Origin of the sequence: Roseomonas sp. KE2513 (assembly GCF_016107305.1) — a bacterium.
Taxonomy (GTDB): domain Bacteria; phylum Pseudomonadota; class Alphaproteobacteria; order Acetobacterales; family Acetobacteraceae; genus Roseomonas.
This window is the reverse complement of sequence record NZ_RCVR01000021.1, coordinates 1-56666: the sequence shown is the minus strand read 5'-3', so window position 1 is coordinate 56666 and position 56666 is coordinate 1. Positions and strand designations below refer to the sequence as shown.

General features: G+C 66.6%; 54 protein-coding genes (1 of these 54 running past the window's edge). 26 read left to right on the top strand and 28 right to left on the bottom strand.

Going from position 1 to position 56666, the window contains the following annotated elements; all coding sequences use genetic code 11:
• The 5 genes from D9599_RS19585 to D9599_RS19565 all read right to left on the bottom strand — a co-directional run.
• Window positions 1–1180 carry the 5' portion of an AIPR family protein gene (locus D9599_RS19585; protein WP_198382979.1) on the bottom strand. Its footprint begins 578 nt before the window's first position, so only the first 1180 of its 1758 coding nucleotides appear in the window; the start codon lies at window positions 1178–1180; its stop codon lies beyond the left edge, outside the window.
• Window positions 1181–1380: 200 nt separating this feature from the next.
• A complete protein-coding gene (locus D9599_RS19580) occupies window positions 1381–2052 on the bottom strand; it encodes a hypothetical protein (RefSeq protein ID WP_198382978.1) in 672 nt (223 codons plus the stop codon).
• A gap of 474 nt (window positions 2053–2526) precedes the next feature.
• Complete coding sequence (locus D9599_RS19575) at window positions 2527–3576, bottom strand: YafY family protein (protein ID WP_198382977.1); 1050 nt, start codon at window positions 3574–3576, stop codon at window positions 2527–2529.
• A 43-nt stretch (window positions 3577–3619) separates the two neighbouring features.
• Window positions 3620–4141 (bottom strand): hypothetical protein, encoded by a 522-nt coding sequence (locus D9599_RS19570; protein ID WP_198382976.1) that lies wholly within the window; start codon window positions 4139–4141, stop codon window positions 3620–3622.
• A gap of 44 nt (window positions 4142–4185) precedes the next feature.
• A complete protein-coding gene (locus tag D9599_RS19565) occupies window positions 4186–5139 on the bottom strand; it encodes a hypothetical protein (RefSeq protein WP_198382975.1) in 954 nt (317 codons plus the stop codon).
• A 95-nt stretch (window positions 5140–5234) separates the two neighbouring features.
• On the opposite strand from D9599_RS19565, the gene D9599_RS19560 reads away from it, so the two are divergent.
• A protein-coding gene (locus D9599_RS19560) for an IS630 family transposase (RefSeq protein WP_198382974.1) occupies window positions 5235–6295 on the top strand; the annotation gives its coding sequence in 2 pieces (ribosomal slippage) (window positions 5235–5721 and window positions 5721–6295; 1062 coding nt in all).
• A 244-nt stretch (window positions 6296–6539) separates the two neighbouring features.
• Here D9599_RS19560 and D9599_RS19555 read toward each other — a convergent pair.
• Window positions 6540–6860 (bottom strand): hypothetical protein, encoded by a 321-nt coding sequence (locus D9599_RS19555; protein WP_198382973.1) that lies wholly within the window; start codon window positions 6858–6860, stop codon window positions 6540–6542.
• A 273-nt stretch (window positions 6861–7133) separates the two neighbouring features.
• Here D9599_RS19555 and D9599_RS19550 point away from each other — a divergent pair, with 273 nt between their 5' ends.
• A complete protein-coding gene (locus D9599_RS19550) occupies window positions 7134–10484 on the top strand; it encodes a TM0106 family RecB-like putative nuclease (protein ID WP_198382972.1) in 3351 nt (1116 codons plus the stop codon).
• Window positions 10485–10606: 122 nt separating this feature from the next.
• Here D9599_RS19550 and D9599_RS19545 read toward each other — a convergent pair whose 3' ends face one another.
• The 4 genes from D9599_RS19545 to D9599_RS19530 form a co-directional block, all read right to left on the bottom strand.
• On the bottom strand, window positions 10607–10981 hold the full coding sequence (locus tag D9599_RS19545; RefSeq protein ID WP_198382971.1) for a hypothetical protein: 375 nt from the start codon (window positions 10979–10981) through the stop codon (window positions 10607–10609).
• Between the two features lie 100 nt (window positions 10982–11081).
• Entirely contained in the window at window positions 11082–11294 is a 213-nt protein-coding gene (locus D9599_RS19540; RefSeq protein WP_198382970.1) for a hypothetical protein, read from the bottom strand.
• Window positions 11295–11300: 6 nt separating this feature from the next.
• The gene (locus D9599_RS19535; protein ID WP_198382969.1) at window positions 11301–11849 is read right to left on the bottom strand and encodes a hypothetical protein; all 549 of its coding nucleotides are present in this window, start codon (window positions 11847–11849) and stop codon (window positions 11301–11303) included.
• A gap of 240 nt (window positions 11850–12089) precedes the next feature.
• Window positions 12090–12884: a hypothetical protein gene (locus tag D9599_RS19530; protein ID WP_198382968.1), complete on the bottom strand. Its 795-nt coding sequence runs from the start codon at window positions 12882–12884 to the stop codon at window positions 12090–12092.
• A 122-nt stretch (window positions 12885–13006) separates the two neighbouring features.
• Between D9599_RS19530 and D9599_RS19525 the strand changes: the two genes are divergently transcribed.
• From D9599_RS19525 to D9599_RS19455, 15 genes are all read left to right on the top strand, one after another.
• Window positions 13007–13156 (top strand): hypothetical protein, encoded by a 150-nt coding sequence (locus D9599_RS19525; RefSeq protein WP_198382967.1) that lies wholly within the window; start codon window positions 13007–13009, stop codon window positions 13154–13156.
• A 335-nt stretch (window positions 13157–13491) separates the two neighbouring features.
• On the top strand, window positions 13492–13893 hold the full coding sequence (locus tag D9599_RS19520; protein WP_198382966.1) for a hypothetical protein: 402 nt from the start codon (window positions 13492–13494) through the stop codon (window positions 13891–13893).
• A gap of 30 nt (window positions 13894–13923) precedes the next feature.
• Complete coding sequence (locus tag D9599_RS19515; RefSeq protein ID WP_198382965.1) at window positions 13924–14556, top strand: transglycosylase SLT domain-containing protein; 633 nt, start codon at window positions 13924–13926, stop codon at window positions 14554–14556.
• Window positions 14557–14570: 14 nt separating this feature from the next.
• A complete protein-coding gene (locus D9599_RS19510) occupies window positions 14571–14774 on the top strand; it encodes a hypothetical protein (protein ID WP_198382964.1) in 204 nt (67 codons plus the stop codon).
• Between the two features lie 3 nt (window positions 14775–14777).
• Window positions 14778–15095, top strand: a complete 318-nt coding sequence (locus tag D9599_RS19505; protein WP_198382963.1) for a VirB3 family type IV secretion system protein — start codon at window positions 14778–14780, stop codon at window positions 15093–15095.
• Entirely contained in the window at window positions 15088–17670 is a 2583-nt protein-coding gene (locus D9599_RS19500; RefSeq protein WP_198382962.1) for a hypothetical protein, read from the top strand. The genes D9599_RS19505 and D9599_RS19500 overlap by 8 nt, the downstream gene beginning before the upstream one ends.
• Window positions 17671–17708: 38 nt before the next feature.
• A complete protein-coding gene (locus D9599_RS19495) occupies window positions 17709–18467 on the top strand; it encodes a type IV secretion system protein (protein WP_198382961.1) in 759 nt (252 codons plus the stop codon).
• 2 nt (window positions 18468–18469) lie between these two features.
• Entirely contained in the window at window positions 18470–18913 is a 444-nt protein-coding gene (locus D9599_RS19490) for a hypothetical protein (protein WP_198382960.1), read from the top strand.
• Window positions 18913–19929, top strand: coding sequence for a type IV secretion system protein (locus tag D9599_RS19485; protein ID WP_198382959.1), 1017 nt, complete (start codon window positions 18913–18915; stop codon window positions 19927–19929). The genes D9599_RS19490 and D9599_RS19485 overlap by 1 nt, the downstream gene beginning before the upstream one ends.
• A 21-nt stretch (window positions 19930–19950) precedes the next feature.
• Entirely contained in the window at window positions 19951–20097 is a 147-nt protein-coding gene (locus D9599_RS19480) for a hypothetical protein (protein WP_198382958.1), read from the top strand.
• Between the two features lie 44 nt (window positions 20098–20141).
• Window positions 20142–20840 (top strand): type IV secretion system protein, encoded by a 699-nt coding sequence (locus tag D9599_RS19475; RefSeq protein WP_198382957.1) that lies wholly within the window; start codon window positions 20142–20144, stop codon window positions 20838–20840.
• A 1-nt stretch (window position 20841) separates the two neighbouring features.
• On the top strand, window positions 20842–21897 hold the full coding sequence (locus D9599_RS19470) for a TrbG/VirB9 family P-type conjugative transfer protein (protein WP_198382956.1): 1056 nt from the start codon (window positions 20842–20844) through the stop codon (window positions 21895–21897).
• Window positions 21894–22964: a TrbI/VirB10 family protein gene (locus D9599_RS19465; protein ID WP_198382955.1), complete on the top strand. Its 1071-nt coding sequence runs from the start codon at window positions 21894–21896 to the stop codon at window positions 22962–22964. Before D9599_RS19470 ends, D9599_RS19465 begins: the two co-directional genes overlap by 4 nt.
• Complete coding sequence (locus D9599_RS19460) at window positions 22964–23917, top strand: ATPase, T2SS/T4P/T4SS family (RefSeq protein ID WP_198382954.1); 954 nt, start codon at window positions 22964–22966, stop codon at window positions 23915–23917. The genes D9599_RS19465 and D9599_RS19460 overlap by 1 nt, the downstream gene beginning before the upstream one ends.
• The gene (locus D9599_RS19455; protein WP_198382953.1) at window positions 23914–26484 is read left to right on the top strand and encodes a type IV secretory system conjugative DNA transfer family protein; all 2571 of its coding nucleotides are present in this window, start codon (window positions 23914–23916) and stop codon (window positions 26482–26484) included. The genes D9599_RS19460 and D9599_RS19455 overlap by 4 nt, the downstream gene beginning before the upstream one ends.
• Before the next feature lie 272 nt (window positions 26485–26756).
• Here D9599_RS19455 and D9599_RS19450 read toward each other — a convergent pair whose 3' ends face one another.
• The 4 genes from D9599_RS19450 to D9599_RS19435 all read right to left on the bottom strand — a co-directional run bounded on the left by D9599_RS19450 (window position 26757) and on the right by D9599_RS19435 (window position 34876).
• Window positions 26757–28262 (bottom strand): hypothetical protein, encoded by a 1506-nt coding sequence (locus tag D9599_RS19450; RefSeq protein WP_198382952.1) that lies wholly within the window; start codon window positions 28260–28262, stop codon window positions 26757–26759.
• Entirely contained in the window at window positions 28262–30793 is a 2532-nt protein-coding gene (locus D9599_RS19445; protein WP_198382951.1) for an SIR2 family protein, read from the bottom strand. The genes D9599_RS19450 and D9599_RS19445 overlap by 1 nt, the downstream gene beginning before the upstream one ends.
• Before the next feature lie 297 nt (window positions 30794–31090).
• Window positions 31091–34495: a MobF family relaxase gene (mobF, locus tag D9599_RS19440; protein WP_198382950.1), complete on the bottom strand. Its 3405-nt coding sequence runs from the start codon at window positions 34493–34495 to the stop codon at window positions 31091–31093.
• Window positions 34496–34501: 6 nt separating this feature from the next.
• Complete coding sequence (locus tag D9599_RS19435) at window positions 34502–34876, bottom strand: hypothetical protein (protein ID WP_198382949.1); 375 nt, start codon at window positions 34874–34876, stop codon at window positions 34502–34504.
• Between the two features lie 210 nt (window positions 34877–35086).
• Here D9599_RS19435 and D9599_RS19430 point away from each other — a divergent pair, with 210 nt between their 5' ends.
• The 4 genes from D9599_RS19430 to D9599_RS19415 all read left to right on the top strand — a co-directional run bounded on the left by D9599_RS19430 (window position 35087) and on the right by D9599_RS19415 (window position 38743).
• Window positions 35087–35638: a hypothetical protein gene (locus D9599_RS19430; RefSeq protein ID WP_198382948.1), complete on the top strand. Its 552-nt coding sequence runs from the start codon at window positions 35087–35089 to the stop codon at window positions 35636–35638.
• Between the two features lie 2 nt (window positions 35639–35640).
• The gene (locus D9599_RS19425) at window positions 35641–36432 is read left to right on the top strand and encodes a hypothetical protein (RefSeq protein WP_198382947.1); all 792 of its coding nucleotides are present in this window, start codon (window positions 35641–35643) and stop codon (window positions 36430–36432) included.
• Window positions 36433–36436: 4 nt separating this feature from the next.
• Window positions 36437–37243: a hypothetical protein gene (locus D9599_RS19420; protein ID WP_198382946.1), complete on the top strand. Its 807-nt coding sequence runs from the start codon at window positions 36437–36439 to the stop codon at window positions 37241–37243.
• Window positions 37244–38452: 1209 nt separating this feature from the next.
• Window positions 38453–38743, top strand: a complete 291-nt coding sequence (locus tag D9599_RS19415; RefSeq protein ID WP_198382945.1) for a hypothetical protein — start codon at window positions 38453–38455, stop codon at window positions 38741–38743.
• 411 nt (window positions 38744–39154) lie between these two features.
• Here the strand turns inward: D9599_RS19415 and D9599_RS19410 are convergent, their stop codons facing one another.
• Both D9599_RS19410 and D9599_RS19405 read right to left on the bottom strand, forming a co-directional pair.
• On the bottom strand, window positions 39155–39430 hold the full coding sequence (locus D9599_RS19410) for a hypothetical protein (protein ID WP_198382944.1): 276 nt from the start codon (window positions 39428–39430) through the stop codon (window positions 39155–39157).
• A 197-nt stretch (window positions 39431–39627) separates the two neighbouring features.
• Window positions 39628–40017, bottom strand: a complete 390-nt coding sequence (locus D9599_RS19405) for a hypothetical protein (RefSeq protein ID WP_198382943.1) — start codon at window positions 40015–40017, stop codon at window positions 39628–39630.
• Window positions 40018–40248: 231 nt separating this feature from the next.
• On the opposite strand from D9599_RS19405, the gene D9599_RS19400 reads away from it, so the two are divergent.
• From D9599_RS19400 to D9599_RS19390, 3 genes are all read left to right on the top strand, one after another.
• Window positions 40249–40926: a hypothetical protein gene (locus tag D9599_RS19400; protein WP_198382942.1), complete on the top strand. Its 678-nt coding sequence runs from the start codon at window positions 40249–40251 to the stop codon at window positions 40924–40926.
• A 286-nt stretch (window positions 40927–41212) separates the two neighbouring features.
• Complete coding sequence (locus D9599_RS19395) at window positions 41213–41455, top strand: hypothetical protein (RefSeq protein WP_198382941.1); 243 nt, start codon at window positions 41213–41215, stop codon at window positions 41453–41455.
• Window positions 41456–41532: 77 nt separating this feature from the next.
• Entirely contained in the window at window positions 41533–43965 is a 2433-nt protein-coding gene (locus tag D9599_RS19390; RefSeq protein ID WP_198382940.1) for a PAS domain-containing sensor histidine kinase, read from the top strand.
• Between the two features lie 132 nt (window positions 43966–44097).
• On the opposite strand, the gene D9599_RS19385 is transcribed toward D9599_RS19390, so the two are convergent.
• The 3 genes from D9599_RS19385 to D9599_RS19375 form a co-directional block, all read right to left on the bottom strand.
• Window positions 44098–44661, bottom strand: coding sequence for a hypothetical protein (locus tag D9599_RS19385; protein ID WP_198382939.1), 564 nt, complete (start codon window positions 44659–44661; stop codon window positions 44098–44100).
• A gap of 489 nt (window positions 44662–45150) precedes the next feature.
• Window positions 45151–45552, bottom strand: coding sequence for a host attachment family protein (locus D9599_RS19380; RefSeq protein ID WP_198382938.1), 402 nt, complete (start codon window positions 45550–45552; stop codon window positions 45151–45153).
• Between the two features lie 885 nt (window positions 45553–46437).
• Window positions 46438–46848: a hypothetical protein gene (locus D9599_RS19375; protein WP_198382937.1), complete on the bottom strand. Its 411-nt coding sequence runs from the start codon at window positions 46846–46848 to the stop codon at window positions 46438–46440.
• A gap of 301 nt (window positions 46849–47149) precedes the next feature.
• Between D9599_RS19375 and D9599_RS19370 the strand changes: the two genes are divergently transcribed.
• On the top strand, window positions 47150–47524 hold the full coding sequence (locus D9599_RS19370; protein WP_198382936.1) for a cupin domain-containing protein: 375 nt from the start codon (window positions 47150–47152) through the stop codon (window positions 47522–47524).
• 1076 nt (window positions 47525–48600) lie between these two features.
• Here the strand turns inward: D9599_RS19370 and hemE are convergent.
• The 6 genes from hemE to D9599_RS19340 form a co-directional block, all read right to left on the bottom strand.
• Complete coding sequence (hemE, locus tag D9599_RS19365; protein ID WP_198382935.1) at window positions 48601–49674, bottom strand: uroporphyrinogen decarboxylase; 1074 nt, start codon at window positions 49672–49674, stop codon at window positions 48601–48603.
• Between the two features lie 139 nt (window positions 49675–49813).
• On the bottom strand, window positions 49814–51388 hold the full coding sequence (locus D9599_RS19360; protein ID WP_198382934.1) for a Na+/H+ antiporter: 1575 nt from the start codon (window positions 51386–51388) through the stop codon (window positions 49814–49816).
• Window positions 51389–51618: 230 nt separating this feature from the next.
• Complete coding sequence (locus D9599_RS19355; RefSeq protein ID WP_198382933.1) at window positions 51619–52302, bottom strand: HAD family hydrolase; 684 nt, start codon at window positions 52300–52302, stop codon at window positions 51619–51621.
• 210 nt (window positions 52303–52512) lie between these two features.
• The gene (locus D9599_RS19350) at window positions 52513–52902 is read right to left on the bottom strand and encodes an acyl-CoA thioesterase (protein WP_198382932.1); all 390 of its coding nucleotides are present in this window, start codon (window positions 52900–52902) and stop codon (window positions 52513–52515) included.
• Entirely contained in the window at window positions 52902–53207 is a 306-nt protein-coding gene (locus D9599_RS19345) for a hypothetical protein (protein WP_198382931.1), read from the bottom strand. The genes D9599_RS19350 and D9599_RS19345 overlap by 1 nt, the downstream gene beginning before the upstream one ends.
• Window positions 53208–53615: 408 nt before the next feature.
• A complete protein-coding gene (locus D9599_RS19340; RefSeq protein ID WP_198382930.1) occupies window positions 53616–54191 on the bottom strand; it encodes a ferritin-like domain-containing protein in 576 nt (191 codons plus the stop codon).
• A 193-nt stretch (window positions 54192–54384) separates the two neighbouring features.
• On the opposite strand from D9599_RS19340, the gene D9599_RS19335 reads away from it, so the two are divergent.
• The gene (locus tag D9599_RS19335) at window positions 54385–54648 is read left to right on the top strand and encodes a hypothetical protein (protein WP_198382929.1); all 264 of its coding nucleotides are present in this window, start codon (window positions 54385–54387) and stop codon (window positions 54646–54648) included.
• Window positions 54649–54754: 106 nt separating this feature from the next.
• Here D9599_RS19335 and D9599_RS19330 read toward each other — a convergent pair whose 3' ends face one another.
• The 3 genes from D9599_RS19330 to D9599_RS19320 all read right to left on the bottom strand — a co-directional run bounded on the left by D9599_RS19330 (window position 54755) and on the right by D9599_RS19320 (window position 56607).
• Window positions 54755–55012, bottom strand: coding sequence for a GlsB/YeaQ/YmgE family stress response membrane protein (locus D9599_RS19330; RefSeq protein WP_198382928.1), 258 nt, complete (start codon window positions 55010–55012; stop codon window positions 54755–54757).
• A 99-nt stretch (window positions 55013–55111) separates the two neighbouring features.
• Window positions 55112–56128: a YsnF/AvaK domain-containing protein gene (locus D9599_RS19325; protein ID WP_232480695.1), complete on the bottom strand. Its 1017-nt coding sequence runs from the start codon at window positions 56126–56128 to the stop codon at window positions 55112–55114.
• On the bottom strand, window positions 56128–56607 hold the full coding sequence (locus D9599_RS19320; RefSeq protein WP_198382927.1) for a DUF2382 domain-containing protein: 480 nt from the start codon (window positions 56605–56607) through the stop codon (window positions 56128–56130). Before D9599_RS19320 ends, D9599_RS19325 begins: the two co-directional genes overlap by 1 nt.
• Window positions 56608–56666 lie beyond the last annotated feature (59 nt).

Sequence of the window (56666 nt, the reverse complement as noted above, 5' to 3'; positions counted from 1 at the left end):
CTGTAAGAGTAGCCAGGGCGCTTGCTTGGCGTTGGTAGAAAATACGGAGTTGCCTAAAACGAAGCTCGAAGTCGACTTGGATTGGATCGTTAGCGTGCAGCAGCCAGGCATCCACCGGGTTCTGGCGGTTGGTGTCGATGGTAATCCTGGTGACCTGCTCCTGCGGGGCGGCCAGGACGATCCGGCACAGAACTTTAATTCCGGCAAGCCGGTCAGCGGGAACCGTCATTAGCCGAGCCCGCAACTCCTCACAAACCGCGGAGAAGGTAGAAATAGTTTGCGCACCGTTAAGCAGGCGGGGCGAAAAGATCTCAGCGTGCTCCGAGCCCTCCTGCAGATCATGGGCAGAAAGGGTGACCCCATTATGATGGATGGCGAAGGCCGCCGGATCAGTGTCCTGCTTAAGAATTAGGTCTCGTAGGGTGCGAGACAGAGCCCTGTTGACGTGGCCACCCGCCCCAAGACCAAAGCGAACATTTCTTTCGAGGAAGCGAGCACCCATTGCGTTGAAGATCGCCGCAAGGTCCACGAGCGGCACAAAGCATACCAACATACGCACACCGCTGCCGGTGGTGATCTCAGCCCTACCATCAATTCGAATGCGGTGCCGCTCGGATGGCCGCTCGGGCAGCAGTCCATCAAATGACGTGACCTGGACTTCGACTGGAACTTCCCGCCCGGCCAAGCCTTCGAAAAGGTAAGAATACCTCTCAATGTGCTCGGCAAGGTCCGAAAAGATGCCCCCCGATGTCGCATCAGCGGCGTTGCCACGGAACACGAATTGCACCTGAACCTTTCTAAGCCCTGCCCCGGCCTCGGCCAGGAGCCTGCGGCCCGTGTCCAGGATCTGTTGGTGGTCCGGCACGGTCGAGCGATCAGTAAGCGACTTCAGGCCGTGTTCCGCTATGACCCTCATAGAGCCGTGAAGCTGGCGGGCATCGCGGGAATTTTTGAATTGGAGCACGCGGAAGATCCCGGTGTCCGGGTCGAAGAAGACGCCATCGATGCCGCGGTCGGCATTGCCGAAGGCGACCTGTTCCAGAGCGTCCTTGCGGGCGACGTGAAGCATCCGCTCCATGTAGACAAGGCCATAGTAGTCGTTGCGGACGGCACCGTATCGTCCCTTCAGCTCCTCGAAGGCCGTATTGATCTGCGCTTCAAGCCGCTCGTGATCCGTCATCGCGTCTGCCTTGCTGATTGTGATTCACTTCGTCCGGCCATACGCGTGCATCACGCGCTGCCCACCGGTATCTGCCGCGAGGTGCCGGCACGCCGCGAGCCGTCAGCACCTCTGCATTATTGGCGAGCGCACCAGCGCCAGCGCGCTGGGCCTGTTCGACGTAGGACAGCACGGCTCTACCAATCCGAACCAAAGCCGTTTCAAGCCGTCACGCCTTCTAGCGCCTGATCAAGGTCGGAGAAGGAAATGTGTCCCCGGCCGTTGATGACAAAGGTGACGAGATGGATATTGAGGCGCTTGAGCGCTCCACGGAAGGAAGGATCGCGGCGGTCTGCTGGGCAGACGAAGACCATGCGGGGCGACGGCTCCTGGCCGTTTGGATAGACAAGAAGTTGGCCTATGGCCGTGAACCAGCTCTGCGTGTCCGAAGACGCCTTCACCTCAAACAGGACCGATATCCGATCTCGCCTGAGCAGGTAGAGGTCAGGCCGCATGCCATCTCGGAGGCTGTTCACCGAACCGGGTACGAGCTTCTGAAGTGCGTTCACCACGCGCCCATGAATTCGGACAACGTTTCGTTCGCCCGACCCTGCACCCAGGCCGTCTGTACCAGCCTCTGGGTTGAAGGATGTGTTTGGTTTGACTTTCGACTTCGCCTTCCCTTTTAGGCCTTTAGGTGTCTTGGCCACTTCAGCACGCTTCTCTATTCGGAGCCGTGCGCATTCGGAGACGTAGCTGTACAGTCTGCTAATCAGATCTGCGTCGTCGGCGGCCGCAATCAGGAACGCCAGTTCGGGTTTCTCGCGGTTGGGTGCGTGGAATTCCTCGCGAACGAAGCCGCGGATGCGTTGGGCGAACTCCTCAACTGGCATGTTGCCGCTTCGCCCGCCCCCAAGGCCGCCTCGGTGACCAAGGTACATTCGCCCCCTCTCATCTAGGAGCACGCGTCCCGCAATGCCGATATCGGGCGCCTTCGGCAAGTTAATTTCGACTGCGGGAACAAGAGCCTCGCTCTCAGTGTGTCCGAGATCCACACCAAACCAGCATCCCCATCGGTTCGCATCCGCTCTCGGCGCCCAGAAGTGCGCCCAGATGCCACCTCCTCGCCCGAGGTCCACCCAATGGATCGTAGCGTTGTCTACCGGACCGCCGGGAGTGGTCAAACGTCGACGGGTCGTCACAGTGGCACTGTTTTGGAACAGCGCTTCCAGGCTGTTCCGAAGCCTTTTCGCATCGGCTCCGCTGCCAAACGTTAGCATGCCCATTCCTTATTCTGGCGTCCGGTCAAGTTTAGCGTGTGAGTTCTGAACAACCGGCACCACAAAGCCGGCCGGTGTTTTGCCAGACTATAGCCCTGGAGGTGCTTCTCCCGCGCCGGGGGAGCGGCGGTGTTGCCGCGCGATGTGCCTCGCCCATTCGGCCAGTTCCTTGCGAAGGTTCTTCGGCGCCAACACTTCTACGGTCGTGCCCCAGATTGCCAGGTGATGGATCATCTCGAGGCGTCCTGCTGCAGTAAAACGGACCAACAGTCGTCCGTCCGGGAGAGCTTCCAGCTGCTGCGTGCGGTGGAAGCGGAAGCCCTTCGCATCCTCGGCGGCGTCCGCAGAAAAGCGAAGAACCACGTTGTCTGGCTCACTGCGCCACACGCCAAAGGACTGCCCGGCCCACTCCGAGAGGTCAAAGGATGGGTCGCGCTCGAACGCTTCCTCGCGCAGCACGAGGTCGCGCATGCGGTCGAGCCGAAAGATCGTCGGGTCGCCAGGAGTACCCGGCAACGAGGCGACGAGGTAAGGGCGCGCGCCGTAAAGAAGCCCAAGCGGTCGCGCCCGCCGCAAGGCGGGCTCCACGTTCGGCCGGAGGTAGAGAAAGTTTATCTCACGACAGGCAAGGATTGCCTCGCGGATTGTCCCCAGCAGACCCGCGGGCAAGGTGGGTTGGGGCCCTGGGCGTGCCGCCGTGCCCTCGGCCTCCATGAGTGCTGCCACATCAGTGGCCGTGCGCCGCAGCGCCCCCTCACGCATCGCGGCACGAACACGGCCCGCGAGGCTTTCCAGGGCCGCTGCCCGCTCAGGCGAGGCGCCGTCCTCGCGCAGGCGTCTGGCGGCTGCCTCCAGCTCGGCAAGTTCGACCGCGGTCGGCGCGAGAAGACCGGAGAGAGCCCCGTGCGGCAGGCGCCAGCGGCGCACGCGTCCGTCGTCATCGATGCGCTCGATGTTCGGGAAGGCTGCCTCGAGCGCGTCCCGCAGCCGCTCCGCGGTCCGACGCGCGACGCCGAGCCTGGCCTGCATGTCGGCCAGAGACAGCCCCTCACGCGTGCTCGCCATGGCCAGGGCAAGGGCGAGCAGGTCGCGAATCCGGGAGTAGCGCATCTCAGCACCGAATTTGCTGGACACCATGGACCGCGTCGAGAGTGAAACGTCAGACGGTGGCGTGAGGCGTTCACCTGGCATTGGGGGCGCCTGGCCAGCAAAGCGCGGCGAGCCACGCGTGGGCGAGGCGAAGCGCGTCGGGTTCCGCCCGGTGTGGCGGCGGTCCGGCGCCCATGAATGCCGCAAAGCGCTGTCGGCCATCCCCGTCGATCTGACGCAAGAGCGACGCGATATCGACGAGCCGGTACTCGGGCGCTGGGCCACCCATGGCTTCGAAGAGCCTGACGAGCAGCGCGCCGTCCACGTCCGCCGCATCACTGACGACCAGCTTGCCGCGCAGGCGCTCTGCCACCGCCCGGGCCACCCCGAAAGCGGAACAGCCGTCACGCCGCAGTTCCGCAAGGGATAGCCCGTGCACCTCCTCGGCAAGCGGATCCCACTCTGCCTCGTCCCAGTCAGGCTCTGGCTGGATCAGCCAGGCCTCGCTAGCCAGTGACCCAGTCGATGAGCTCCTTCCTCCCGGAATCCAGGCGAGTGCAACCTCGATGGGCCAGCCCGAGAAGGACGAGGCCTCGAAGTCCAGGAAGACCATATCTTCAGGGTACGAAGCTGAGGCTATGCTGCCTGGCGGTTCCTTCATGCGTGTTCTTGCCCAACATCTGCCAGGTCTCCGCTGTGGCCGAACCAGTCGCTCCGGAAGTAAACTGGCGCGTCGGCAAACGCCTCCTGGCAGGCCTGCGCGAGCGCGTTGTCGCTGCGGCAAGCCATGCGCAGGTTATGCCGCATCAACGGCTCGCGGACGGATGTCGTTCCGCTGCCCATCTCGTCGGAGCAGAAGAGGTCCGAGGAGTTTGTGTAAAGGCTCTCCCTCGCCCAGTCCGGCTGGCGCAGCAGCCAGCACTCGTTGGCGAAGAACGTGCGGCCCGCAATGGCTCCTTGGGCAATCTCCAGTGAGTAAGCGCGCCCCCCGATGAAGGCATCCATATACCGCAGCGAGCTGTCGGCCGTTGCCGCGACGATCTCGTCGCAGATGCCATTCTCCTCCAGGTCGCTGGCGTCGACGTTTACCGTCAGGGTCCTCTGCCCCATGAACTCGATCAGGGCCGCACGACCGGCTGAACAGAGCGGCTGGTTTTCGCGACCCTTGGCCTCTTCGACCCCGTCGCTGCTGAGATCCACGAGGACGACAGCAAGGAGGTTGGCATCGGGACAGCCCAACCTCCAGAACTCGATGTCTTCTGTCCGAAGTCGCCGCCGATAGGAACTGCCGCTCTCAAGGCCGGCCAGGCAGTTCCACGCCTCTAGCCCAAGGCGCTCCAGATCTTGCTCCGTGCTGATGCGGGTTGCTGTCGTGCCTGTCCTGGGCAGGCGCAGATGCAGCGGTGGAGTCCTCGACTTGAGTACCGCGCCGGCCACGATGCCGGCCTGCCGAAGCCGCCGGAACTCCCGGCATGCCTCAAGCAGGCCAGGAAAGTCCAGCCGATGGGCTGCGGCAGCGCGTAAGGTCTTCCGGGCCAGCTGGGTGGCTTGCTGTCCATGATGGCGGGCGGGGTTGCTCATCCAGGCCAGAGTTCTGGCAACCTGGTCCATCTGATACCAACCGCCTTGACCGCTGACTCGGATGTGATCCCACCAGCGCCACGGGTGTGATTCGCTCCTTTCGACAGTTGGTTCGGGAGGCTGAGGTGACGCTGGCAATCACGCGGCAGGATCTTTCGGCGGCGGAACTCAGGAGATCAGCGGCGCGGAGCCGTGGTGCGAATGCGTCACGTCGGATGCTGGCGATCGCCCTGGTGCTGGAGGGGGCCTCCCGCGAGGACGCAGCTGGGAGTTGCGGCATGGACCGTCAGACGCTGCGCGACTGGGTGCACCGCTACAACGATGAAGGGCTTGCCGGGCTGGTGAACCGCCGTGCCCCGGGTCCGACGCCACGGCTCTCGAGCGAGCAGGAGACCCTGGTCGCCCGCTGGGTGGAGGAAGGACCGGACCTGGAGCGGGACGGCGTTGTGCGCTGGCGCTGCCGTGACCTGCAGGAGCGGATCAGAGACGAGTTCCGGGTCAGTCTGCACGAGCGCACGGTGGGCAAGCTTCTGACCAAGCTGCGCTTCCGCCGCCTGTCCGTGCGGCCACAGCACCCGCAGAGCGACCCCGCCGCGCAGGCGGCTTTTAGGGGGGCTTTGCTGATCGGGTGAAGGAGGCTGTCGGCGAGGTCGCCCCCGGCACGCCCCTTGAGATCTGGTTCATGGACGAAGCGCGTGTCGGCCAGCAGGGCACGCTGACACGGGTCTGGGCCAGACGGGGCACGCGCCCGCGTGCCGTGCGTGATCACCGCTATACCTGGGCCTGGATCTTCGGTGCGGTCTGCCCCGAGCGCGCCGTCGGCGCCGCTGTCGTGCTGCCTGAGGTCAACGTGGAGGCGATGAACATCCACCTGGCCGAGATCAGCCGCTGCGTGGCCCACGGCGCACACGCTGTCCTCGTGCTCGACGGCGCGGGCTGGCACACCTCACCCAGATTGCACCTGCCCGAGAACATCAGCTTGCTGCCGCTGCCGCGCTACGCACCCGAGTTGAACCCGGTCGAGAACGTCTGGGAGTTCCTGCGCCAGAACCTGCTCAGCCACCGCGTCTGGGACAGCTACGACGCCATCGTCGATGCCTGCTGCCATGCCTGGTCCAACCTGATGAGCACGCCCGAGCAGATTGCCTCCATCACCCGTCGCTCCTGGGCACAGGTCAAAGTCTGAGGCGGTTGGTATGAGTTGATACGGTGCGGGCGAGGCGGAGACGTCCGCGGGCGTCGGAGGTCGTGCGGGACGGGTCATCCATCAGCCAGCGCACCGCGGTTGCCGTGACTGCTTTGCTCAAGTCGGGATTGGTCGCGGACAAGGCGCTGAAGCGGTGGCCAATATTGCGCGTGAGGCGTGGGGACAGACTGTCAGACAAACTGAATGTCATGGGCAATCTCCTCGGTGCGTATTGACGGGGCAATCAACGGCGAGGCAGGCGGCGCGTCCGGTGGCCCACTGTGATGACAGCACCGTCGGCACCGACGATCGCGTAGGTCTTTGCGAGCTTTGACTCGATGTCCCTGTAAGCCTGCCGGCCGAGATAGGAGGCAAGGCTGGCGCGGGCCCGGCGGTCGAAGCGGACGAGTTCAGCACCGTGGCCGGCGGGCACACGCGCACCGAGATCGAGCAGCCATTCCAGAACATCTGCGGGCAGGGATCGCTCTGCCGCCCGCCGGGCGGCGTGCTGCGTCAGCAGGGCGTGGTTGGCGCTGGAACCAAACAGTTGTTGAGATTGCAGCACGGGCGTCCTCCATGAGCACTGGAGGAAGTATGGCGGGCGAGTACGCCAGATTCGGACGTAATGGGGATCCTGTACCGTACAAAAGCCATGCTCATGCCGGTGACGTCCAGGCTCTGGCGTGCATCGGGCCAACCGGCCTTCTGCCTGGAACGCGCCCTCTTCGCGCCCCCGTCGTCGGCCAGAAAGCCGCTTGCGGCAGGCAAAATCTCGTTCCTTGAGCGACATCAGTGGTATAGGTGGACCCGGAAGATCCGAAGCGGGTGCTGCCAGGGTATGCGTCTGAACGATCAGAAGGTGCTGCTCTCAGCCAGCGACCTGAATGTTTTCCTTGGCTGCCGGCATGCGAGCTCGCTCGACTTCCGCCGCAGCATCCTTGGCGAGGCGCTCCAGCCAGCCACGGCTGACGAGGGCCAGGAGCTTATCCAGCGCCGTGGCGATGACCATGAGCGACGCTACTTTGAGGCGTTACGCGCCGGGGCGGCGGGTGAGGTGGTCTGGCTCAGCGACCGCGGTCTCGCCAAGGGCCTGCGCCTGACGGAAGCGGCGATGCGCCGTGGTGCCGAACTGATCTTCCAGGGCGTGCTGGCCGATGGCGGCGCCTGGCACGGTTATACCGACTTCCTGGTGCGGGTGGAGCAGGGGTCCGCGCTCGGCGCTTGGTCCTATGAGGTGCAGGACACAAAGCTTGCTCGCAGCCTCAAGGCGAAGTTCGCGGTGCAGCTTGCCCTTTACGCCGAGCTTGTGGCGCTGGTGCAGGGTGCGGACCCACCCGCATTGCGGGTGGTGCTCGGCGATGGCAAGGTGGCAACGCTGCGGGTTGGCGACTACCGGTACTATGTCCGCCACGCCATGCGGCGGCTTGAGGCCGCTATCGCCCGCGGCGGTCCTGACGACCCTGGTCCAGCTACGGCCGCCGAGCCATGTGCCGCCTGTGGCGAGTGCGGTTGGCAGGAGCGCTGCGACACCGAATGGGAGGAGGAGGACCACCTCTATCGGGTTGCCAATATCCGGACATCGCAGATCGCCAGCTTGCGGGAGACCGGGGTGGATACCTTGGCCGCCCTTGCGGCGCTGCCCCCGGAGACCAGGGTGCCCGGCATTGCGCCGGAGGTGCTGGAACGACTGCGCGAGCAGGCGGCTCTACAGCATGAGGTGCGTGATGACCCCGAGGCGCGCCGCTGCGTGCTGCTTGATCCAGGGCCTGGGCGCGGCCTTGCCCGGCTGCCCAGGCCGGACCCGCAGGATCTGTTCTTCGATATGGAGGGCGACCCGCTCTACCCGGATGGTGGCCTCGAGTACCTGTTCGGCGTCGAGGGGCCGGAGGGCTTCCGGGCCTTCTGGGCGCTTGATGCCGCCGAGGAGAAACGTGCTTTCGAGGCCTTCATCGACCATGCCGCTGCGGTCATGGCCGCCAACCCTGCGGCGCGGATCTACCACTACAACCACTACGAGACGACCGCGCTGAAGCGCCTGGCCCAGCGCCACGCCACGCGGGAAGCCGTGCTCGACGGCATGCTGCGGGAGCGGCGCTTCGTCGATCTCTACGTGGTGGTGCGCGAGGGCCTGCGAATCAGCGAGCCCCGCTACTCCCTTAAGAACGTCGAGCGCTTCTACCGCCCGGCCCGGGACGGCGCTGTGGGGACTGCCGGGGACAGCATCGTCGCTTTTGAGCGCTGGCTGGAGGTGCGCGACCAGGCAATCCTCGATGGCATCGAGGTTTATAACCGCGATGACTGCGTCTCCACCCGCGAGCTGCGTGACTGGCTGATCTCCCTTCGGCCGCAGGACCTGCCCTGGGTCGAGGGGGTCCAGGAAGATGAGGATCCCGACCGGAAGGCCCGTCGCGAGGCAGAGGAGGCCGGCGCCGAGGCAATCCGGGAACGGCTGGTGGAGGGCGCACCTGAAGGCGAACGGCCCTTCCGGGAGTTGGTGGCGCACCTCGCGTCCTTCCACCGCCGCGAGCAGAAGCCGGCCTGGTGGGCCATGTTCGACCGGCAGAACCGCGACGCGGAGGAACTGACCGAGGACGCCGATTGCCTCGGCGGCCTGGAGGCGGTTGGGGAGCCATTCCCGATCAAGCGTTCGATCGGGCGTGAGTACCGCTTCCCGAGGCAGGACACCAAGCTGCGGGCCGGTTCAGGTGCCCTGGATGCGGCGACGCTGCAGCCCCTGGCCATCGACCAGCTTGACGAGAAGACCCGCCGTGTCGTGCTCAAGCGCGGCAAGGACAAGGAGCCGCTGCCGGACCGCTTATCCATCGCGCCCGGTGGGCCGATCAATGACGGGGTGCTGCGGGATGCGGTGCGCCGCTTCGCGGACAGCGTGGCAGCGGGGGAGGAGCGCTTCCCGGCACTGGCGGCGCTGCTACGGCGCGACCCACCGCGCCTCTCTGGACGCAAGCCGGGCGAGCCGATCCGCCGCTCCGGCGAGACGACGCTCGGGGCAGCTGTGGCAGCCTGTCGTGACCTCGTTGGGAGCCATCTCTTCGTGCAGGGCCCGCCCGGTACCGGCAAGACCTGGACGGCGAGCCGCATGATCCTGAACGCGATCCAGCGCGGGCTGCGGGTTGGCGTCTCGGCGCTTTCGCACAAGGCCATCGTCAATCTGCTGCGCGGAGTGGAGGCTGCGGCGAAGGAAGCGGGCGTCACCATCCGTGGCTACAAGAAGTCGGATCGCGACAGCGTGGACAACCACGTTGCCGGCACCATGATCACGGACATCTTCGACAACGAGGTGCCAGCTAACTTTCAGCTGATCGCTGGCACTGCCTGGCTCTTCGCACGCCAGGAGAATGAAGGCCTGGTCGACCTGCTCTTCATCGACGAGGCAGGACAGGTCTCGCTCGCGAACCTCGTTGCGGCAGGCACGGCAGCGCGCAGTCTGGTCCTGGTCGGCGATCAGATGCAGCTCGGCCAGCCCATCCAGGGCAGCCATCCCGGCGATAGCGGCACGAGCGTGCTCGAGTACCTGCTGCAGGGCGCGGCCGTGGTGCCGCCCGAGCGGGGCATCTTTCTGGGTGAAAGCTACCGCATGCACCCGGATCTCTGTTCCTGGGTGTCAGAGGCGATCTACGACGGCGGCCTGACGGCACATGCCTCCTGCAGCCAACAGACGCTGCTGCTTGGCCGCGACTTTCACCCCTCCCTGGCGCCATACGGCCTCAGGTTCCGCGAGGTCATGCACGAGGGTTGCTCACAGCGCTCCGATGAGGAGGTCGCCGAGGTCAGCGCGATCTGGCACGACCTGATGCGCCAGCACTGGTGCGACCGCCACGGCAATAAGCGCCCGATGACGGCGGAGGATGTGCTGGTGGTGGCGCCCTGGAACGTGCAGGTGAACGCGCTTCGGAGCGCGTTGCCGGCGGGGGCGCGCGTGGGCACGGTGGACAGGTTCCAGGGCCAGGAGGCAGCCGTGGTGCTGGTCTCTATGGCGACCTCGGCTGCCGAGGACATCCCGCGCGGCATCTCCTTCCTGTTCAATCGCGAGCGGTTGAACGTGGCCGTGTCGCGTGCCCACTGCCTCGCCGTCGTGCTGGCCAGTCCCAAGCTGCTCGAGGTGCCGTGCGCCACGGTCGAGGATCTCAGGTTGGTTAACACGCTGTGTCACGCCCATGCCGCGGGCTAACAAGCAGCAGATCGTAAGATACCGGTGATGGCTTTCGCAGGGAGTTCCGGAGGCTGAGAACAGTAGGGCCGCTTCAGGCCTCCTAGCCAGGCATGTCGATCCGCGAAGCCCGTGCGCACCGCTCAGGACGGTTGTGGAGGGTGACAGCGGGAGCGGTAGTGCGTATCGGTCAGGATCAGCGTTTGGTCGTTTGGCAGGGCGAAGCGGACCAAGAGGTGCGCGACCCAGCCACCGCGGAGCAGCACGGGATCGAGAAGCAGGAGGAAGCGGTCGTCCTCCAAGCGCCAGTTCACTCGCCCACGTGGGTAGGTGTCGTAGTCCGGAGAGAGGCCACGGCCGAAGCGAGGCCAGACGTCCACGTGGCCATCGTCGAGCGTGCGGAAGCCGCCGATCTCCGGCACCTCCAGTGCGGGGCGGGACGTGTCCCGAACACCCCAGACGCCAGCGGCATCGGGAGTGACCCAGAAAAGGCCGATACGAGGGAAGGACGCGTCCATTCGAGGGACCCTCCAGGTGGGTGGCGCGCCATCCGTGACGGCTCTTCAGCTTGCTCCAGGGCTGGGATAGCAACCTTGGTTTTGGCGCCATTCGGGAACCTCAGCGGCTCGGATGGCGCGCGAGCGTCCGGTGCCCGGCCGCGGTGGCGGAAGTCATCGCCGCCCAGACCGAGGCGAAGGGCGCGACAGCGGCGGGCAGGTCTCCCCGTTCCTGCGAAATGCCGAGGAGCCGCAGCAGGTGGGCGAGTGCCACCTCCGCCTCGTGCGCGGCGTAGGCGGCCGCCGTTTCGACGGCTGCGTCGTGATCGGACATCGCCTGCTACCCTGCCACCGGCGTCGGTGGCCCCACAAGCGACCGCAGGAAGTGCGTGATCGCCTCGCGCTCGGCGGCATCCATGCCGGTCGGGCCGGTGAGGTGCAGCACCGCGTAGGCCTCCCGGGTGGCAATCGTGCCGGCACTCCTGATCCAGCGGGCGCCACGGCCCGTCTCCGTCGCCTTTGTTTTCTCAACCGTCGGTTCGGACTCCGTGGGCGTGTCCTTGAACAATTCCAGCGTCAGCAGCCCGATGGTGACGACGTGCCGCGGCTGGACAATCGTGACGAGCCGACGGACCCGCTCGACGCAGAAGCGCTCTACCTGTCGGCGCACCGCGGACGGCACCTCCGTCTTGTAGGCGGCCTTGCTCGGAGAGCGGAGGAAGATGGCGTTGACGCCGAGGCAGGAGGCGAGGACGCCCGGATATGTCTCGTCCGGGAGGATGCGCCGGAGTTCCCGAGCCAGGGCGAAGTCGTCCGCCTTCCGCGCGGAGTGACCATGCGCGGTGTACTGGTTTTGCGCGGGCCAGGGATCCACCCCGGGGGGAAGCACCTCGCCTCCTTCGGTCCCGCCCGGCTGGTAGCCGACGAAGAGGATGGGCGGCGGCTCGGACGGCGGCGGACCGTAGAGGATCGAGGTGCCGTGGCGGGCGGCCTCGCCAAGCTCCGGGCCAAGCGTCCGGAAGAACGCGTCGGCCTCCTGGTAGATTTCGCGGCAGGCCGCGGCGACGTCATGGGCGTACAGGACCGTGTCTCCTGGTTGTGGGCGGTGGCGCTGCTGGGCGGGCGGGTCTCAGGCTGCGCCCGCGGGCACGGCTTCGATGCGGGCGAGGGTACCATCCCGCGCGCGCCCGTAGGCTTCGCCGTCACGCAGGGCCACGATCTCGAGGTACTCGATCGTCTCCTCAAGTTCAGGATTGCCGCTGCTCAGCGGGTCCCCGGAGCGGGCGAGGTAGGCGTGGTGGTGGAGGTCATGGCCCGCTTCCGTCGTCCGTCTCGGCAAGGGACCCTCCTCTTCCGCCTCCACCATGGTCCAGAACCGATGCCTCTCCGCCCGTGCCACCACGACCGCGTCGGCCTTCGCGAGCTCCTCGTTCACCCAGCGAAGGAAGGGCTCGAAGAGGCGCTCACGCCAGACCGCCTCCCGGTGGGCGCTTCGAGAGCCAGTCCACCCCGGTGGGAGCAGGCCGACATCGTCACGCTCGCGCAGCGGCCACTCAAAGTTGTGGCCATGCAGACAGTTGGCGTTATCGATCATCGAGTAGGGCCAGGGCTGGATGTAGGCCGCGAAGACGTAGTCGCGGTCCCGGCCGATCAGCCGCCGGCCCCGTCCTGGTGACCGCGGTCCATAGACCGGTCCAGACCGCTCCCAGACCTCGACCACGATGTGCCGGGTCAATCCCTCGAAGGCGAGATGCAGGGAGTCCTCCCGGCGTCTAACCACGCGAGGGGTAACGAGGAACCCCGGCCGGACCACCTCGAACCACGTCAGGAACGCGCGGAGATATCGCCGGCGGGCGGGGTTGCCGTGCCGCCGCCGACTCGCGATGAGCCGATTGCCTTCCTCACCGCTCCCCCCTTGCCTCACTCCTGGATTCTCCAACCGCCCGCGCATCCTCGCCTCCCGCTGCACCGATAGACAATACGGGGTCGGCACGACAAAATCGGTCGTACTGTCCACCCGCGTCGTGAATGAGTGCGGAGGCAACGATGCGGCAGGAGAAGGCGGCGCTCGTCCTATCCGCCGCTCGAGCGATGGCGGCGAGCGCGGAGGGGCTCACCCTTGACGAAATCGTCGTCGCGGGCCGGCGCACGGCGGAACGCCTGCGCGATGGCGTGCGCGCACGGGCCACACTCTGAACAAGTGGGTCGACGGTCCGCGCAAGTGCTCTCGTAGCTCAGGCGCCTCGACGGCTTCATGCAGGCGCCGACGGCTGACGAGCTGGCGGAACTCCACGTGACGGCGGCGTCATTTGCGTGACATGGATTCCGTTCCTGAACGTGCCTGCCTGTCTGTTCAACAGCGAAAGAGTGCCAACGTCGTAACGAATATGCGCATTGCCGCATTTTCCGAATTGCGTCTTTACAGAGGAACACACGTTCTCATAGATTCTCGGTCACCGCCTGGAGGCAGGGGGTCGGACGCGGCCGAGCCCGCACGAGGGCGGAGAAATGTGGAAGCCCGCGGACGAGCAATGTCTGATACGGCTACCGAACCATCGCCTGTGTGGCTTCCACGCCCGCAAACCCTTGCTTACGTTGCGCTCGCCATCGAGGGGGCAGGCGAGTCATTGCAGCGTAGCAGGGCCATTTCCGAATCCGATTTGCGGCAGCGTCTGGCGGAAGGCGACCGGATCAGCCGGGTCGTTGTGGTCGAGGTTAATGCCACCGCTGACTACCTCGCTTATCTGCGCCTCGCTGGCACCAGTCGCGCCGGTTATTTGCTCCTGGTCATGCGTCGCTATGAGGGCGCCCGCGCCTGGTCCGACTTCAGGACGCTCCGCCGCGCGTTCGCCGGCTGGGGTTATCCTGGCCCGCTTATGGTCTACCCGGAAGGCCATCCGCGCTTGGCCTGCCTCGGGATCGGCGTGGACTAACAACCCCACTTCTTTTGGCAAGAGGAGCGCATGAGCGGTCCTCTGAGCCTGGCCGCCTTCCTGGCACTGGCGCCGGCCTGTGGGGTTGCTCCTGGTGAGGCGCCTCTGCTGGCCGCCGTGGTTGCGACGGAAAGCAGCTTCCACCCTTACGCAGTGAACGTGAATGAGGCGGGCCGCTCCGTCTCGTCCCGCCGCTTCGGATCGGTGCAGGAGGCGACCGCCTACGTTGAGGCGCTGATCGCCCAGGGCGTCACGAACATCGACATGGGCGCGACGCAGTTGAACCTGCGCGCCGGGCACCTCCAGAAACGTGGCCTGCCTCCAAGCGCTGCCTTCGATCCGTGCACCGCGGCGCGCATCGGCATTGAGGTTCTGGCGGATTGCTTCACCCGAGCTCCGGCGGCGCTGCCCGAGCAGGACCGGCTTGACGCTGCCCTTCATTGCTACAACTCCGGTCGCTTTACCCCAAACGGTTACGCCGACCGCGTGCGTGTGAACTTCGAGCGCCGGATCCTGCCCGCGCTCCGCGCCCGCAATGCCCTTGCGACGGCCGAGGCCCCTGCCCTGCCGTCTCCCCCAGCCGCCACGGTGGTCCCCCTGCAGCGCCCGTCCGCGACGGTCCTGCGGCCGGGCGTCGGACGGGAACTCACCTTCAGCCGCTAAGGAACATTCACCTCATGGGCCTGCTTACTGCAATTTCGACCTTCCTGCTCGGCCCCTTCGGGGTCTCTCTGATCGTCTGCGGCGTGGCTGCGTGCTTCCTGCTGGCCGCCGCGCAGATGCTGCCGCCGCGTGCGGGCTTTATCAGCATGGCTTGCGGTGGCGGCGCCTTCATCGGCGCCTACCTCGTCAAGAACTACATCTCGCTCGGTATGAGCTGAGCCATGGCCGGCGGGTTCGCGGGCGACACGCTCTACCTGGCCTGCACGCGACCCGCCATGAAGAGGGGCGTGCCGATGGAGGGCTACTACACCAACTTCTTTGGCTCGTTCTTCTTCGGCCTGGTGATGAGCAGCCCCTTCTACTGGCTGGTCTTCCTGCTGTTCCACCCCATCATGCGGGCACTCGCTAACAAGAACCCGAACTTCTTCCGCGAGTGGCGCATGTGGCTCGACACGAAAGCACGGCTGGTTGGCCCTTGCCTCTACGCCCTGCCGGCCCAGAACGCCCGCAGGCCCGAAGACGTGCCCAGCTATGTTTGACCGGCTCAGGATCAAAGCCGTCCCGCTTCTGAGCGACTGGGTACCCTACGAGGACTTCCTGGCCGATGACGCCATGCTGCTCTCGGACGGCAGCGCTTACGCCATTTATGAGGTGGCCGGCATTCCGTCGGAGACGGGCGAGCCGGTCGATCTCGTGGCCAGCATGGATGACATCAACCGCCTGATGCGGAACATCCATACGGACCGGCTCGTCCATGGGGTGAGGCTGTGCCGGGGCATCGTGGACCCGGCCACTCTCCCCTTCGAGCAGACCGATCTCCCCTTCGTGGCGCCGCTGCTCGCGAGTTACGAGGACGGGCTGCTGCAGCAGAACCTCTACTTCAACCGGCTCTACCTCACCTTGCAGTTCCGCCCGGCCCAGCCGGCCGGCGAGTGGATCGGCGACAAGGTGAACGAGGCCGCGGCGAAGACGGCGAAAGGAGAGGACAACGCCGTCACCCGCCTGCACAACCTCAACCGCGCCTGCGCCCTGGTCGAGCAGGAACTGCGCGCCTATGGGCTGCGGCGCCTCGGCGTGACCCTCCGGACGGTTCCCGACTCCCTTCCGCGCATGAAGTCTCCCTTCAACGAAATGGTGGAGGCCGAGGTCTTTGCCCTGACGGGCGTGTGGCGCCCCGTGCCCATGACGACAGGTCGGATCGGCAACACCGCGTTCAGCGAGGATGTTGTCTTCCACCACGAGCACATCGAGATCCGGGGGCCGGGCTGGACCACCTACGCCGCCCATCTCGGCTTCCGCGAATATCCCGCCATCACCTATCCCGGCGTCCTGAACACCCTGCTCGCCGCTCCCTTCCGGTTCACGCTCCACCAGACCTTCCGGTTCATGGAGCAGGCCGAGGGGCAGGATGTGATCACCCGGAAGCAGAACCGGATGGTGTGGGCCAACGACAAGGCATTCAAGCAACTGGCGGGGCTGGGCGAGTTCGCCAGCGACCTCCAGGCAGGCCGCTTCGTCATGGGTGACCACTACCTGACCCTCTGCGTCTTCGCGGATCGGGCGACGGGCGGTGGCGCCATGTACGAGCGCCTGGCGCGGGCCTTCGGGCGGGTGGGCCTGCCCGCGGCGGTTTCCAACGTGATCCAGGAGGTTCTGGATACCGTCATCGGCCGCCCCGGCACCAATGCCCTGAACGATGTGGTCAACGACGCCTGGAAGCGCCTCGCCTCCTCCAGCGCCACCGTGGCGCGGGAGAACAAGGCCCTCATGGCGGCCTGGCTGTCCATGATGGGCGGCAACACGAAATACCGGGTGCGGCCGGGCGCGATCAGCTCGCGCAACTTCGCCGGCCTCGCGCCCCTCCACAACTATGCCGGCGGCGCGGAGACGAGCCGGTGGGGTGGGCCGATCGCCATCCTCCGCACCAGCGGGGGCACCCCCTACAAGTTCCACTGGCACGATGGTGAGGGTGACGCCGCGGTGGGCTCCACCTTCGTCTCGGGGGAGATGGGGTCGGGCAAGTCGGCCGGTGTGGGCTTCATGATCGCCTGCACCCGCGCCCGCATGGCCAAGCTCGGGGGGCGGATCTTCGCCCTCGATCACAAGCGGGGCTGGCAGGCGCTCTGGTACGCGATGGGCGGGCGCTATCGGGTGCTGGAGCAAGGGGCGCCCTGCTTCGCCCCCATGAAGACGCTCTCCAACACCCCCGCCGCCCGCACCATGATTTTCACCCTCCTGCACGGCTGCATCCTTTCGGACCGCCTGGGGCCGATCACGGCCGAGGAGGAGGCGCGGCTGGCGCTCGGGATCGAGACGACGATGGAGAATGAGCCCGCCGATCGCTGGCTCGGCTCTGTCCTCGCCTTCCTGGGGACCGGGGAGAACGGCGCCGGCGCCCGCTTCCGCAAGTGGGTCTGGGGTGAGGATCTTGGCTGGGTGCTGGATGCCCCGCAATGTGCCGTGGACCTCGCCCATGTCTGTCAGGCGTTCGACACGACCAAGCTGCTGGATCACCCCCGCGCCCGCGGCCCGGCCATGACCTACCTGTTCTTCGTGGCCGAGATGCTGCTCGACGGCCGCCCCCTCCTGATGCCGGTGGATGAGGGCTGGCGGGCGCTGGCGGATGAGGTCTTCCGGGCGAACATCATCAAATCCGGCCGCACCATCCGCTCCAGGAACGGGGTGCTGACCTTCATCAGCCAGTCGCCCTCCGATGTTATCGCAGCTGGGGTCGTGGCCTCGCTGGTCGAGCAGTGCCCGAACCAGATGCACTTCGCGAACCCCCGCGTCAGCCGGGCAGATTTCGTGGACGGGCTGAAGCGAAGCAACGGTGAGTTCGACGCGCTGAAGACGATCAGCAAGGGGTCGGGTCGCTTCCTCTACTGCAAGGGCGGCACCAGCAGCATCCAGCAGCTCCCCCTGGCGGACATGGGCGACGAGCTGGCGATCCTTTCCACGTCCGAACACACACTGCGGATCATCGATCAGATCCCCGACGATGTGCGCCGCGACCCTGAGCGGTTTGTCGCGGAGTACCACCGCCTGCGGCGCCTCGCTGCGGCGAGGGGCCAGGTGGATGCCCAGGAACCAGCCCTTGGAGAACTGATGTCATGATGAGGCGATCACTCGCCGTCGCTGTGGTGGGGGTGGGGTTGCTGACCAGCAGCGGCACCCAGCGCCCGGCGTCGGCCATTATCTGCGCGAACTGCGCGCAGGAGATCACCCAGCAGCTTAACTGGGGCCAAAACTGGGTTGAAATGGGCAAGCAGCTTGAGCAAGCCCGCTCGATCTACACCGAGGTTCAGGGGACCTACACCCAGGCGCGGACGGTGTGGTCCGCGGCGACGCGGATCACCGATCTGGGGTCTGCGGTCGGGGCGTTGGGGACGATCGGCATCCAGAACCCGCTGCCGGTGAACCCCTACTCGATGCAGGCGCTGCTCAACGGAACCGGGGGCATTGAGGGCTCCCTGGCCTCGCTGAACGGCCTGCTGACCAGCACCCAGACCACCAACCAGGTCTATCGCGTCCAGGGCGGGAACTTCGCCCAGGACGAGATGATCCGGCGGGCGTCGGCGCTGTCGGGCTCGCAGTCGGTCTCGCTGCAGCTTCACCAGAGCGCGGCCGAGCGGTCGCCGCTGCTGGCGCAGTTGCAGGCCCGGCTTGCCACGGCCCGCGACCCGACCGAGCGGGAGGCGCTGATGGTGCGCCTGCAGGCCGAGACGGCGCAGATCCAGAACCAGCAGGTCCAGGCGCAGGCCGCCGCCAGCTACCAGGCGGCGCAGGCTCAGGTGGACCAATTGCGCCAGGAGGAGCGCCTTCAGAAGTCGATTGACGAGGCTCTGACCGTACTTGACGGACGGACCGGGGCGCCTGCCAGCGCACCCGCCACCGCAAGCGTAGGGAGCTGATCATGCGCCGCGTCGTCCGTGCCGTCCTCTTCGAATTGTCCCCTAACCCCAGCCTCTTCGGGGGCTTCCGCCTGCTGCTCTGGGTGGTCGTGATCATGCTGATCCTGGGGGCGATCAAAGGGTATTCGCAGACGACCCCGCCGAGTGCGGAGTGGTATGCCAATAACCCGACCGTTCGGGAGCGGGTGGTGGCGGCCTGCCGGGACAACCCCGGCGCGGCGCGGCGCAATGATCACTGCGCGGCGGCGAGCCAGGGCAACCTGATCGCCGCCGAACGGGAGGCGGCTGCCCGGACGCGCCTCAATCCCTTCGATGACACGCCCCCTTCCTCGCCTCGCTACTGGGAGATGCGGCCGGACGCCCGGCGTGAGCACCTTGCTACGTGCAAGCGCGCGGATCCCGCCTGGCGGGCTCGCAATAACTGCCGTGCGGCGGGCTTTACCTGATGCCGACCTGGGCTGTCTTCGCAACCATCTACGATGGCTTCGCGGTCCCGCTGATCGCGCTGACCAACGTGCTCGTTGGCGCCCTGTCCTCCTGGACGCTGACATGGATGCGAGACGCCATGATTGTGCTCCTCGTTGGCACGATGCTTTGGTCCTCGATCAAGGGGGGCGAAGATCCGATCAGCATCCTCCTTACGTCGCTGGTGAAGTATTGGTTCGTAGGGTTGCTGCTCACCTCAACGCTTAACCTGGGTCCGGCCCTGCGCGACCTCTTGCTGACCGGGATTGAGCGCGAAGTTGGCGGTGCCCTGTCTGGTGCCACCGGGACTCGCATGGTGACGGGCGCGCTCTACGACACTCTCTGGAACCGCGCTTTCGCGGGCGGTCTGCGCGTCATGCGCCAACTCCCCTGGTCGGTGGCGGGTGTCATCCTTGGGTGCGGCGTCCTGCTCTACTGGGTGATTGCCCTCGTCGCTTGCGTGATGGGGTTCGTGATCTGGATGAAGGCTTTCATCATGGTCGCGGTCCTCGTCGGCCTATGGCCCCTCTTTGTCGCGCTGTGGCTTTTTCCCTGGTTCCGCTTTCTGTTCTGGGGCTGGTTGCACAGCGTCTTCGCCAACCTGATCCTGAAGCTGCTCACCACCGTCCTGCTCTCGCTGGTCCTCAACGGCCTTGAGCGGATGTTGCAAACCCTACTCGCGCAGATGACTAACGGCGGAAATGAGTGGCTGGCCCTGCAAACGCTGCTTGGTGGGGCCGCCATGTTCGTCTGCGCGGGCTGGCTCACCTACCAGCTCCCCGGCACTGCCGGAGCGATTGCAGGCGGCTTCGCGGGTTACGGTCACCTCCCCAGTCTCCGAAATCCCTTTGCCCGGCGCGAACAGGAAGGCGGAGCCGGAGGGGGTGGGGGGCTTAGCGATAGCAACCGAAACTCCGGCGGGGAGGGGTCGCCCGCAAACGACATGATCCCGGTGGTGCGGAATGCGCCGCCCGGCCGCTCCCTCTCCAACAACTAGCCAGAAGGCGCATCCCCCCTCATGCGACCGCTCGCCCTCCTCCTGCTCCTGACCGTCGCGGCCTGCGCGAGCGAGAAGGCGCTTCCCAAGCCTGACGGCCATGTCTTCCGGCTGAACCCGGAGCGGTGGGCCGAGCGCGTGAACGATGTACGGGCGGCCAGCCGGTGAGGTCTCCCCTACAGCTTGTCTCCCCCGCGCAGCCCGCAGAGGCGTTGGACGCCGCGGCAGCGAAGCGGCACCTTTCGGCTGCCACCACGCGCGCCGATCAGGTCATCACGCTTGGCCGCTCCTTCCGCACAGCGGGATGGATCGTCGGCGGCGCCGGCCTGGTGGTGGGGCTGACCGGCCTGGGTGTGGCCGCCCTGGTGATCGTCCGTAATGCCCCGGCCGTCCCGGTGTTCAACACGATCTCCCCCGAGGGGCGCATCGAGCGCGCGGTCTCGGTTGATGAGGTGCCGGTGAGGTTCACCGAGGTCACGTCGCGCCAGTATCTCCAGATGGCCGTGGAATACTGCGAGGGCTACCACTACCAGACGCGTGAAACGGAAGCCTCGCGGTGCGGCCTCTTCCTGGCTCCAGCGCAGCGCGCGCGCTTCACGGACTACTACGAGGGCACCGACGGGCCGCCCCGGCGTCTTGGGCAGCGTGGCGCGCTCGATGTCGTGCGCCCGACCTACACGCCAACCGGCAAGGGCACCCAGAACACCGAAGCGTGGACCGTCCGGTTCATCAAGCGCGAGACGCCGCCGAACGGTGGGGCTGTGTGCGTGCCCTGGCAGCTCACCATCCAGTTTCAGTGGCGCCCGGAACTCCGGATGACGCCCAACGACCGAAACACCAATGCGGCCGGGTTCCAGGCATTCGTCTGGGAAGGCCAGCCCGACCCCTCAGGTCGCCCGGGGAGCTGCTGACATGCGCCAGATCACCCTCGTCCTCTCCCTGCTCGCCTCCACGACGATTGCCGCCCCTGCGCTCTCCCAGGGCGCTCCCACGCCCTCTCCCCCGGCCGCCGCCACCGTCGCTGCGGCGAACCTGCCCCGGGCCGATCTCGAAGACCAGAACATGCGCTCCCAGGATTACCGCCCGGGCGTCCGGACACGGCTGGTGGTCGCCGTGGGGCGGTCCTTTGTCCTGACCTTCGGACCGTCCGAGCAGATCGTCCACATCGTCATCGGCGACGGCAACAAGACGATTTCCCCGCCCAGTGCTGCGGCGGCGGCAGAAGGCCAGACCGCCGGACCTCAGGCGCCGCTCCGCAACAACCTCCCGATGTGGGTAGAAGCTCCAGGGTACACGACGCTGCAGGTAATCACCCAGGTCGCTGGCGGGCAGCAGCCGGACCGCGCCTATCAGTTCACGGTGCAGGCGAAGAACCTGCCGACGGATTGCGCAGGTGAGGCGGTCTGCGAGGATCGCGAGTTCACCTATGGCCTGATCTTCCGCTACCCCGACGACGACCGGCGTAAGCGTGAAGCCGAGGCGGCGGCTCGCCGTGAGGAAGCCCGCGCCCGTGCTACCGCCGGTGCGCCGCTCCGGGAGGAATCCCGCCGGCAGGCCCGCACCCAACTGGCGGCAGCGCGTTTGGCGGTGGACTACTTCGGCGCCGGGGCGGCCTGCCGCAACTGGCTCTATGAGGGTGAGGCGAACGATGCCGGCCGCGCTTTCATCCCGGAGAAGGTGACGGACAACGGGCAGGAGACCGCCTTCCTCTACTCGGGCGACCGCCCCCTCCCGGCCTTCTTCGTGGTGAACCCGGACGGCAGCGAGTCGTCGGTCTTCCCGATTATGAAGGCGGCCGATACCGCGGTGCTCCCGACCACGGCGCGCGAGATCCGGCTGCGCGCTGGGGAGGGCGTGGTTCACATCTACAACCGCAACCCGAACTTCGGCCGGAACTGCGATCCCGGCACCGGCACGACCAGCCCGGACGTGGTGAGGGTTGTCCGCCGGGTGGCAAGGCGCTCATGAGCGATCGGGAGGAGCCCTCTGTCGCCAGGCGCCCAGGCGGATTGAGCGGGGCGCAGAAGAACACCCTTCTGATCCTGGGGACGGCGGCCGTCATCGCCTTTGTCTTCTGGCGCAACCCGCCGGGGCAGGAGGAGCCCAGCCCGGCGGGTGGGTCGACGGCCATTGAACCCGCGCTGATCAACTTCCGCACGCCAACTCCGGAAATAAGCCAGGCATCTCGGCCGCAGCCCGAGACGGTGCAGGCGCAGCCCCCCGTCGCCCGCCCGCAGCCGTCCGGCGCCAGCAGCGCACCGCCAGTGCTGCGGGGCCGGATGACCTCCTACGCGCCCGTTGAGCCCTACCCCTACGCCAGGCCTGTTACCCCGGCGGCGGCGGCGGCACAGGCAGGGGGCAACGGGACGCCCGCAGGGGCAAGCGCGGGAACGCCGCAGGAGACGAGGGTGGCGTTCGCAGGGTCCACGATCCCTGGGCGGCGCGTCGGCGCGGCGATGGATATGACCTTCGTGCTCCGGCCCGGTGTCTATACCTGCGAGCTGCAGACGGCCCTCAACAGCGAGAGGCCGGGGCCGTTCTTCTGCCTCACAGACAAGCCGATCAGGTCGCAGGCTGGCGTCACCCTCATGGAGAAGGGGACGACCATCACCGGCACCTATGACAGCCAGGTCGGCCAGGGGCAGGAGCGCATCAACGCCCTGCACGCCTTCGCCCTCACTCGCGAGGGCATCCCTGTTCCGCTCGGCGCCCAGGCCGGAGACAGCCTCGGTCGTAGCGGCATCTCGGGCAACGTGAACACCCATTGGAGGGAGCGGTTCGGCTCGGCGGCTCTCCTGCTGCTTTCGCAAGGCGCCATCAACGTTGCGCAGGATGCGGTGCGCAGCCAGGCGGCCGGCAGCGGCTCAACCAACATCAACATCCAGGGCGCCGGTCTGGACCGGACTATCGCGGACGCGCTCGGCGCCGGGCGTCAGATCCAGAACACGGTGACGAAGAACCAGGGGGAGCAGATCTCCTTCCTGGTGGTCGAGCCTGTGGACTTCTCCCCTGCCCTCTCCCTGGACATTCGCTGATGCAGCCCGCCGAGATCACCCTGAACCGCCTCCTGGTGCCGTTCGCGGGCGCGCTGGACGATCCCGACACCCGGGAGGTTGTCGTGCTGGAGCCCGGCAAGTTCGGCGTGGAGAACAGCAAGGGGTGGCATTGGTATGAAGACCCCGCGCTGACCTACTCGCGCTGCCTCTCGCTCGCGATCCTCGCCGCCCATCGGACGGGGCAGCACTTCGGGGAGAACACGCTGGGCGTAAGCTCCCGCCTGCCCGGCCGCCACCGCATCACCATGGCAGGCCCGCCGTCCACGCCGGCAGGCACGATCAACCTCACGATCCGAAAGCGGGCAACCTCCTTCATCCCCACCCTCGAATGGCTTGCCGAGCGCGGCTACTTCGATTTCCTGCCCAAGGGGACGGACTGGGTAGCCTGGTGTCGGGGGCGCGTGCTGGCGAAGCACACCTTCCTCGCCACCGGGGAGACGGGCAGCAGCAAGACGACCTTTGCCGAGGCGCTGATCCGGGAAATCCCCGAGGATCAGCGCCTGATCACCATGGAGAGCGTGCCCGAGTGGGACCTGCCCCACCGGAACTGGGTGCCCATCGTCTATGCCCAGGCGGGGTCCGAGGCGCGCGGCCTTCCCACGGCCACCCAGGCGTTAGAACTCGCGCTGCGCCAGCGGCCCGACCGCATTCTCTTCGGGGAGATGCGGACGGCCGAATGCTGGGCCTACCTCCGCGCGCTGCAGTCGGGACACCCGGGCGGGATCACCACCGCGCACGCTCGGCCAGGTGTGCGGAAGGCCATGGACGCGCTGATGCTGATGATCCGCGAGAACCCCTCCGCGGCCAGCGCATCCGAGGATCTGATCAACGAACTGCTCCGCAACAGTATCAACGTTGTGGCTCACTGCGAGAAGGTGGCCGGTGCTGCCGTGCCCTACCGTGTGACCCACCTTGAAGAGGTCGCGGCTTGAGGAGCGTCGCCAAGCCCGCGCTCGTACTAGCCTATATCGTGGCGGCGCCTTTCCTCTGGGTCGGTCTGTCGTCTCTCGTCTTCCTGGCAGGCACCCAGCTGTGGGGGCACCCCGACATTCCCCGCAGCGCCTACCTCTGGCAATGGCTCGAGTACCGGCATGACTTTGGCCTGAACGCCCTTACCAGCTTGTGGCTTGTCGCCAGTGGCGTTCTCGTTGCCCTGGCGCTGCTCGTCCCGCTGATCCGCATGGCGAAGATGCGTGGCTCGAAGAGGAAGCTTTTCGGAGAAAGCCACTTCGCCACCGAGAACGAGGCCAGGAAATCCGGCCTCGTCTTCTCTCATCGGCCTCTGGGCAACGCCTTCCTGCTCGGCCGCACGCAGGGCTTTGGGCGCCGGTATGTGAGCCTGCCCGGTGAGGAGCATGTCTCCCTCTACGCCCGCACCCGCAGTGGCAAGGGCGTGTCCGTGGTGGTGCCGAACGCCCTGAACTGGGGCGGCTCCCTGATCGCCTTCTCCATCAAACGCGACTTGGTGCGGGACGCGGCGGCGGAGCGCGCCCGGAAGGGGCAAGCCGTCTTTGTGTTTGACCCGACTAACCCGGATGGCCGGAGCCATCGGTGGAACCCACTGGGCAACGTGCCTCGCGGCGGCGTTGGCTGTTACGATGCCGTTCAGCGGGTCATGCAATTCGTTATCCCGGAGACCAAGGCCAACAACCCCTTTTGGGACAATGCGGGCCGGCGGATCGCCACCGCCGCGGCGGTGCTGCTGGCCGAGACCCCGGGTGCCGCGCTGAACATCGCTGGGGTCAAGCGCCTGCTGGGCCGGTCGGACTACGACAAGCATTTTCGGCAGATGATTGCTGAGGCGCGGAACGAGGCCCGGCCCTATTCCGCCTCGGCCGTGGACACCATCCTCGGTTGGCTCGACCGCAAGGGCGAGGAGGGCGCCAACGGGGTGCGCGATACCGCCCTGACCGCCATGGCGTTGTGGGATAGCGAGGTGATCGCCGCCGCGACCGAGGTGAGCGACTTTGATCTGGCAGCGCTGCGCCGGGAGCCGATGAGCGTCTTTGTCTGCGCCGAGGTGGCTGATATCCGCCGGCTGCGCCCTCTGTTCGCCCTGTTCTTCCAGCAGCTCGTGGACTTCAACACCCGGCGCGAGTTCTCGGACGATCCCCGCCACCGCTACCAGGTCGCAGTCGAGATGGACGAGTTCTGGGCGCCGGGTCGGATGGATATCCTGGCCGATGCTGCCGCCTTTACGGCCAGCTTCGGTTTCCGCCTGCTCTACGTGGTGCAGAGCAAGCAGCAGTTGCACAGCATCTACGGGGAGCAGGGCGCGGAAAACATCTTCCTGAACACCGGGGCCGAGTTGCTCTTCGGGGGTGCGGACCAGAAGCTCGCGGAGGAGGTGAGCAAGCGGGCTGGCGCTGACACCGTGACCGAGACCACCACGAACCGCCCGCGATTCTTCGGCTGGCTGAGCCCGGCCAGGCAGTCCGAAAGCGAGGCGGTGCGCCAGCGGGCGCTCATGCTGCCGCAGGAGGTCCAGCGGCTATCCCGGGACGAGATGCTTGTCCTTCGGCCGGGCCTGCCCCCGCTCAAGCTCGCCCGTGTCGTCTGGTTCAAGGATTCCTTCTTCCGGGGAATGAAGGGAGCACCGCCGCCCGTGCCTCAACTGCATTTACGGGTTGAGCGTGACGATCCGGAGGCGATTGCCAGGGCACAGGCCGAGAGCCAGGTGCACCATGAGCGGGCGAAGGAAGAGGCAGCAGCCCGGGCTGAGGCCGAGTTTGCTGAGGTCGAGAAGGCAGCCGCTGAAGCGGCGATCCAGGCGAAATCCGCGGGCGAGGTGGAGCGCGTCACAGAGGCGGAGGTGCTGGTCCGGGTCCGTGAGGCCGCAACCGCCCAGGAGGTCGCCCGGCTGGCGCGGCAGGCCGCCACTGAGGCCAAGAAGGATGCCAAGGCGTGGGAAGAGGCGGCATCCGCTCGGGCTGTTGCCGTCGCCAAAGTGGCAGAGGCGGTTGACGCTGCGGCGAGGGCTACCTCGGCAGCAGCCGTGGCGCAGGACGCAGCGGGGCAGGCCAGCCGGAGGGCGGCGGAAGCGCGCATAGACGCGGCTGAGGCTCGCCGGGCCTCCAAGGTGCCTAATGCCTCGCTCGAAGTTATGGAGGCGGTCCGAGCCAAGCAAGAGGCAGCCGTCGCAGCATCGACCGTAGCCGCCACCGCCGATGCTGAGCAAACCTCAGCCACATCCGCAGCCGTTGAGGCTCGCCAGGCAGTCGCCAGTGCCAAGGCCCGCCTCCAGGCCATTGAGGCGCAGCAGGGGGATCTGGATATCAGCGCGCAAGCCCAGGCAGCAGCCCACGCAAAGGCGCAAGCCGCCGCAGAAGCCTCAACCGCGGCCACCATCGCTGCCGCAGAAGCGCAACAGGCGGTGGCCAACGCCAAGTCCGACCTTTCGCTCGCGCGGCGTGATGCCGCTGCTCGGAAGCGTCGGGCGGAACACCTCGGCCGTGTCCTAGACAAGATGCGCCCTTCTGCTAGCCATCCTGGCGGATGACCGCTCGGGGTCCAACTTGTGTGAAAACGCAAGGATGCAACGAAATCGGAGGATCTTTTTCTCTGTCTCTGAGTCGAGCCTTCAAAAGTGTAGGCTTAGGTAGCTGCCTGACCGTTCTCTACGGGAAGAATGGGCCCGCCTAGAACGGACATCCTGTTCACCAAGATCGCGGCTGCCTTTTCCCACGGCCTCGGTCGGGAGCGGACATAAACGAGATTTAGTCCAGTACACGACGCCCGATGCGCTCAGAAGCGCTAAGTCTACACGAAGGATCATGCGTGGAAGCGATAAGACGGGTTGGGTGCTTGGTTCTCGGATAGCATGCTCATGCCGAGGCCCACCTTCCGGGCGAAGCCGACAGTGATGGGGTACCGCGAGACGCCTTCGGTGGAATTCCAGTCCATCTTAGAGAGCGCAAGAATTTCCAACGCCCGCTCGCGGAGGTCGGTGGATCCGGCCGACCCGATTTCCAGCGGTGCGGGGATGTGCGGGCCGGGATACTCCCCCCACCACGGCAGCCGCCCCACCGTGAATAGGTAGCTCTCGTCGCCGATCGTGCAGAACGTGCCCCTCACCGGTTCCTCTGCACCCCGGCGGATCAAGCGAAATGATGTCTCCCTCAACCAGACGAGGTCACAGGCGGCGACGTCCCGCTGCGCTCCCCGCCGGAAGCCTTCGACCTCCTCAGGCTCGTAGCCGGATGTCTTGTGCACAACCACGCGGTCGGGGGCGACACCGGCGGACAAGCGGTACTTCACGACGACGTCCGCGATCAGAACTGCGGCTTGGTCGGCCGTGAGGTACGGGCGTCGATCCCGGCGCTGTTCCTGGTCGATCTCGGCGCCCTTGATCGCGAACGGCTCCAACTCCGTTGACACCGCCTGTGCTACGCTCGCGTAGACGATGCCTCCCGTCCGGCGGCGGATGTGGTGGAACGAGATGCCGACGAAGCAGACGTTCCTCGGCAGGCCCGTAGGTCTCCAGGGTATCCCCCCGCACTTGTAAAGCAGGGTCGTCGCCATGTTCCACGCGCGCGTGGCCCGGCTCTGGCCCCGGCCGTTCGGACGGCGGACGGTGTCGTAGCGCAGGATTTGAAGCGGCGCCGCATTCTGATGGAACATCGCCCGGGTTTTCAGCGCCCGGTAGAAGGATTGATAGAGAAGCTCCTCGGCCGTCGCCCTCAACGCCTCCGCCTTTTCCTTCTCTTCGGACGTCGGCTGAAAGAGCGAGAGCTGGTCTGACTCCTCCTCCGCTTTGAGGGCCTCTAAGAGGCGGCGCTCCTCGGGGGACAGCGCCGGATTGACGAGACGAAGCTCGGCGAGTTCGTCCGGCAGGTAGATCACCACGCAGGAGGGTGGCTGATCAGAGAGGAGGGCCTTCACCCGCTCGTCTAGCATCTCCAGCAGCGCCTCAAATCCGCCGGGCGTCTGCCTCCTCAGGAGCAGCTCGGCGTACTCCGCGTCGTCGATCGTCCGAATGAGGCGCGGCTCGATGCGGAAGGTGGTCCCAAGGGCCTTGGGGGCGCCGGGCCACCGCGGAAAGCGCCGCGCGTTCGCGTCGTGCGCAGCCTCGAACCGGTTCAGTCCCTCGAGCCAGGAGCGGGCCTCCTCGACGTCCCGCTGTAGGGTGACGAGGCCGAGATTGACGAGGCTCGGCACGCCAATGGCGGGCCCGCCTGCCGCGAGACCCTTCCTCGGCTCGACGCTCTGGCCCGCCCCGAAGCTGAGCGGGGGCTCCTCCAACACCTCAATTCGGACCTTCAGGCCGGACGGGCTCATCAGAGGGGCACCTCGCAGGTCAGGAAGGAGCCTTGCAGGAGAAGGTCGCCGACGTGCTGCTGCCCGACGTCGATAACGGGCTGGCCGCGCCCGATAAACCGGGCCCAGAAGGTTAGGTCGTCCTCGACGTTCTTGTTTCGATCGAACTTGACCCGTCGCGTCGCGCGGGACCCCTGCATGAAAGGAGGCAGAGGCGTGCGGGAATCGGCTCCCGTGAACATGTAGAAGGGCTTGATGCGAATGCCCCAGCCCTCGGCCGCGCGCACGACGGCGTAGCCGAACCCCTCATTCTCGAACCATGGGCGAGAGGCCCCGTTGCCCCGATCCTTCACGGTCTGTCGGCGTACTCGGCGTCCGACGCCTGAGAGGTAGTTGACGTCGCGTGGCTTCCCGTTGCCGTCCCCGACGAAGTAGGCCCGTCTTGCGCTCCTCCGATCCGGCAACTCGGCTTCGAGGATGAGCCCCTCGGACCGGAGGCCTCGTACGTGCTGCTCAAAGTGGCGTCGGAGCAACCATGACAGCTCGTCTTGCCACTCGCCCTCCCCGACGGCGGCGAGGTCCAGCTCGAGGCTGCTCGACGGATCGTGGTACAGACCAAACGCTGCCGCGAGGAGCGGCAGCGGGACGAAGCTGACCACCCGATTGCCGCCCACAGGCGCGAAGGTGCCCGCGTCCGAAAGGTCCAGGTCGCGGGGCCGCTCGCGGAAGCTTCCGCGTAACTGGAGCACGGTGAGAGTGGACGGCAGGGCCGCGAAGGGCAGTGTGTTCAGGACGTAGGTGGCGAACTGGCGCTGGTCGCGGGCGACCTCCCGGGAACCACCCGACGGCAAAGGACGTCGGAGCAAAGCCTCGAACCGGGCCGCGGCGGAGTCGCTACGGAAGTCCGCTCGGCCGCCGTTCCCGCGGGCTAGGTCCTCCACGTCGGCGAGGCCCGTCCCGTGACGCTGCATGTAATGGAGCCCGAAGAACACGTCGCAAAGCGAGCGGTTTCTTGGCTCGCTGTGGAGTCGGAGGGGCTGGAATCGCCCCTCCGAGTCCGGCTGGACGCGCCGCGCCAGACCGGCAGGCAGAGCGCCCGGGCTGCGGAAGGTGAACCCGTCCTCGGCGGCATCCACCTCAACTGGCTCAGGAATAGCGTAATCGCGGTGGAGGAGCGCGTTCGCCGCGAGTTCGGTCAGGGCCAACTCGGGGACGGCCCGACGGTCCTCGTGGGCCGTCTTCGCCTTCACCTTCAGCACCGGATTCACGTCCCACGAGTCTAGCCAAGCCTGCAGCGCCTCGCGCTGTCCGAGGAGGTTGCCCGAGAACACCTGCCGCTTCTTGCCGGCAATCGTCGCCTCCACCACGGCGTGGGGCATAAATCTCTGCGGGTCCTTGCCGAAGAGGAGGATGCAGCCCCGGGTCGGGACGATCCGCCCCTCGTGCGTCGCGACGAGCTGCAACTCGGCGAGCAGCGCCTTTAAGCTGCTCCGCGTTACCGGTGCCCGGCCGATCGCCTCACAGTACCGGATCAGCGTAGACAGGGCGAGGTCCTCGTCCACGTCGGCCTCCGTCGCTTCCGCGAGGGGCTGGTCGTCGAACGGGATCTCGTCCTGGGGACGGTGAGAGCGGGGGGTGGTAGAAGGGTAGCAATCCTCGCCAACGAGATCAGCTGCGAGCGTGCCGATGAGTTCGTCGAAGCCCGCTATCGTCACGTACCGGAAGTTCGAGCCGACCTTCCTGCGCAGGGCTTCCACAGAGGCATGCGGCTCCTCCCCCTTCCTCAGGCACCAGTAGATGCCGCGCTTGAACCCGTTCGCACTGGAAGGGTCGCCGAGCAGGTGCTCCATGATGGACGCCTCGGCTCCCCGGTAGCCGATAACGACGAGTGGGGACGATCCGAGCAACGGCCGGAGAGTGGAGACGAGAGGGTCGTCGAGCTGCTCCGTTTCCCTGTGCAGGTTTCGGTCAGTGTAGTGCTCCGCCGTGCCGTGCAGCCAAACAAGTTGAGCGCGCGACCACATGTCGAAGGCCTGGAGGTCACCGGGAGTCTTGTTGACCTCGGTTAGGCGCGGGACATGAGGGCCAAGGCTGGACAGCGCCTCCGGGATGCAGCGGTCGAAGTTCGTCGTGAGAATCGTCTTCACGAGCCCGCGCACCACGAACTCGGCCAAATGGCGGTAACCCGACTTGATGCCCGCACGCGGGACCATCAGGTCGAGGAGCACCTCGCGCTTGTACTCCTGGGGCGTTAGCAGGTGCTCCACCGCGAGCGGGAAGTTCTCGGCGAAACGGTCCTCACCAGGTACGAACCACGGTCGCGAGGCGAGCCAATCCATCCATTCGCTGACTTTGACGCGCTCGACCGGCAGCCCGCCACGTGCGACGCGGTCGGCGTAGAACCTGCGTGCGATGCGGCTGACGCACTCCCGCGCAGTCGGGACGCCAGAGCTGAAGGACGCCCCGGCCCCGAGGAGTAGGACGGGACGGGCAGTCTGGTCGGCCCGGAAGAGCGATGCCAGGAGCCGGGCCCCTTCCGAGATATCATCCATGGGCGGCGACCCTGGGCTCCCCCGATTCGCGACAATGAAGGCTAGCAGGCGTTCACATATCGTTCCAGTCAGTGCCAAAGCGTAGGACGGACGACGTGTTGGGAAGAAACTCACGTCGCGGCTACGTCCGCTTGCGGATCAGCCATCACGACGGATGTTCGGCCGCATCGGGTGCGACGCAGCCGCATGTACCGGCAGTGACGCTATGTCTGCTTTCACATCAACGTCCGACTTTGCGCCAACAAGTACCAATGTCGTGGAAGGGTCGGGATCAGTCTGTGCCACGGCGGGCTGTTATTAGCGCGTCATCCTCGGCCCGCGCTCCCGCCCCGTCCCCTTTTTGTCAGGCGGCGGGGCTTTTGTCGTGCTGGGAATGGCGCGGAATGGCGTGGATTCGCTGCGTTCGTTGCTGGCCTTGGTGGGGATAGTTGTCTGGGTACGTGCCTGCGCCTCGGCCTGCTGCTTGACCCTAGCCAGCTCAGGCCATAGCGCCTCGGTGGAGCCCTGCTCAAACAGGCTGATCCGCCGCTCCAGCCGGTTCGTCCAAACCTCTGGATCGACAGGTCGGCGTCCGCCCTTGGGCGTGGCGATCTGGTGCACAGGGTTCCAGTGATATTCGAGCGTGCGTTCGGCCTCGCGTCGATCGGCAGACACCAGGGCATCTACCGCGTCGGTAAAGCCCATCTCTCCCCGCGACACCCTCGCCGCATAGACCCGCGCCAGGCGCTCGGTAACGGGCACCTCCGGCATTCGCACCTTGGCGGCCGGTGCCTGCCGTTGCGCCTCGGGAGCGGCGTGCTTCGGCGCTGGTACTGGCACCTGCGTCGGGGTCTGGGCTGGTTTCTCGGGCGCCTGGATGCGCTCCGGCCGCCACCGGACCATGCGCCCCACCCGCTTGGCGGCTTCTGCGGCAATCCGGATGATCGCCTGCATCCGTGTCTCCTGAGCCGTACCCGGCAGTTTCCGCGGATCGCCGGTGTGTAGCCAGGTGTCGCGGTCGGCCACGTAGTCGGACGCGTTCAGCCCATCGAAAGACGCCTTCGCGCTGCGGAGGAAAGATCGGCGGATGGCTTCACGGGTCGGCTTCTCGCCATCGCTAGCCAGGCGCTGCGCGATGGCGCCGGCATCGGCCACCACCACGGCGTCCTCACGGTGACGGGTGAGGGCCACATAGGCACGCGAGGCATCGAGCCCGCCGCCAGCGTGAACGATGGTGAAGTCTGTTGTCTGGCCCTGCGCCTTGTGGATGGTGCGGGCAAAGGCGTGCTGCAGGACTGGTGCGGATTGGTCCTGACCCTGCCGTGCCGGGGGCGCGATCTCGGACAGCCGGAGGGAGAGCGTCTTCTGCGTGCGATCGAGCCGGATGGTGAGCGTGGGGTCCGCACCGCGCGTGAAGCCCTCTAGCGTCGCCACATCGTTTGCCAGCACATCGTATCCGGTCTTCGTCAGCGTCGCCCCGAGCGCCAGGCGGTCGCCCGCGCGCAACTCCATCTCGCGCAGCTCGCCCTGGGCACCACGGCGCCCTCCGGCATGGATGGTGCGAACCGTGATGGCGTCAGCACCGAGCTCCCCACCGGCAACAAGCCGGTTGCGGATCTTGCGGTTGATGGCATGCACGTCCGCGTTGCGCGCTGCCAGCACCAGGCGGGATGCGTCCGGCTTCTGCTGGCGGTTCTTCTCCCAGGCGTCGGCTACGCGCTGGATGGTGTGTGCTGCATCCCTCCCCCATCGAACGCGGCCTTTCGCATCGTATCGGGCCAAGCCCTCCACGCTGTCGCCCGATGCGAAGGCTTGGCTCGCCTGTTTCATCCACGGCGAGGCCTGCCGCCGCACATCCTCCATGCGGGCAACGCCAAGCGCATCGGCCAGGGCGGAGAATGGTGCGCCCGGCTCCACGCTGCGGAGCTGGCGGCGGTCGCCAACCAACACGACCTGCGCGCCCTTGTCGCGGGCGTGGGAAAGGAGTGAGGCTACATCGCGCGAGGCGGCCATGCCGGCCTCGTCCACGATCAGCACAGAGCGTGGGTTTAGTTCGGCCCGCCCTGCATCAAGGTCTTTGACGAATCCCTGTAGCGCGCGAGACCCGGGGAGAGCGGCTTCCTGTCGCACCACGTCCGCCGCAGTCCAGGACGGGGCGAGACCTATGGGCTGCGCGCCGCTGCGCCGCGCTGCATCCACCACGGCCGCCAGGGCGAAGCTCTTGCCCGCGCCTGCCACGCCCTCTACCACCACCACGCCATCACCGCGGGCGGTGTGCCGGACTGCCTGCGCCTGCTCGGGGGAGAGGCTGGGCCGGGCAGCAATGGCGGCCTCGGCGTCGGCCTTGCGGATCTGACCGCCTTTGCCCCGGCGCTCCATCGCGTCCCGCAGCATCCGGCGCTCGCGGTCCAGCGACTCCTGCGTGGTGAAGACCATCTCGCCGCGCTGGTTCGGCTCCAGAGCGACGAGGCGCTTGCTGGCGACGAGGCGGTCGTACTCGGCATGGGCGCCCTCGGCGCCGCCACCGCGCGCCTGGGACGCCTCCGCGATCATGCGCCGGAGGGTGCGGTCGGTGACGACGGAGGACTGCTGCAGGGCCTCGGTGAGGGCGGCGTCGGCCGGGCGCTGCTCGGGTCGCTGGTGGCGCGCTGCCGCGTCCCGCACAGCCTGCCAGACCGTCTCCTTGGTGAGGCCAAGCCCCTCCAGCTCCCGAAGCCATCGGGCCTCCAGCTTGCCGTCCTCAGGGACGGTGCTCTTGGTGCGCCGGGTGCTCTGGGTGATCTCCTCCTTCAACAGCCGGAGGCGCTTGCCCTTGGCTTCGTCGGGGGCGGTGGTGGGGGCGCCCCGGAGCGGCCCCTGCCGGACGCCGGGCGCGGTGGCGGCGGCGCGCTCCTGTTCGCCGGCCTGCTCCAGGTTGGCCCGCACCTTATCCAGCGCGTCGAGAATGACCGTCCGGCGCTTGGACCAGGTGGCGATCAGCGCGGGCGGCACCCCGGCGATGGTGAAGGCTTGCCCGTCCTCCTGGATCGCCACGCCGCGCAGGGCCAGGCGGTTGGCCAACTCGGCGCGGAAGATGGCGCCCCCGTAGGTCTTCCAGGGGTAGAGCTTCTGCGGGTCCAGGGCTCCGGTGGAGCCATCCGTCCGGAGCCCGATATTGCCCAGGACACCGTGGACGTGCGGTTGGGGGTCGCCTGCTCGGCTGGTGAACTGCGGGAAGAGGCCGGCGGCCACGTCCTGCACCCGTTCGCGTGTCTCTCCGCCGGAACCGCGCCGGGTCTCGAACACCCCGCGGTCATGGAGGGCGCGGAGACCGGCGCGGGCGGAAGCCACCATGTCATCCGCGATGCCCTGCCGGATCTCGGGGGAGGCGGTGGCGTAGAGAACCCCGACCCCCTTCGGGGCGCTGAAGGTGAGATCCCACCCCCCGACCCGGCTGTTCCGGGCGGCGGTCTGGACCAGCGCCTCGCCGTCCAGCCCCCTGCCCTCCAGCATCTGCCGGAGCTGCCCCGGGACGATCGGCTTGCCATCCGGCGCCAAGCTGTTGGACGGGCTCCACCAAGTGGCCTGCGACGCCGAGGCATCGGCCATGAGGTATTCGTCGGCGGCCTTGGAGGGGTTGGCCTGATCGGGCTGAGCCTTCTGGGCCTCGCCCTCGTAGTAGTCGGCCGCAGCCGAGAGGTTCAGCCCACCCTTGCCACCACCGATGCGCTTGACGCTGAGCACGCGGTCCTAGAACGGCCCGGTGTCGGTCGGGCCATCCGGTGGCTCGATAGCGCCGGCCAGGGTGCCCACTGCCTGAGCGATATCCCGGAGCGAGCCCCGCACGGCTTCATGCTCCTCCCAGGCATCCTCCATGGTCGGGACGGCCTTGCCGATGGCCTCAACGTGTCGGCCGAGGGTTTCCACCAAGGCCTCCAGCCGGGCGGGGATAGGGGCTCCTCCGGCGGCGGCGGCCTCCTGAGGGGTCTGCCGGATGAAAGAGAGCACCGCCATCCGGACCAGCTCGGACGACCTCATGCCCCGCGCCTCGGCCGCCTTGGTGACCTCCTCGGCCTCCTCGTCCGTGAGGGATGCCCATATCCGGTTGGATGCCGCTGCGGCCATGGAAGACCCCCTCCAAGGAGGGTATAGTACCTACTGTGCAGATTTGAGCACCACAAGGTGCCACGCCGTGTGAACGTCTCTCCTCCTTCTGTGGCTGCTCACCAGGTGGCATTAAGGTACTCTAAGACTACCCGAAGGTGGCTAAAGGTTGCTGGGGCCTCTAAGCCCACGCTAAGGTGCTGCTATGGCTACGAAGGTGCAGCGGATGCCATGAGCGAAGTCGAGTGGCTGCTTGAGGCGGCGCAGGAGTTTGGGCCGGCGTCTGACCCGCGGAAGGCTGGCGAACTGCGCCTGTACCTGCGGGATAACCTTGATGCCGTGATGAAGGTCAAGGACGACCGCAAGCTCAGTTGGGGGCAGGTCGCTACCATCCTGACGAAGAGGGGCCTGACCAAGAAGAATGGCGATCCCCTGGATGCCAACATCGTGGCGGTGACAGCCTCTGCCGTTCGCCTGGAGCGGAACCCGCGCGGCCGGAAGCGTCGTGCTGCGACGCCGGCCAGGGCAGGGAAGCAGGCGGCCACCCCCGCTTCACACCTGCCACCGGCTGGACTGGACCCCGTGGTGCCCCCGCCTGCGACGGTCCAGGCCGAGACACACACACCTCCCCCTTCGGGCTCTTCGGCAGGGGACGACGACCGGGATGAAGCTGAGCGCGCGGCTAAACTGCGGGCCGTCATGGCTCGCGCGGTTCGCAAGCCCTTCCCTGCCGGGGCCGGCTTTGAGGTGCCCACGGATCCCAACTGGCGCAAAGGCGAATGACCATGGCCGAGACCACCTCCCCTGCCGTCCACATCTTCGGCTCCGACAAAGGAGGCGTCGGCAAGACATTGGCCGCCCAGGTGGCCATTACCCAGCTGGTGACGGTCACAGGCCGTCTGCCCGTCATTGTCGAGGTCGAAGCCGAGGCGCGGCTGGGCGCGATTTACGGAGCCAAGGCAGTCCGGTCTTTCATCCTGGGCGCCAACACCATGGAGGAGCTCGAACGCAACCCCAGGCTGATCTACGCCATGTGGAACGACCTGGGAGAGCTGCTGCTGGAGAATGAGGGTCGGGACGTGGTGCTCGACCTCGGAGCCAACCTGACAAAGTCGCTCATGGTGTGGCTCGATGAGTTCGGCGCCGACGGTCCACTCGGCGCGGGCGAGCGGGTTCGCTTCTATGCGTTGACGACCGGGGAGACGGCATCCCTGACCAGCGCCAGCAATGCGCTGGGCTATGCCGCTTACTCACTACCGGCTTCGGCTCGCACGTTGCTGATCAATGAACGGGATGAGGCGCTGTTCCCCCTGGCGCCGGACGCCCCGGCGGTTCGCAGCCTGCTTAAGACGCATGGGGCGAACGCGGCCCGCTTCCCGCGATGCATGTCGCCCGCCCTGGCGCAGGTGGTGGACCAGCGTATGAGGCTCGACGACGCGCTGGCACAGCCGGTCGATTTCTGGGTCGGCAAGGGCATGAAGCGCATGGACGCTATTCTGGCCGTGCGGCGTCTAGCCTCCTGGGGCGAAGCGGCGATGTCGGTCTTCGGTTCGCTGCCCGCCACCGCCCCGGCATAGGTCTGTGGCGGAGGAGGCCCGTAAGAGGGAGGGCGTGCTGCCCTCTCTTCGTCGCGCCAGTGCGGCGGCTGAGGCGGAATGGGTCGATCTCAGCGCCTCCCTGGCTTCCGACCTCCTTGCCATCCAGGAGGCGGGAAAGCGCGCGGCCGCCTATGCGGCTCTCTCGGCAAAACTCGGGGCTACGGGTGACGGGCTTCTGCCGGCGGACGATGCCCGGGTTCGTGCATCCTTCGAGGCAGCCCCGCCGGCACCGCAGCAGAGGAACGAGGACCACGAACGGGAGTTAGCGGCCTGGCGAGTTCGGGACACGGCAGCCCGCGCCGAGATAGCCCGTCTGGAACGCGCGAGGCGGTTGGCAGCCTGGGGGCTGGTACCGGCTGGAGCTGTGCTCCCGGCGGCGGTGGCGGCCGTCGCCTATGGATGGGACCCGTTGAGCTTGGCGTCGGCTCTGCCTGAACTCCCCACGCTGCCGATGTCGGCGGTGATGCTGGCGGCCTTGGCCGCTGGCGGTCTCTGCGCCGTTCTGGCGTCGCGTGCGAGGCAGGTGCCGCAAGCGTGGAATGCCGCGGCAGCGGCTGTTGTTGCAGGGGTGGTGTTTCTGCTCGCCGCACGCAGCCTGCCCCTCTACATCGCCGCAAATGGTGTGATCACCCGGAGTGGGCAGTCCCTCGAGAGGGTCGTTGTAAGGGTCTATCCCAACGCTGCCGGAGCAGGGCTTGAGGTTTTGCGTGGCAACGACATGATCCGGCGCGGTGAGGTCCTGGATTTTAGGGGAGCCTACCCAGTGCGGTTCTTGCGGGAGGGCCGATAGGGCTACGGGGCGGTGCCAGTATGGAAGGGCTGCGCCTCAGTCGTGCGACCCCATTCCCGTCAGAACACGTCAGGTCCGGGTTAGCGACAATGGTGCAGCTGGAGTCATCAGCAAGACCCTTGTCCAAACGGATCTGATTGCACGGCACCGTCGAGAGCGCACACTGCGAATCGGTTGCTCGCCAACCGCCCACTTCGATCGGAGGTGATCATGGCCAAACGTCCTGGCAACAAGGCTCCGCCCGGCAAAACGCGTCCAAGCGCCACTTCAGCCGGCCGCCGCGCAACAACGTCCACCACGCGCAGCAAGCCTGCGGCTCCGGGCCGGAAAGCTGCCGCGGCCCCCACAGCAGTGCGGAGCGCCCGAAGCGCTACCACTCCCACTCGGGGCAAGGCGAGCACGGGTGCTCCGTCGCGCACCGGCAAGCCAGCTGCGTCAAAGGCACCGACGGCTCGCAAGGCGGCCGTGAAGGCGCCGGCGCGCGAGGCACGCCCGGCGAAGGCCGAGCGGAAGCCAGCTTCCGCTGCGGGCGCCAAGAAGGCGGCTTCCGCCGCCAACCGGCGCAGCGCGGCGCCGCGTGCGGCAGCAGCCAGCAAGGCCACCGGCAAGGTCGCAGCGCGTGGCGCCCGTGCGGCCGCCACTTCCACAAAGCAGGCCAGGAAGCCGGCCGCGGCGCCGGCACGGCGGGCTGCCCCGGCGGCCAGCGGCACCAGGGCGAAGGCAGAGAAGGCTAGCTCCCGACCTGCTGTGGCCAAGGCCAGGACGTCATCCCGCGCCGCCGCGAGCGCCAAGGGCACAACCAAAACCGCTGCCCGCAGCCCTCGTGCGGCAGCGACGACGGCGCGGCAGCCCGCAAAACCCGTAACCGCATCTGGCAAGCGCGCGGCCTCGGCTGCGAGTTCGGCCCGGGCGACAAAGCCGTCTGTACCGAAAAGCGTCGCGGCGAAGTCCAAGGTCCAGGCTCGAGCCTCAACACCTGCTAAGGGCAAGGCGACACTTGCCAGCACCCGCACGTCGCGGCCCTCTGCCGCCCCGGCAAAGTCCCCGGCTCGGCGCACTCCACAGGCTACGCCCGCGGCCCGGACGAAGTCGTCCAATGCCGACACATCGAGCCCGGCGCCGTCCAAACGGGTTGCCCCTTCCCGGACGGCTGCGCCTGCCGCGGCCCGTGGCACACGGCGTGCACGATCAGCACCCGACGAGAGGGAGGTGAACGGCGGCGACGGCGCGGGGAAGTCCTCCAACACCGCCGCGTCACGGCCTGAAGGAGATGAGCAGCAGGCCGGTACCGCGATGTCCCTTCCCGCTGCCATGGCCGCAGCCGGTGCCGCCATGGCCGCTTCTGCTATGGCGTCCGGCCTCAACGCTGCGGCCGAGCTCTCGCAGAACCTGACCGGTGACGGCTCGAACTCCGACGCCGACGAGTCCCGCAAGGACGAGCTACCCACACGCGAAGCGGATGTGGCACCCTCGCCCGAGAGCTCGAACGACCTCGCCTAACCCCTGGCTGAGCGCAGAGGCGGCCCTGGTTCACTCAGGCGCCGCCTCCATGACTGCGTTGCCGGGTTTCAGCGGGCACGGGCCGCGAGTCAACGCTCTCAACCACATAGTCCGGCTCTGTGACCGACGGCGCGGCAGGGCCGAACCGCATCTGGACACATGGTTCAACGCGTCAGACCTGAAGCGCTCCGGTTCAGGCAAAGCACATCGTCGCGGTGGCGCGCTCGGCCGGGTTCAGGCTGTAAAGATGGGAGGATATCGAGGAAAACCGGACGCCCTCCAGGGTCTTCCCTGAGGCGAGTTTCCTGCAACCATGGTAGCGGCCGGAGTACGGCGGCCGAATAGGTGCTACGAAAGCGGTGCGCGTCATGCTGGGGTGTCAAGCAGCCTGGATGCGGAAAGGGCCAATCCTCACCTCTGTACGGCGCCCCACTTCAGGAGAATTCCAGTAGCGCCCTTGCGCGTACCCTCACCGCAGAAATGCCATTGCCGTCCGCTGGACGTACCCATTGGCAATGCTTCACTCGAGATGGCCGGTGCCGTAGCGGGAGAAGGCTGTGCGAAGCGCGCGCTGCAGGCGCGCCTCACCCCGGCGTCGCCTTCGCGCAGGTTGCCGCTGTTCACCTGCATGAGCGCCAGCCCCGTGGAACGGCCCTGGCGCTCGATCAAGGGCATGGCGAGGGCCATGGCCGTTTCCCGCGTCCCGGGTGGATCGGACCGCCGCCCGGTCCTTTCAGGTCGAGGGCGAACGGCTGAGCGTCGCTTCCCGCGCGCATGACATTGGCCAGCGTCTCAAAGGTGACGGACAGGGCGCAGCGGCCGGCAAGCTGCGCAATGACAGTCATTCCCGAGACGACGTAGCCACAAGCCGACCGCCTGGCTCCTCAGGTGTCGGGCGTGTCCTGCTTCGTGTCATGACCTCCGGCGGCTTGCGGTAGACCGGCCAGCGCCGCGCTACTCGAGGTTGCGCCAGCAGCGACGGAGCGAAGCTTGCTGAGCTTCGGGCAGTCCTGCTCGTGTAAGGTGACGGGACCACGGTAGCCAAGGTCGTCGCGCACAAACCGCACCAGGCGCGTGAGATCGCGGTAGGCGCGCACGCCCGCGCCCCGGAATAGCCCGATGGCGACATAGCCCCGCCGCCAACTCGGCAGCAGGTAGGGGACGTGCTCCACCCCGGCGGCCTCGTCACGACGAGCCACAATGACGACGCTCTCGATCCGCCCACCAGCCGTCAAGCCGGCGCGGATATCTGCCTCTTGCAGAAGCCCTTGCAAGTACCTGTCTCCCTGACGAGGGCGGACCCTGACGCTAGATCGCTTCCAAAGCCGGGATGAGAGAGGAGCGAATTGCCGGCCTGCCCAGCCTCCAGTGGTTATCCGAAGCCCGTTGGGGAAAGCCGGTTAATATTGGAATGTCAGGGTATAGCAACTGTCAGTTCCGGAGCCGCGTGGCGTCGCTCCCGATCCGCTGTCCTATTGATCGAGATCATACGCTATGCTGTCGGCATGACGAACAAGGCCAACGCCGCGCCGAAGGCACGCCTTCCCTGGGATCTTCATCCTGCGCTGACGGAGGAACGCATCACCGCCTGCGCCCGCCTGCTCGCGCGCGGGCGCACCGACGCGCTTGCCATGGCGGACAGCTGGGCCGGCGACGACGCTTGGTCGATCGGTTGCCGCGCCTACTCCTTTAGCCGCAACCGGCTCCGCCGCGCCGCTGAGGCGGGCCGCTACCCCTGGCTCGGCGTGCTGGACGAGACGCACCACTTTGTTTTTCTGATCGAGGGCGTGCCGGTACGGTTCTTCCGTGGTGATGCCGACGAGCCAAGTAAGCGCACGCTCCGCCAGCAGGAGAGCGAGGCGCAGCAGTTGGCGCTGGCACTTGGCAGCGGGGACGAGGCGGAGGGGCTGATGTTCCGCCTGGCTGTGGAAACGGGTGAGGACGGCGAGGTGACGCGCGTGGTCTTTCTCGCGCTCCGGGGTGAGGAAGGCCGGGTGGATTGCTTCTGGCCAGTGCCGGGCGTTACCGACGCGCCCGCGGCCGAGCCTCAGCCACGTGGGGCACGGGAACGGCGGAACGACGGTCCCTCCATGCAGCTCCCCTTCCCCGCCGCTGTATCGGCGGCACGCCAGCGTCGCCCGTCAGGGCAGAAGCGAGCAGAAGACCGCGCGGACCTGGCCTGACTGGAACTGCTGTAGCGCCTGCCCGCACCTGAACAGCGGCTGTCCCTTCCCCTGCCCGTCCTCATTGGAAGTCGCGGCTCGGCGGCAGTTTGGGCCTTCGGCTCCCCATCTCCGGCCGCCTGACCTCCTCGGCCCGACCGAGGGCGCGCTCCGCCCACTCGCCTCCCCTCTCGGCCTGGTTGAGCCCGTCGAGCAGATCAGACCGGTCGATCAGGCGTTAGTGGGCAGGAAGCCATCCAGCACATTGGCCTGGACACGGTGCTCCCGACTTGCTGGAGGATAAGCTGTGAAGGAAGCGACCTCCGGGCCCCTCCTCTTCGGGCCGCCGGCCGAGGGAAAGCCCACCACCGTCATTGTTCCCACGCTTATGGCCGACGACACGATCATCCCGGTGGCAGGGAAGACGGCCGAGAAGCGCGCGGTCCCCCTCGCAGAGCCCGTCTTACTCGACATGCCCGCGCGGCTGTCGACCGAACGCATTGATCAGGACTGGGCGCCTGGCGTGCTGCGGGCGGGGGCGCTCAGCTAATCTCAGGTAGCCGACGTTACTCTGGAATGGCTGACCGGCGAGCAGAACAATCCCAATGGCCGCTTGGCGATGGCGAGATGGCCTGTCGCATCCGCGCGCATAACTGGGGCGCGACCCCTCTCGGCCCTGTCGAGGGCTGGCCAGGAAGCCTGCGCACCGCCGTGGACATGGTGCTCGCCATGCCTGGGCCCGCCAACATCCTGTGGGGACCGGCCCAGATCCAGCTCTACAACGACGCCTACAGCCCCATTGCGAAGGATCGGCACCCCACCCTGCTTGGCCGCCCGGCAGCGGAGAACTGGCCGGAGGTCCATGCGGAGGTGCTTGCCCCCATAATGGAGGCCGCCTTCGCCAGCCGGGCAACACGGATCCCTGACCTTAACGTCATCTTGCGCGGACCGGACGGACAACCTGAGGAGCGCGCGTTCGACACCACCTGGTCACCGATCCGGGACGCCTCGGGTGCCGTCGAGGGGGTGCTGGAGCTCCTGGCCGAGGTCACCGATCGCCGTCGGGCCCAGGCGGCGCTGCGCGAGAGCGAAGCGCGGCTGCGTGATGTGCTCAATTCCGTGGCCGAGGGCTTCACGCTGCTCGGCTCCGATTTCACCATCCGCGACGTCAACAAGGAGGCGCTCAGGCTCAACCGCCGGTCGCGCGAAGAACTCGTGGGGCAGTCGCATTGGGCCGCCTTCCCGGGCTCCGAGAGGGCGCCGATCGGCGCGCTTCTCAGCCGCGTGATGCACGAGCGCATGCCCGGCTCTCTCGAACACTGCTACGTCTGGCCGGACGGCCGCACCTCCTGGCTTGACGCGCGGGTCTATCCAACCCCGGACGGAGGCGTCGCGATCTTCTGGCGCGACGTGACCGACAGCAAGCGGACCGAAGAGGCCCTACGCGAGAGCGAAGCGCGCCTGCGTGCCACCGTGGACGCGGTGCCGCAGATCGCCTGGACTGCCCACGCCGATGGGCAGTACGACTACTACAATCGGCGCTGGTACGAGTACACCGGCCTGTCGCGTGAGCAGCCCGCAGCCCAGGGTTGGACCACCATCATCCATCCCGACGACCTGACGCCCGCGCAAGAGCGCTGGGGTCACAGTCTGCGAACCGGCAAGGATTATGAGATCGAGTACCGCCTTCGCGGCATGGACGGCGCCTATCGCTGGTTCATCGCCCGCGGGGTGCCCGTGCACGACGCCCCTGATGAGGAACACCCGCGGGGCCAGATCGCCCGCTGGTTCGGCACCTGCACCGATGTCGAGGACATGGTGCGGGCGCGCGAGGTGCTGGCCCGCGGTCGGGAGGAGCTGGAAGCGCTCGTCGCCACGCGCACGAGGGAGCTGATGGCCGCCGAGGAGACGCTGCGGCAGGCGCAGAAGATGGAGGCGGTCGGCCAGCTCACCGGCGGCATCGCGCACGACTTCAACAATATGCTCCAGGGCGTTGGGGGTGGGCTCGACATGGCGCGCCGACGGCTCGAGGCTGGCCGGCTCGACGAAGTAACGCGCTACCTGGACGCGGCGCGCGAGGCGACGAGCCGGGCGGCGGGGCTGACACGGCGCCTGCTGGCCTTCGCGCGCCGCCAGCGCCTCGAGACCAAGCCGGTGGACGCGGATGGCCTGGTCGCCGGGATGGCGGACATGATCCGCCGAACAGTGGGACCAGGAATTGCGGTGGATCTGCGCCTGCGTAATAGCGCTGGAAATGTTCTATGCGACGCCAGCGAGCTGGAGAACGCACTATTGAACCTCTGCATCAATGCGCGCGACGCCATGCCCGAAGGCGGGCGCCTGGCGATCGGCACGGAGGACGTGCAACTTTCAGCAGAGGACCTGCGGCGCGGCGACGACCCTGCACCCGGCGACTACGTGGCGGTGGTGGTCGAGGACACCGGCGCCGGCATACCGCCCGAGATCCTGGACCGCATCCTGGAGCCGTTCTTCACGACCAAGCCACAGGGCCAGGGAACAGGGCTCGGGCTTAGTCAGGTCTACGGCTTCGTGCGGCAGTCGGGCGGGCTGATGCGGATCGGGAGCACCGTCGGGCAGGGCACGACGGTTCGCCTGCTCCTGCCGCTGCACAGGCACCTGGAAACGGTCGAGGATCCGGCCGCAACCCCGGTGCCGGAGAGGGCCGGTGTGGCAAGGACGGTGCTGCTGATCGATGACGAGGATGCGGTGCGGCGTCCGGTGGCCGACCGGCTGCGCGAACTGGGCTACACGGTGCTGGAGGCGCGGGACGGGCCGGAGGCACTCGGAGTACTGGCCTCCTCCACGCAGCCGGACCTGCTGGTCACTGACGTGGGGTTGCCGAACGGGATGAACGGCCGACAAGTGGCCGAGGCGGCGCGCGAGCAATTTCCAGGTCTGCCGGTGCTGTTCATCACCGGCTACGCCGGGACGGCGCTCCCGCCCGGCATTGAGGTCATCGGTAAGCCGTTCGAGCTCGACGCCCTGGCGCGCCGCGTGCAAACCATCCTGGATGGTGGGACAGCGAAGACCAGACAGTAGTCCCGAAATTTTGCCCGCGTGACCAGCATGGCCGTTTCACGCAGCTTCGCGGTCACCGGGTTCAGCCTGGTTCAGCAGGGGAAAGGTGGCATGAGGTCGGGGCGCCCTGATCCCGGGATGTTGCCCGCGCCGTCACGAGCAGCCAGTGACGGGATCGGCCGCGCAGAGCAACGCCCGCCGCAGCGCCACGGCATCGGGTGTCAGGCATTGCGCTGGCGCGTCAGAGCGTCGCTCGACGCCGCCGGCGGTGATGGCCAATTGCACCAGGGCGTCCATGCTGAACTCGAGGCAACCGCGCCGTGCCGCGCCGTCGCGCCACACGGGAGCGGCGAGCACACGGAACGTGTTGCGCTCGGCGGGCGTCAGGGCGCGACGGGCCGTTTCGGAAAGATCCGCCGCGGACACCCGGGCGCCGTCGCCGTGAACGCCCGGAGGTGGCTTGGCCTCGGACAGTCGACCAGTCTCCAGATCGACGGTGAGGCGGTAGGGGCCGCTCACGACGCCGCCCAGGAGGTAGGAGACGGTGCTGGGGAGAGGTCGATCATCGATGGTTGCGGCGGCGAGGCTGCCGGTGAGCAGGAGGAGAAAGGCCAGGGTTCGCATGGCGGCGGGGTAGGAGGCATCTCCAACACTGTACCAGGGTCGCGCATCGCACCCGTCGTCGTCACGGCTTTGCACGGCGGGGCTGGGGATCATACCTGCTGGGGCACCGCAGAGACGACAACGGCCCCTCGCCAGCGCCTTATCTCAGCGCGCTCCAGAACATATCACTGGCGACCGTGAGCATGAGCACGGACACCACGAAGATCATCACCGCCAAGGCGCTCAACACCTTCATGTCAAAACGTTGTTCTCGGCTCCACCCGCTCATCTGCCACTCTCCGAGGCGACTTCTTCTCCTTAACGCGCCAAAGGCTGCCTGATGGGGTCGGTGAAGCCGGACGAGTAAAAATCGGGCTGGCTTCCGTCTCGATGAGCGGTTCCGACCCGAAGGGGAGCCAAGGCAAAGGACTGGGGCGCGAAGGCGGTGCTGGGTCTGGAGAAAGATCCGCCGAGCTGCAAAATAGGGGGGCACCAATCGCGTCTCGCCCTTCGCAGGAGAGCCGTCGCCCTCTCGCCGGTCGTGTCCACCCCCCTCTACGCCCTGCTGGAGGAGCAGATAGGCCCCTCCAGTTTAGACGCGCGCTACTTCACAAGAGCAGCCGCAATCTCCGCGCCCGCGTGGTTCGTCAGGTCCTTGGCGAGCGTGTGCACGACACTGGCCTCGACCGTCTTGTGCATGACCTTGCGAAGCTCCCCGAGAGTCTGAGGGTCCGCAACAATGACGAGGTCCTCGTACCCGTTAGCCGCCTTCATGGTCTGCAGAGTTTGGGCGAGCTTCTTGCCGAAGGTAGCCTCATCGGTGTCGCCCGGAGAGGCCTCCGTTCCCTGAGAGCCGGAGGGACCGTCATTGCTGAAGTCGGAGAGGGTCAGCCGCCGCTCCTCGTGCAGAGTAACGTCGCCACCGTGGCCGGTATTACGGAACAGGATCGCTTTGCCGCCGTCGGCGACGAGGACGAGAGCCTTGTTGGGGATGCTATGGGCCATGGTAGTGTCTCCTTAGTGAGGACGGGCCAAGCCGGCCGTCGGAATGCAACGCCGAGTTGGCTCGAAAGACCGAGACTTGGGCGCATGACCACCCACGGAACGCTTGGTCGGTCCAGCAAGTCTGCCACCAGACCCGCTGTCTCTCGCAGGGTCAGCGCACTGCACCACCAGATCCCATTGCGATGCCGGGTCCGCGAACTCGCCTACGGACTGCGCCATGGCTTCCCGGCCGCGGCGCACCGGCTCGGGCTCGTCCTCTGTTATGGTGCGGCTCCCCTCCGGCGCGGCACTTGCTGTAAGGAAAGACCACCCTGAGGATCAACCTCAGGGCGGCCTTTGTCTCAGCGACCGGTCGTACCCAGCGAGCGGCTGACTGCCGTGCCACGAGGGTTGGCGCGGGTGCCGTCAGACTGGCCAGGGTAAGCGCCTGAGGTGTTAGTGCCGGCTGCGCGATCAACCGCGCGGGAGGCAGCCGTACCAGACGGGTTGCCAGGCGTACCGTCCGGACGGCCGGCAGTGTTCAACGGGTCGCCAGCGCGATCCAGAGCGCGGGAAGTGGCGGTGCCGGGCGGGTTACCAGGAGTGTCATCCGGGCGACCGGCGGTGTTCAGGGGGTCCGGCTGTGCACAAGCGGCGAGGGCACCGAGGGCAAGCACCCCCGCGCCGGCGCGAAGAAAGGAAAATAACATCAGCGTTTCTCCGTCAGGGTTCAGGCAGGGCCATGCGGGTTTGCTCCACAATGCGAAATGATATGTCCAACTGATTGCAAAAGGTAGGGAATGAAAGCGTATAAGTTGTACCCTCGTTAAAATTCCTTGCTGAGCATTTTTTGTTGCAGTGTAGCCCGGTGCCTAGCGGCCTTGACCGACGGGCTCGGGTTTTGCGTCAGTCGTTTTGTCCATCCTCGCCCTCGCCGTCCTGCTCCTCCACCGGAGCTCTGGCCTGGACTTTTGCCGCTAGCTCCAGCAGTTGGCGCACCTCTTCCACCGTAGCGCCTTCGGCCTCTACGCTGCCAAACTTCACCTTGACCTTCCGGCCCGCCCTACCCTGCAGCCACGTTGCCGCCGCTGCGGTAAGGCCTGTGATGGCGGCTGGACCAAGGGCCAAGGTGATTTGGCCGAGGTTGATGGCAGGCGCTGCGTCGGCATCCCGCATGTAGAAGCGGGGATGAGCACCGAGGCCGAGGAGAGGGTGCGTTAGTTCCCCCAGCTCGCGCTGGGTGGCGGGACTGGAAATGTCCGGCTCTCCCACAGCAAGGTTGAAAGCCACCTCCGCTCCGCCGTCGTCTCTGGTCATAGCTGTACCCCTGACCGCGTCGCTGCGGCCTCGCGTTGCGCTAGGCCGCCTTGCCGCGGCTGCCTCCATCGCCGGGAGATCCAGGACAGCACCGATCCCGCGGACGTGGTGATGCCTTGCTCGTTCAGTGTCCGGTAGATGGCCATTTTCAACCAGAACGTCTGCATTCGGTCCACCCTTTGTGTCTGCGTCGCCCTTAACTCCGCCTTCGCTTACAAAGCCGCGGTACGCGCTGACTGCAGCCCACAAATTAGATATGGCTGCTTCCGCGCAGCCTCCTGCACATCATCGGAGGGGGAACATGACCTCGGTTTTCTCAGCCAACGACCTGCCTTGGAAGAACCTGCGTGACCTGCCCGGCGCGCGCGGCTTCGAGTACAAGGCCCTTTCGGACGCGACTTATATCGGTGCCTTCAACAGCGAGCTCGTGCGCCTTGAGCCTGGGGATCACTCCGTTCCCCATGTTGAGCCGTGGAACCATCTTCTCTACTTCATCAGCGGCACCGGCGACATCACCATTGGCTCAGAAACGTCCCCGGTCACCCCAGGTACCGTAGCCCTGGTGAAGGCTGGCCAGCACCATTCCCTCCGCAACCTCGGCGCGGACGACATGATCGTCCTCACGGTCTACGATCCACCGCGGACCAGGAAGGACGAGGCCTCCGACCCCGCCTGACACAGGCCCGAAAGACCTCACTCTGTCTGGAAAGCTCTTGCGCACGACGAAAAATAGCAGCGGCTCAGATCCACCCGCTTGTTGAGAACAAAGAACTCCTCGGCCGCCTTGCTGATCATTCCGACTTAAGTGCGGTTAGACCTTACGCATCCGACAACTTTCAGTCCTCACTGGGCTGACGCAGAGAGGGGCACCTTATTTCCCCTCGCTTCCATCGAAGTGAAGCGCCTATAGACTGCACCATGCTCAAAATTATCGACACTCCGCCCAAGCCATCCAGGCTCGCGAGCGGAATTGCCTTAGATCGCATGGGGGAGTTGTGGGGTGTCCGTCGCTTGCCGATGGAGGGCGACCAAAGCTATCGCTTTCGTCTACTCGAGCAGATGAAAACTGGTAGCACTTACCCGCCCGTTGATGCTTGCCGCACGGATTAGCATCGAGGAGAGATCCTCCCTCCACCGCGTGCGTACTGCGGCAAAGCCCTCCGCCCCGATTTAGACCCCTTCTGCAGGGCGGGAAGATGCGGCGGGTGGAAGTCCGCGCAGCCCCTGGCCACCGCACTGGTTGAGGCAGTGGCGAGGGGCCGACGCACCCACCTCTGGATCTGCCGAGCGCGGTGCCGGGATCCCGTGCGTTCGCGACGGAACACACCGTGGCGGAGATCGCCCGACCCCGCGAATGGTCCAGCAGTGGCAAGCGCTTGAGCGCGGCCATCCGGTCTGAGTGCCACGCCGCGAATTCTATCGCGACACTCCGGCAGCAGCTCGCCGTCAGCCTCATCGCTGGTTTGCCCCGATGTCCCTGCTGTCCGCAAATTCAGCCCCAAGCCGAAGACCGGAGACGACACAGTACGACTAGGATCCTGACGTGCATCCGAAGTGTGAAATCGGAAGATGTTGGTCAACGCGTCACGGCATCGCCGATCGCTGGTCATGAGCGGCGATGCCGTCCTGGTCAGAGGCGACCGCTCCGATCCTTGCAAACCTCTTCACCAAGAAGCTCGCACCGGAGCAGATATCTACTGGGGCGGGGGCGGCCCGTCTCCGACAAGCATCTGGTCAAGCAGTCCTCCAGCCTTACCCGACCGGCCGCCGCCACGCTCTTACCTGTTCTACCAAAGCGGTCACATGCTCGGGCGGTGTGGTCTTCTCGATGCCGTGGCCGAGGTTGAAGACGAACGGTCCCTGGCTCGTGGCCTGAAGTATGCGATCGATCTCGTTCACCATCGGCTTGCCTCCGGTGACGAGCATCAGAGGGTCCAGGTTGCCCTGGATGCAGCGTCCCAGGCGGTGCTGAATAGCCTCTACAGCCCAACTCAGAGGCACGGTGCTGTCGAGGCCGACGCAGTTAACCTGCGTGGCCTCAGCATAGCCGTGGTAGAGGAGTCCCGCCACGCGTGGGAAGGCAATAATCGGCACGTCCGGGTGCGTCGCGCGCAGTGCTTTCACGATGCGAACGACAGGCTCGACGCACCAGCGTTGAAAGAAGGGTTCCGGCAAGATGCCGGCCCAGCTCTCGAACAGCTGGATCGCTTCAGCACCGGCCGCGATCTGGCGCTCCAGGAACTGGATGGCGGCCGTGGTGATCAGGTCGATCAAGGGTTGGAAGCCATCCGGATCGCTTAGGGCCCAGCGTCGAACGGCCGCATGATCCTTGGACTTGCCGGCCCGGCCTTCGACCATGTAGGTCGCGACCGTCCAAGGTGCTCCCGCGTAGCCGATCAAAGCAACATCCGGCGGCAGAATGGCTGCAAGGCGTCGGACGGTCTCATAGATCGGAGCGAGGCGGTCGTGCAGGCATGAAAGGCTGAGGTGGCGTTGCACATCCTCTGGCGAGCGGATCGGGGGGGAGAGAACAGGCCCTTCTCCATCGTAGTACGCCAGAGTCTGTCCAAGAGCGGCCGCAAGCTGCGGCAGATCGGCGAAGAGGATAGCGGCATCGAGGCCAAATCGCCGGATAGGCTGGAGAGTGACTTCGACGGCGTGCTCCGGCGAGTTGCACAGCGCCAGCATGCCGCCCGCCATCGCGCGCGTATGACGATACTCCGGCAGGTAGCGCCCTGCCTGTCGCATCAGCCAGACCGGACGACGCTCTGTCTTTTCGCCCAGCAGGGCGCGTATAAGCAGTTTTTGCGGCAAGCGGTCCACCATAGTACTTAATCTTTAGAAGAGGCGCGCAAGCTGTCGACGCGATTGTCGCTCGTCACGTCGCCCCAGTGTTGAACCTGCAAGCAGAAACGGATGCTGCCTCGAGGTAAGCACGGCTGATTGCGTCGCACAGCGGCCGACCTCAGGCACCCTCGAGTGCGCGCCGGATCTGCTGTTCTTCCAGGTCGAGTTCGTCAGCCAGGGCGCGGTGAGCCTCGGCATCCATCGTTTCCGCTCTTTCGGCTAGCTTCTCGCGCGCAGCAGCAATGGCGACGAGCCGCAGACGCTGCTGTGCCTCAAGCTGCATGCTCTTGGTCTCGGGATCTTGTCCCTCGATGCTCGCCCGGTCGGCACGCACCTCGTACTCTTGCACCAGCTCGGCCGCTGCCTCGGTGTGCTCGGTGGCTTCGGGGCTGTCCAGGTGTTCCCGGATGGCATCCAGTGCAGCCGTCGTGATCTCGGCGCGTGCCTGGGCCGTCTCGGGCTCGGGGAGGGCTGTCACCTCCTCGGTGACGCCGAGCCGCCGCACAACCCAGCCCAGGGTCGTTCCCTGGACCACCAGGGTGACGAAGATCGCGCAGAAGGCCAGGAACAGGATGATGTCGCGGCCCGGGAATGGCTCGGGTAGCGCGAGGGCCGCGGCCAGGCTGACCACGCCACGCATCCCGGTCCAGGAGACGACGGCTGCATGGCGCCACGGCGTTGGATCCTGTTCCCGCAATTCCGGGGACAAGGCGCGCGGCAGCCAGGCGGAGCCGAAGACCCAGATGAAGCGGCTCACGATGAGGGTGACCGACATGGCGGCCGCCAGAAGAGCGATTGACCAGAGGTCATCATCGGCAAGACGCGCAACGATGCCACGCAGCTGCAGCCCGATGAGGATGAAGACGAGGCTGGTGAGGGTGAACTCCAGGAAGTTCCAGACCGCCACCAACTCGATCCGGGTGCGCGCGGTGAACTCGGCGTGCTGCTGCCGCCCGAGGACGAGGCCGCAGGTGACGGCCGCGAGGACGCCGGAGGCGTGGATCGCCTCGGCGGCGAGGTAGGCGGCGAAGCCGGCGAGGATGGTGATCGAGAGGTCGAGCAGGGTGTCCTCGAGGTGGGTGAAGATCCACATCGCGGCGCGGCCGATGAGCCAGCCCGCGAGCGCACCCCCGATCGCCACACCGAAGAACTGTAGCGCGCCCTCGCCGTAGCTGACCGTCGTCACGCCGACCGCCGCGACCGCGAACTTGTATAGCACAAGCGAGGAGGCATCGTTGATCAGGCTCTCGCCCTCCAGCACCGTGACGATCCGCTTGGGTAGTTTGAAGCGGCTCAGAACGGAGGCGGCGGCAACGGCATCGGGGGGCGCCACGATGGCGCCGAGAGTGATCGCGGCCCACCAGGGAAGGGAGGGGATGAACAGCTTGGCGGCGATCGCCACCAGCCCAGCCGTGAAGAACACGGCGCCAATCGCCAGCAGCAGGATCGGGCGAAGATGGTTGCGGAAGGCAGGCCAGTCCGTCCGGTAGGCACTGACCTGCAGGAGCGGTGGCAGGAACAGGGCCAGCACGAGCTCGGGATCGAGCACAAGGGGTGGCAAGCCCGGGACGAAAGCCAGCCCCATGCCACCGAGCACAAGCGTGACGGCAAGAGGAAGGTTCAGGCGGCTCGCGAGGACCGCAAGGGCGACGCAGGCGGCGAGGAGAACCAGCAGGAGTTCGAAGACGTGCATGGGATCGGCATCCGGTAGGGTGTGATGGGCCCAGGCTGCTCGGGCTCAACTCATCGCGGCGGGAGGGCGGTCGGGCTGATCAGAACACGTCAAGCAAGTGCGCGCGCCGCCGACCCCTCGGAGGCAGCACCCGGTCCCACTTTGCCGCAGCGGCTGATTGCTGGGGCGGGCTGGCTAACGGGGCGACACCAACCTCAGGATACCCCGCTCCCTTGAACGCGGCCGCCTTCCTAATCTGGCATCCCGCCAGCGCCTAGGGGTGAGGCCTCGTACTCTGCCAGCAGGTGCGCCGGATCGCGGTAGATCGCAATGCATCCGGCATCGCGCAGGGCCTCCTCCGGGAAGCCGCCGCAGAGCATGCCGATCATGCGGATGCCCGCCTTGCCGGCGGCCTCGGCGTCGTAAGGCGTGTCGCCGACGACGATGGTCTCATCAGGGCTGACGCCGGACAGCTGCGCCAGGGCAGCCTCGAAGATGTCGGGGAAGGGCTTCGAGCGCTCGGCGTCGCTGGAGGAGGTCTCGGCGTCCAGTCGGGCGTCCTCGATGCCGATGATGCGCTTGAGCGCGGCTAGTTCCTCCTCGTTGGCGGAGGAGGCCAGGGCGGCGCGCAGGCCAGCCTTGTCCACGCGCTTCAGCAACTCGGCCGCCTCAGGGAAGGCGCGGACCCGAGGAAGGTAGCCCTCACGGAAGATGTCGCCACGACGCTTCTCGAGAGCCTTCCCTTTCTCCTCCAACTCCTCGGGCGGGAGGAAAACTGGCATGAGCTGGTCGCCACCCTTACCGATCTGGTTCCGCATCCTGTCGAAGGAGATGTTGTGGCCGATCTCCTTGAAGGCATCCACCCAGGCCTGTGCGTGCAGATCCACCGAGTCCACGAGCGTTCCGTCGACATCGAAGAGTACAGCTTTGATCATTATCTCGAAGTCTCCCGCCGTCGCCACTCAGTCCAGCCGGCAAGGTAACGCGACCGTGGTCGCAAGGACGGCAGCGGAGGGCGAGCTCTTATCAACTCGTATCACTCCTGCCAGCACCGGATTGGATGCAGTCGCGGATACTTCCTGACGGCAGGTAGCACGCCTTCGACCCGCGATGCGGATTGGCTCCGTTCTATCCGCAACCGCCTTCTATGGCTCTCCGTCCTTCTCGACGGCAACAAACGTGAACACGCCCTCTGTCACCTTCTCCGGCGCCTTGCCGCGCCCGCGACCTCGAGCCCAGGTCTCCACTTTGACCGTGATGGAGGTCTCGCCGGTTGTCTGAAGACAGCAGTAGCAGCTCACCTCGTCGCCGACCGCGATCGGGCGCAGAAAGCGCATGGCCTCGATGGCAACGGTGACAACGCGACTGCCGGCGTGCTCGGCGGCGAAGGTGCCGCCGGCCAGGTCCATCTGCGACAGGGTCCAGCCGCCGAAGATATCACCGCTCGCATTGGCGTCCCGCGGCATGGCTACGGTGCGCAGATGAGGGCCGCCCTCAACCTCCGGCAGCCTGTCCGCTGTTTCCGCGGTATCCATTACCCCTTCTCCGCCTTCAACTCCGTCGCGTTGCACTCGCGAAAGCTGGCCATGGCCACCTCCAGCAGCTCGTCGCCCACTTCAGCCCGCACCACGATCCGGCCGCGCCGCACGCCTTCCGGCTGCTCGCCGGCCGCCGCATCGGCAGCGTCCGCACCGGAAACCTCCGTGCCTGACGAGTTCTCTTCCCCCTCGGCCATGGCTTGGACGCTGTTCCGATCGAGGCCATGATCCTGCACCAGCCGCTCCACGGTCATCTCCGCCTCCCGGCGCGTGTTGAAAAACCCGGTGATCACCTGAGACATGGTCGGTTCCTTCATTCTCCGACGTATCAGCGCCGGATGGGCAGCATCGGATGCCTTTATCCAGGGCGATTCATCCTTCGTGATTCCGCGCTGCTCCCCACAAGGCGGTGGCCGGAGCCGCGCTAAACGCAGCGGTGCAGCGGGGGAGACGGATCTATCGGAACGGTAGCGCCTCAGAAGCCGTCCTTTACCTGCAACCTCCCGGCCTTTATGCCGATACGACCCCGAACCCGCCGCACACCAACTCGGCCTGCCCAAGCTCACCACGGGCGCTCAGCGTGCCCAGAACCAACGACAAGCAGCATTTCTGCGTTGGCGGAGAAAACGTCGTCCGGTGTTTTGGCTGCCAGGCACCCTGCCCCGCTGGGCACCGCGGGGCCCATAAGCCCCGCGGCGTGTCGGCTTACCTCATGCCTTTGCCTTCTTGGCTCCCGAGGCGCGCTTGGGCGCGGCAGCTTCCTCCTTCGGCATCTCCTCAGCCTCCTCTTCCTCGTTCCCTTTGCCTTCAGGTGCGCTGAAGCTCTCGGCAATCTGCGTCAGAAGAGCATCCGTCTTCTTCTCCTCTTCCAAGGTCTGCTCCAGCAGCTGCTCGGCCTCGGTCAGACCGATCTTGCGGGCCCAGGTCTTAAGCAGGCCGTAGCGGGCGATCTCGTAGTGCTCGATCGCCTGGGCACAGCCGATCAGCACATCGTCCGCGGCTTCGGTGTCGCCGAAATCTTCGAGATCTTCCTCCATCTCCGCCGTCAGACCCTGCATCGCCTCGCAGGTCTTGCTGCGCGCGGGCTTGCCGAGGATCTCGAACACCTGAACAAGGCGCTCGACCTGGCCTGCGCTCTCCTCGGCGTGGGTGGTGAAGGCCTCCTTCAGCTCCGGCGCCTTCGCCGCCTTGGCGGACTTCTTCAGTGCCCGCACCGACTGCTTCTCCGCGTAGTAGACGTCCTTGAGCGTCTCGTAGAAGGCATCACGCAAAGTCTTTTCGGCCATGTGACGGATCTCTTCACTTCCGGCTTCCAGAACTGGCCACCGGGCGCAAGATGAACGCGACCATCGGCACGTAGCTGCCTCAGATCCTGCTCCCGATGTGCCTCAATTCGATCAGCTCAGCGGACCGCAGAGTGTTGCCCTGCTTATGCCATCGGAGGGATCTAAAGGGGAGACGTTCGACCGGTGGGATGGCATGACCAACGATCTGGCACTTGCCTGGGATGTCAGGGTAGCCACGCTGTCGGCGAGGCTACCGCAGCGGATGAGGATGGGCATCGAGTGGCTCCGGTTGACGTCGCGCCGATGGCTAAGGACCCCTTGCGCCGTCCTTCTCATCATCGGCGGGGTGTTCTCCATCCTTCCCATCCTCGGCCTGTGGATGCTTCCCCTCGGACTTGCCCTGCTGGCTGAGGACGTCCCTGGGATCAAATCGCAGTTGGAGAGGGCAGCTTGCTAGTGTGTGCGGACTTGGCACCGGGTCAGGAGCACCAATCCGGGTTGAAACCGGCTGTCGTGATGTGGGCTCCCAACTGTTTGCTATCGGCCCGGAACGGAAGCCTCCTTCAGCCGCCCCGTCGGCCCGTGACGGCGTGATAGATCCAAAGCACGACGACGGCGCCGATGATTGCAACGATCATGCTGTACAGATTGAAGCCGGTCACACCAGCACTGCCGAAGGTGTTGAAGAGGAAGCCACCCACGAAGGCTCCGATGATGCCCAGGACGATGTCCATGACAACGCCCTGTCCAGAGCCAGCGTAGATTTTGCTCGCGACGAAGCCGGCAATCAATCCGAGCACAAGCCAGGCAATGATCGACATGGATGTCTCCTGAAAGGATGACAGAGGGTTAGATCCAGTACCCGTTTGTACCGGAGGTAGACGGGGGCTGCCGGAGCAGCCCCCGCCACCTGGAGGACTTTAGCGCTTGTCGGGGTTGGCGCCGCTGATGTTGGTGCCGAGCGTGCTGTCCACGGCGCGGCTGGCGGCGGTGCCAGGCGGGTTGCTGCTCGTCGTGCCGGTGACGCCAACGCTGCCCGCTGTACCGGTCGTACCCGTGGTGTCGTCCACCTCGACCTCGGTGCGGCGAACGGTATCGTGCACCGTCTCGGTCCGGTCGCTCGCGTCCTTGCGGATCACCAGCTCCTCCTTCACCCGCGCCTCCTTGCCGACAACGGCCTCCTCCGCGTGCTCGGTCGCGTCGATGACGCGCTCGCGGAAGGCCTCGTCGGCATCGGTCAGCGGACGGTCCACCGAACGCCGCTGCACGTCGACGTGCTCCTCACGCAGCGTCACCTGCTCGGTGACCGGCGTCTCCACGATGTAGGAGCGCACCCGCACCCGACCGCGCTCGACATCGCGCTTGCCGATCCGGACCTGCTCCTCGACGATCGGGATCACCTCCTCGCCACCGGTGCGGGCCGCAGTCGCCGACGCGGCAGGCATGGAGGAATGAGAGGTCACCGGCGCGGCCACCGAAGCCGCACCCGTTGCAACTGCACCGGTCGCGGCCATGCCCAACTCCGGGTTGGACGGAGAGGTTCCGACCGCGCCGGTCGTGCCGACCTGCTGGCCGGTCCAGCCCGACTGCCGCCACTCCTCTTCTTGGGCGTCGAGGTCGATCGCGCCGTTATGCTCCAGGATGTCCATAGCCTGGTCGAGCTTGCTCTCGTCCACCTGAGCGGAGACGACGTAGTTGCCGCGGCGAATGCCCTCAGCGTAGGCCGAACGGTCCTCGTCGGGAACAAAGAGGTCCTTCAGCGAGGCCCAGAAGCCTGTGTCCTCTGATGTCGATCCGGAGGTCGCCGTGCTGGTCGAACTCGTCTCACCGGCGAGCACCTGAACCTGGCCGCTCGCGAGGCCCAGCTGGCTGGAGAGCTGGCTGACGGCCGCATCCGCATGGGCGCGGTTGTCGAACATGGCGGTGATGGTACGCATTATGGTTGGCTTCCTTTCCTGTTGTCAGTCCACTCGACCGTTCCCGCAGGCGAGGTCGCCTGCTCCGGGGCCAGTCGCTCAACCGTGGCTCGTTGCACCCGCCGCTCGACGGGCCGCTCCACGCTCTCCTCGCTGTCGACGAGGCGCAGCCGGATCTCTTCCCTGAGCACCAAGCGCCTCACGACCACCAGCTCCTCCTCGACCACGGGGACGATGGTCACATCGCCCTCCTGGCGGGTTGCCGGCACCTCGCTCACCTCACGACCGACAGGCACGCGCGTGATCTCCGTACGCTGACTGCGTAGGGTCTCGCGCAGGGTCTCCTCAACCGTCTCGGTGGTCAGCGAGACACGAACCCGGCCGGTCTCGGCGGTTCGCTTGCTGAGGTGGAGCACCTCCTCGACCAGTGGGATAACCTCCTCGGTCCTTCCACTGGTGGGCAGGCTGCCCGACGTCGGCACCGGCTCGACGTCGGGCATCCCCGTGTCCCGATCAGACGACACGGGCACCGCGGACGGTCAGCACGTCGCGGGTGCCG

Bases quoted from the DNA above. Each gene is read 5' to 3' on its own strand.
- D9599_RS19580 (WP_198382978.1), bottom strand. From the start codon at position 2,052: ATGCCAGTTGAGGAGTTCGCCCAACGCATCCGCGGCTTCGTTCGCGAG.
- D9599_RS19575 (WP_198382977.1), bottom strand. From the start codon at position 3,576: ATGGTGTCCAGCAAATTCGGTGCTGAGATGCGCTACTCCCGGATTCGC.
- D9599_RS19570 (WP_198382976.1), bottom strand. From the start codon at position 4,141: ATGGTCTTCCTGGACTTCGAGGCCTCGTCCTTCTCGGGCTGGCCCATC.
- D9599_RS19565 (WP_198382975.1), bottom strand. From the start codon at position 5,139: ATGGACCAGGTTGCCAGAACTCTGGCCTGGATGAGCAACCCCGCCCGC.
- D9599_RS19550 (WP_198382972.1), top strand. From the start codon at position 7,134: ATGCGTCTGAACGATCAGAAGGTGCTGCTCTCAGCCAGCGACCTGAAT.
- D9599_RS19545 (WP_198382971.1), bottom strand. From the start codon at position 10,981: ATGGACGCGTCCTTCCCTCGTATCGGCCTTTTCTGGGTCACTCCCGAT.
- D9599_RS19540 (WP_198382970.1), bottom strand. From the start codon at position 11,294: ATGTCCGATCACGACGCAGCCGTCGAAACGGCGGCCGCCTACGCCGCG.
- D9599_RS19525 (WP_198382967.1), top strand. From the start codon at position 13,007: ATGCGGCAGGAGAAGGCGGCGCTCGTCCTATCCGCCGCTCGAGCGATG.
- D9599_RS19520 (WP_198382966.1), top strand. From the start codon at position 13,492: ATGTCTGATACGGCTACCGAACCATCGCCTGTGTGGCTTCCACGCCCG.
- D9599_RS19515 (WP_198382965.1), top strand. From the start codon at position 13,924: ATGAGCGGTCCTCTGAGCCTGGCCGCCTTCCTGGCACTGGCGCCGGCC.
- D9599_RS19510 (WP_198382964.1), top strand. From the start codon at position 14,571: ATGGGCCTGCTTACTGCAATTTCGACCTTCCTGCTCGGCCCCTTCGGG.
- D9599_RS19505 (WP_198382963.1), top strand. From the start codon at position 14,778: ATGGCCGGCGGGTTCGCGGGCGACACGCTCTACCTGGCCTGCACGCGA.
- D9599_RS19500 (WP_198382962.1), top strand. From the start codon at position 15,088: ATGTTTGACCGGCTCAGGATCAAAGCCGTCCCGCTTCTGAGCGACTGG.
- D9599_RS19490 (WP_198382960.1), top strand. From the start codon at position 18,470: ATGCGCCGCGTCGTCCGTGCCGTCCTCTTCGAATTGTCCCCTAACCCC.
- D9599_RS19485 (WP_198382959.1), top strand. From the start codon at position 18,913: ATGCCGACCTGGGCTGTCTTCGCAACCATCTACGATGGCTTCGCGGTC.
- D9599_RS19480 (WP_198382958.1), top strand. From the start codon at position 19,951: ATGCGACCGCTCGCCCTCCTCCTGCTCCTGACCGTCGCGGCCTGCGCG.
- D9599_RS19470 (WP_198382956.1), top strand. From the start codon at position 20,842: ATGCGCCAGATCACCCTCGTCCTCTCCCTGCTCGCCTCCACGACGATT.
- D9599_RS19465 (WP_198382955.1), top strand. From the start codon at position 21,894: ATGAGCGATCGGGAGGAGCCCTCTGTCGCCAGGCGCCCAGGCGGATTG.
- D9599_RS19460 (WP_198382954.1), top strand. From the start codon at position 22,964: ATGCAGCCCGCCGAGATCACCCTGAACCGCCTCCTGGTGCCGTTCGCG.
- D9599_RS19450 (WP_198382952.1), bottom strand. From the start codon at position 28,262: ATGAGCCCGTCCGGCCTGAAGGTCCGAATTGAGGTGTTGGAGGAGCCC.
- D9599_RS19445 (WP_198382951.1), bottom strand. From the start codon at position 30,793: ATGGATGATATCTCGGAAGGGGCCCGGCTCCTGGCATCGCTCTTCCGG.
- D9599_RS19435 (WP_198382949.1), bottom strand. From the start codon at position 34,876: ATGGCCGCAGCGGCATCCAACCGGATATGGGCATCCCTCACGGACGAG.
- D9599_RS19430 (WP_198382948.1), top strand. From the start codon at position 35,087: ATGAGCGAAGTCGAGTGGCTGCTTGAGGCGGCGCAGGAGTTTGGGCCG.
- D9599_RS19425 (WP_198382947.1), top strand. From the start codon at position 35,641: ATGGCCGAGACCACCTCCCCTGCCGTCCACATCTTCGGCTCCGACAAA.
- D9599_RS19410 (WP_198382944.1), bottom strand. From the start codon at position 39,430: ATGGCCCTCGCCATGCCCTTGATCGAGCGCCAGGGCCGTTCCACGGGG.
- D9599_RS19400 (WP_198382942.1), top strand. From the start codon at position 40,249: ATGACGAACAAGGCCAACGCCGCGCCGAAGGCACGCCTTCCCTGGGAT.
- D9599_RS19390 (WP_198382940.1), top strand. From the start codon at position 41,533: ATGGCCTGTCGCATCCGCGCGCATAACTGGGGCGCGACCCCTCTCGGC.
- D9599_RS19385 (WP_198382939.1), bottom strand. From the start codon at position 44,661: ATGATCCCCAGCCCCGCCGTGCAAAGCCGTGACGACGACGGGTGCGAT.
- D9599_RS19380 (WP_198382938.1), bottom strand. From the start codon at position 45,552: ATGGCCCATAGCATCCCCAACAAGGCTCTCGTCCTCGTCGCCGACGGC.
- D9599_RS19375 (WP_198382937.1), bottom strand. From the start codon at position 46,848: ATGACCAGAGACGACGGCGGAGCGGAGGTGGCTTTCAACCTTGCTGTG.
- D9599_RS19370 (WP_198382936.1), top strand. From the start codon at position 47,150: ATGACCTCGGTTTTCTCAGCCAACGACCTGCCTTGGAAGAACCTGCGT.
- hemE (WP_198382935.1), bottom strand. From the start codon at position 49,674: ATGGTGGACCGCTTGCCGCAAAAACTGCTTATACGCGCCCTGCTGGGC.
- D9599_RS19360 (WP_198382934.1), bottom strand. From the start codon at position 51,388: ATGCACGTCTTCGAACTCCTGCTGGTTCTCCTCGCCGCCTGCGTCGCC.
- D9599_RS19355 (WP_198382933.1), bottom strand. From the start codon at position 52,302: ATGATCAAAGCTGTACTCTTCGATGTCGACGGAACGCTCGTGGACTCG.
- D9599_RS19350 (WP_198382932.1), bottom strand. From the start codon at position 52,902: ATGGATACCGCGGAAACAGCGGACAGGCTGCCGGAGGTTGAGGGCGGC.
- D9599_RS19345 (WP_198382931.1), bottom strand. From the start codon at position 53,207: ATGTCTCAGGTGATCACCGGGTTTTTCAACACGCGCCGGGAGGCGGAG.
- D9599_RS19340 (WP_198382930.1), bottom strand. From the start codon at position 54,191: ATGGCCGAAAAGACTTTGCGTGATGCCTTCTACGAGACGCTCAAGGAC.
- D9599_RS19335 (WP_198382929.1), top strand. From the start codon at position 54,385: ATGACCAACGATCTGGCACTTGCCTGGGATGTCAGGGTAGCCACGCTG.
- D9599_RS19330 (WP_198382928.1), bottom strand. From the start codon at position 55,012: ATGTCGATCATTGCCTGGCTTGTGCTCGGATTGATTGCCGGCTTCGTC.
- D9599_RS19325 (WP_232480695.1), bottom strand. From the start codon at position 56,128: ATGCGTACCATCACCGCCATGTTCGACAACCGCGCCCATGCGGATGCG.
- D9599_RS19320 (WP_198382927.1), bottom strand. From the start codon at position 56,607: ATGCCCGACGTCGAGCCGGTGCCGACGTCGGGCAGCCTGCCCACCAGT.